This window comes from Shewanella sp. P1-14-1 (genome assembly GCF_001401775.1).
GTDB classification, from domain to species: domain Bacteria; phylum Pseudomonadota; class Gammaproteobacteria; order Enterobacterales; family Shewanellaceae; genus Shewanella; species Shewanella japonica.
This window is the reverse complement of the sequence record NZ_LKTL01000010.1, coordinates 57672-115342: the sequence shown is the minus strand read 5'-3', so window position 1 is coordinate 115342 and position 57671 is coordinate 57672. Positions and strand designations below refer to the sequence as shown.

At 40.3% G+C, this 57671-nt stretch carries 49 protein-coding genes (2 of these 49 cut by a window edge); 16 read left to right on the top strand and 33 right to left on the bottom strand.

Translation table 11 applies throughout. The features are described 5' to 3' along the window. From pdxA to lptD, 3 genes are all read right to left on the bottom strand, one after another. On the bottom strand, window positions 1-452 hold the 5' portion of the coding sequence (pdxA, locus tag AN944_RS09245) for a 4-hydroxythreonine-4-phosphate dehydrogenase PdxA (protein WP_055024318.1). It extends 535 nt beyond the left edge of the window; only the first 452 of its 987 coding nucleotides appear in the window; the start codon lies at window positions 450-452; its stop codon lies beyond the left edge, outside the window. 9 nt (window positions 453-461) lie between these two features. Further along, on the bottom strand, window positions 462-1766 hold the full coding sequence (surA, locus tag AN944_RS09240; RefSeq protein ID WP_055024317.1) for a peptidylprolyl isomerase SurA: 1305 nt from the start codon (window positions 1764-1766) through the stop codon (window positions 462-464). Between the two features lie 132 nt (window positions 1767-1898). Continuing rightward, a complete protein-coding gene (gene lptD, locus AN944_RS09235; RefSeq protein WP_055024316.1) occupies window positions 1899-4196 on the bottom strand; it encodes an LPS assembly protein LptD in 2298 nt (765 codons plus the stop codon). A gap of 135 nt (window positions 4197-4331) precedes the next feature. Between lptD and AN944_RS09230 the strand changes: the two genes are divergently transcribed. The 5 genes from AN944_RS09230 to AN944_RS09210 all read left to right on the top strand — a co-directional run bounded on the left by AN944_RS09230 (window position 4332) and on the right by AN944_RS09210 (window position 8577). Next, window positions 4332-5330, top strand: a complete 999-nt coding sequence (locus tag AN944_RS09230; protein ID WP_055024315.1) for an aminoglycoside phosphotransferase family protein — start codon at window positions 4332-4334, stop codon at window positions 5328-5330. A 47-nt stretch (window positions 5331-5377) separates the two neighbouring features. Further along, entirely contained in the window at window positions 5378-6058 is a 681-nt protein-coding gene (gene murU / locus AN944_RS09225; RefSeq protein ID WP_055024314.1) for an N-acetylmuramate alpha-1-phosphate uridylyltransferase MurU, read from the top strand. Window positions 6059-6110: 52 nt separating this feature from the next. Continuing rightward, window positions 6111-6887, top strand: coding sequence for a co-chaperone DjlA (djlA, locus tag AN944_RS09220; RefSeq protein ID WP_055024313.1), 777 nt, complete (start codon window positions 6111-6113; stop codon window positions 6885-6887). 66 nt (window positions 6888-6953) lie between these two features. Further along, on the top strand, window positions 6954-7568 hold the full coding sequence (locus tag AN944_RS09215; RefSeq protein WP_055024312.1) for an outer membrane beta-barrel protein: 615 nt from the start codon (window positions 6954-6956) through the stop codon (window positions 7566-7568). A gap of 58 nt (window positions 7569-7626) precedes the next feature. Beyond that, window positions 7627-8577 carry a D-2-hydroxyacid dehydrogenase gene (locus AN944_RS09210; protein ID WP_055024311.1) on the top strand — a complete coding sequence of 317 codons (951 nt, stop codon included), beginning with the start codon at window positions 7627-7629 and terminating at the stop codon, window positions 8575-8577. A 194-nt stretch (window positions 8578-8771) separates the two neighbouring features. Here the strand turns inward: AN944_RS09210 and purT are convergent, their stop codons facing one another. Continuing rightward, window positions 8772-9968 carry a formate-dependent phosphoribosylglycinamide formyltransferase gene (gene purT, locus AN944_RS09205; protein WP_055024310.1) on the bottom strand — a complete coding sequence of 399 codons (1197 nt, stop codon included), beginning with the start codon at window positions 9966-9968 and terminating at the stop codon, window positions 8772-8774. A 272-nt stretch (window positions 9969-10240) separates the two neighbouring features. Here purT and AN944_RS09200 point away from each other — a divergent pair, with 272 nt between their 5' ends. Beyond that, on the top strand, window positions 10241-10630 hold the full coding sequence (locus AN944_RS09200) for a DUF3302 domain-containing protein (RefSeq protein WP_055024309.1): 390 nt from the start codon (window positions 10241-10243) through the stop codon (window positions 10628-10630). 2 nt (window positions 10631-10632) lie between these two features. Further along, window positions 10633-11781 carry an HlyD family secretion protein gene (locus AN944_RS09195; RefSeq protein ID WP_055024308.1) on the top strand — a complete coding sequence of 383 codons (1149 nt, stop codon included), beginning with the start codon at window positions 10633-10635 and terminating at the stop codon, window positions 11779-11781. A gap of 217 nt (window positions 11782-11998) precedes the next feature. Here AN944_RS09195 and AN944_RS09190 read toward each other — a convergent pair whose 3' ends face one another. Next, a complete protein-coding gene (locus tag AN944_RS09190) occupies window positions 11999-12544 on the bottom strand; it encodes a DUF4136 domain-containing protein (protein ID WP_055024307.1) in 546 nt (181 codons plus the stop codon). A 250-nt stretch (window positions 12545-12794) separates the two neighbouring features. On the opposite strand from AN944_RS09190, the gene AN944_RS09185 reads away from it, so the two are divergent. Then, window positions 12795-13100 (top strand): DUF1289 domain-containing protein, encoded by a 306-nt coding sequence (locus AN944_RS09185; RefSeq protein ID WP_055024306.1) that lies wholly within the window; start codon window positions 12795-12797, stop codon window positions 13098-13100. Window positions 13101-13119: 19 nt separating this feature from the next. On the opposite strand, the gene AN944_RS09180 is transcribed toward AN944_RS09185, so the two are convergent. From AN944_RS09180 to glnD, 7 genes are all read right to left on the bottom strand, one after another. Further along, window positions 13120-14373 carry an ATP-binding protein gene (locus tag AN944_RS09180; RefSeq protein WP_055024305.1) on the bottom strand — a complete coding sequence of 418 codons (1254 nt, stop codon included), beginning with the start codon at window positions 14371-14373 and terminating at the stop codon, window positions 13120-13122. Between the two features lie 17 nt (window positions 14374-14390). Beyond that, window positions 14391-15104, bottom strand: a complete 714-nt coding sequence (locus AN944_RS09175; RefSeq protein WP_055024304.1) for a winged helix-turn-helix domain-containing protein — start codon at window positions 15102-15104, stop codon at window positions 14391-14393. Further along, the gene (locus AN944_RS09170) at window positions 15104-15520 is read right to left on the bottom strand and encodes a DUF3019 domain-containing protein (RefSeq protein ID WP_055024303.1); all 417 of its coding nucleotides are present in this window, start codon (window positions 15518-15520) and stop codon (window positions 15104-15106) included. Before AN944_RS09170 ends, AN944_RS09175 begins: the two co-directional genes overlap by 1 nt. A 2-nt stretch (window positions 15521-15522) precedes the next feature. Then, window positions 15523-16398: a MipA/OmpV family protein gene (locus tag AN944_RS09165; RefSeq protein ID WP_055024302.1), complete on the bottom strand. Its 876-nt coding sequence runs from the start codon at window positions 16396-16398 to the stop codon at window positions 15523-15525. A gap of 176 nt (window positions 16399-16574) precedes the next feature. Further along, window positions 16575-16835 carry a hypothetical protein gene (locus tag AN944_RS09160; protein WP_055024301.1) on the bottom strand — a complete coding sequence of 87 codons (261 nt, stop codon included), beginning with the start codon at window positions 16833-16835 and terminating at the stop codon, window positions 16575-16577. Between the two features lie 179 nt (window positions 16836-17014). Further along, complete coding sequence (locus tag AN944_RS09155) at window positions 17015-17554, bottom strand: YcxB family protein (protein ID WP_082419967.1); 540 nt, start codon at window positions 17552-17554, stop codon at window positions 17015-17017. A gap of 31 nt (window positions 17555-17585) precedes the next feature. Further along, window positions 17586-20204: a [protein-PII] uridylyltransferase gene (glnD, locus tag AN944_RS09150; RefSeq protein WP_055024300.1), complete on the bottom strand. Its 2619-nt coding sequence runs from the start codon at window positions 20202-20204 to the stop codon at window positions 17586-17588. A gap of 125 nt (window positions 20205-20329) precedes the next feature. Here glnD and AN944_RS09145 point away from each other — a divergent pair, with 125 nt between their 5' ends. The 3 genes from AN944_RS09145 (at window position 20330) to AN944_RS09135 (ending at window position 24811) form a co-directional block, all read left to right on the top strand. After that, window positions 20330-21034, top strand: coding sequence for a 16S rRNA pseudouridine(516) synthase (locus AN944_RS09145; RefSeq protein WP_055024299.1), 705 nt, complete (start codon window positions 20330-20332; stop codon window positions 21032-21034). Window positions 21035-21144: 110 nt separating this feature from the next. After that, the gene (locus AN944_RS09140; protein ID WP_055024298.1) at window positions 21145-22104 is read left to right on the top strand and encodes a LysR family transcriptional regulator; all 960 of its coding nucleotides are present in this window, start codon (window positions 21145-21147) and stop codon (window positions 22102-22104) included. A gap of 406 nt (window positions 22105-22510) precedes the next feature. Further along, window positions 22511-24811 carry an OmcA/MtrC family decaheme c-type cytochrome gene (locus AN944_RS09135; protein WP_055024297.1) on the top strand — a complete coding sequence of 767 codons (2301 nt, stop codon included), beginning with the start codon at window positions 22511-22513 and terminating at the stop codon, window positions 24809-24811. 273 nt (window positions 24812-25084) lie between these two features. Here the strand turns inward: AN944_RS09135 and AN944_RS09130 are convergent, their stop codons facing one another. From AN944_RS09130 to AN944_RS09090, 9 genes are all read right to left on the bottom strand, one after another. Continuing rightward, on the bottom strand, window positions 25085-26611 hold the full coding sequence (locus AN944_RS09130; protein ID WP_055024296.1) for an MFS transporter: 1527 nt from the start codon (window positions 26609-26611) through the stop codon (window positions 25085-25087). A 307-nt stretch (window positions 26612-26918) separates the two neighbouring features. Continuing rightward, window positions 26919-28163: a hypothetical protein gene (locus AN944_RS09125; RefSeq protein ID WP_055024295.1), complete on the bottom strand. Its 1245-nt coding sequence runs from the start codon at window positions 28161-28163 to the stop codon at window positions 26919-26921. Window positions 28164-28205: 42 nt separating this feature from the next. Further along, complete coding sequence (locus AN944_RS09120) at window positions 28206-30557, bottom strand: EAL domain-containing protein (protein ID WP_055024294.1); 2352 nt, start codon at window positions 30555-30557, stop codon at window positions 28206-28208. After that, complete coding sequence (locus AN944_RS09115; RefSeq protein ID WP_119968870.1) at window positions 30557-31162, bottom strand: hypothetical protein; 606 nt, start codon at window positions 31160-31162, stop codon at window positions 30557-30559. Before AN944_RS09115 ends, AN944_RS09120 begins: the two co-directional genes overlap by 1 nt. Window positions 31163-31488: 326 nt before the next feature. After that, window positions 31489-31824 (bottom strand): PBPRA1643 family SWIM/SEC-C metal-binding motif protein, encoded by a 336-nt coding sequence (locus AN944_RS09110; protein ID WP_055024293.1) that lies wholly within the window; start codon window positions 31822-31824, stop codon window positions 31489-31491. A gap of 252 nt (window positions 31825-32076) precedes the next feature. After that, on the bottom strand, window positions 32077-32493 hold the full coding sequence (locus AN944_RS09105) for a hypothetical protein (RefSeq protein WP_055024292.1): 417 nt from the start codon (window positions 32491-32493) through the stop codon (window positions 32077-32079). Between the two features lie 84 nt (window positions 32494-32577). After that, window positions 32578-35709 (bottom strand): carboxypeptidase-like regulatory domain-containing protein, encoded by a 3132-nt coding sequence (locus AN944_RS09100; RefSeq protein ID WP_055024291.1) that lies wholly within the window; start codon window positions 35707-35709, stop codon window positions 32578-32580. Window positions 35710-35751: 42 nt separating this feature from the next. Beyond that, entirely contained in the window at window positions 35752-36543 is a 792-nt protein-coding gene (locus AN944_RS09095) for a hypothetical protein (RefSeq protein WP_055024290.1), read from the bottom strand. A 195-nt stretch (window positions 36544-36738) separates the two neighbouring features. Further along, entirely contained in the window at window positions 36739-37206 is a 468-nt protein-coding gene (locus AN944_RS09090; RefSeq protein WP_055024289.1) for a hypothetical protein, read from the bottom strand. Window positions 37207-37888: 682 nt separating this feature from the next. Between AN944_RS09090 and AN944_RS09085 the strand changes: the two genes are divergently transcribed. Next, a complete protein-coding gene (locus AN944_RS09085) occupies window positions 37889-38389 on the top strand; it encodes a hypothetical protein (protein WP_144430167.1) in 501 nt (166 codons plus the stop codon). A 132-nt stretch (window positions 38390-38521) separates the two neighbouring features. Here the strand turns inward: AN944_RS09085 and AN944_RS09080 are convergent, their stop codons facing one another. From AN944_RS09080 to pepA, 3 genes are all read right to left on the bottom strand, one after another. Then, complete coding sequence (locus AN944_RS09080) at window positions 38522-41437, bottom strand: valine--tRNA ligase (RefSeq protein ID WP_055024287.1); 2916 nt, start codon at window positions 41435-41437, stop codon at window positions 38522-38524. Window positions 41438-41495: 58 nt separating this feature from the next. Continuing rightward, window positions 41496-41948 carry a DNA polymerase III subunit chi gene (locus tag AN944_RS09075; RefSeq protein WP_055024286.1) on the bottom strand — a complete coding sequence of 151 codons (453 nt, stop codon included), beginning with the start codon at window positions 41946-41948 and terminating at the stop codon, window positions 41496-41498. Between the two features lie 187 nt (window positions 41949-42135). After that, window positions 42136-43644, bottom strand: a complete 1509-nt coding sequence (gene pepA, locus AN944_RS09070) for a leucyl aminopeptidase (protein ID WP_055024285.1) — start codon at window positions 43642-43644, stop codon at window positions 42136-42138. Window positions 43645-43899: 255 nt separating this feature from the next. Here pepA and lptF point away from each other — a divergent pair, with 255 nt between their 5' ends. Continuing rightward, on the top strand, window positions 43900-45012 hold the full coding sequence (gene lptF, locus AN944_RS09065; protein WP_055024284.1) for an LPS export ABC transporter permease LptF: 1113 nt from the start codon (window positions 43900-43902) through the stop codon (window positions 45010-45012). After that, complete coding sequence (gene lptG, locus AN944_RS09060; protein ID WP_055024283.1) at window positions 45009-46067, top strand: LPS export ABC transporter permease LptG; 1059 nt, start codon at window positions 45009-45011, stop codon at window positions 46065-46067. The genes lptF and lptG overlap by 4 nt, the downstream gene beginning before the upstream one ends. A 127-nt stretch (window positions 46068-46194) precedes the next feature. Here the strand turns inward: lptG and AN944_RS09055 are convergent, their stop codons facing one another. The 3 genes from AN944_RS09055 to AN944_RS09045 all read right to left on the bottom strand — a co-directional run bounded on the left by AN944_RS09055 (window position 46195) and on the right by AN944_RS09045 (window position 48407). Then, window positions 46195-47310, bottom strand: a complete 1116-nt coding sequence (locus tag AN944_RS09055; protein WP_055024282.1) for a GGDEF domain-containing protein — start codon at window positions 47308-47310, stop codon at window positions 46195-46197. A gap of 305 nt (window positions 47311-47615) precedes the next feature. Beyond that, window positions 47616-48125: an RDD family protein gene (locus tag AN944_RS09050; RefSeq protein ID WP_055024281.1), complete on the bottom strand. Its 510-nt coding sequence runs from the start codon at window positions 48123-48125 to the stop codon at window positions 47616-47618. A gap of 15 nt (window positions 48126-48140) precedes the next feature. Continuing rightward, entirely contained in the window at window positions 48141-48407 is a 267-nt protein-coding gene (locus tag AN944_RS09045; protein ID WP_055024280.1) for a DUF2960 domain-containing protein, read from the bottom strand. A gap of 274 nt (window positions 48408-48681) precedes the next feature. On the opposite strand from AN944_RS09045, the gene AN944_RS09040 reads away from it, so the two are divergent. Beyond that, a complete protein-coding gene (locus AN944_RS09040) occupies window positions 48682-49260 on the top strand; it encodes a DsrE family protein (RefSeq protein ID WP_055024279.1) in 579 nt (192 codons plus the stop codon). A 133-nt stretch (window positions 49261-49393) separates the two neighbouring features. Here AN944_RS09040 and AN944_RS09035 read toward each other — a convergent pair whose 3' ends face one another. Both AN944_RS09035 and proB read right to left on the bottom strand, forming a co-directional pair. Continuing rightward, window positions 49394-50641 (bottom strand): glutamate-5-semialdehyde dehydrogenase, encoded by a 1248-nt coding sequence (locus tag AN944_RS09035; RefSeq protein WP_055024278.1) that lies wholly within the window; start codon window positions 50639-50641, stop codon window positions 49394-49396. Then, window positions 50638-51744, bottom strand: coding sequence for a glutamate 5-kinase (gene proB, locus AN944_RS09030; RefSeq protein WP_055024277.1), 1107 nt, complete (start codon window positions 51742-51744; stop codon window positions 50638-50640). Before proB ends, AN944_RS09035 begins: the two co-directional genes overlap by 4 nt. Window positions 51745-52691: 947 nt before the next feature. On the opposite strand from proB, the gene AN944_RS09025 reads away from it, so the two are divergent. Beyond that, window positions 52692-53174 (top strand): MarR family winged helix-turn-helix transcriptional regulator, encoded by a 483-nt coding sequence (locus AN944_RS09025; protein WP_055024276.1) that lies wholly within the window; start codon window positions 52692-52694, stop codon window positions 53172-53174. Window positions 53175-53289: 115 nt separating this feature from the next. Here the strand turns inward: AN944_RS09025 and AN944_RS09020 are convergent, their stop codons facing one another. The 4 genes from AN944_RS09020 to AN944_RS09005 all read right to left on the bottom strand — a co-directional run. Next, window positions 53290-54060 (bottom strand): DUF2913 family protein, encoded by a 771-nt coding sequence (locus tag AN944_RS09020; protein ID WP_235530880.1) that lies wholly within the window; start codon window positions 54058-54060, stop codon window positions 53290-53292. A gap of 160 nt (window positions 54061-54220) precedes the next feature. Then, window positions 54221-54856: a peroxiredoxin-like family protein gene (locus AN944_RS09015; RefSeq protein ID WP_080915173.1), complete on the bottom strand. Its 636-nt coding sequence runs from the start codon at window positions 54854-54856 to the stop codon at window positions 54221-54223. 286 nt (window positions 54857-55142) lie between these two features. Next, window positions 55143-56444 (bottom strand): DEAD/DEAH box helicase, encoded by a 1302-nt coding sequence (locus AN944_RS09010; protein WP_055024275.1) that lies wholly within the window; start codon window positions 56442-56444, stop codon window positions 55143-55145. A 218-nt stretch (window positions 56445-56662) separates the two neighbouring features. Further along, on the bottom strand, window positions 56663-57671 hold the 3' portion of the coding sequence (locus AN944_RS09005; RefSeq protein ID WP_055024274.1) for an aminopeptidase P family protein. It continues 779 nt past the right edge of the window; the window shows 1009 of its 1788 coding nt (coding positions 780-1788); its start codon lies off the right edge, out of view; its stop codon occupies window positions 56663-56665.

Here is a 57671-nt window from a genome sequence, read left to right as displayed (position 1 = left end):
AGCATCATGACCACATCTTGGCAATTTGCTTGTAATGCAAAGAACTCTGTGTGACCACTAAACGGAATACCCGCTTGGTTAATAATGCCTTTATGTACTGGGCCTGTTACAACAGCGGCAAATTCATTACTCATGTTTTTTTCACCAGCGTAACGCAAGGTGTCAACGACATAAGCACTATTTACTTCGTCCAACTGACCACATTTAACCTCAGCAGCCAGTGTGAAAGGTGCAATGGTTAATGTGCCCGCTTCTTGAGGTTTTGGCTCAAGCGTTGGCTGATAAGGACGAAGGTTAAGCGGCAAGCCTAACATCTTAGCTCGGCTGATTAATAAATCAGGATCTGCACAAACAACTAACTCAGCAGGCCAAGCCTGCTGAGCAAGTTTTATAACGAGATCGGGGCCGATACTTGCCGGTTCACCCGGTGTTATCGCAATTCGTTGTGTCATTAAGTTAGCTTAACCTCGAATAATCTCTGGTTCAAAAACTTCAATGTAAGCTTCAGAACGCATTTCGTCTAACCAGTTCTGCAGTTCTTCATTGAACTTACGACGATAAATCAATTGGTGAGCACGATTACTATTAAACTGATCCGTTGCATCCGTTGTACGTTTTTCTTCTAACTGAGCAATGTGCCAGCCATGAGTTGTACGGAATGGTTCACTAATTTCGTTAATTTCTAAGCTATTTAATGTCTGTGCAAACTCAGGTACGTAGACAGTTGGTTCAGCCCAACCTAATTCGCCGCCTTTTGCTCCTGAACCCGGATCTTCAGAGTATTGACGAGCAAGGTCTGCAAAGTCTGCTTCACCAGAACGAATTTGAGTTAGGAAGTTTTCTAACATCGCCTTAGCACGTTCTTCTGACAAAATTGGCGAAGGCTTTAGTAGGATATGGCGAGAGCGAACTTCATTAATTTCTTGAGTTTGTAAGCCTCGAGCATCCATGATTTTAATAATATGAAAGCCTGATGCACTTTTAATTGGCCCAATAACATCACCGGTTTTTGCATCAGTGACGACTTCTGCAAATAATGTCGGCATTTCATTAATGCTCATGTAGTCCCAGATACCGCCTTCAAGTGCTTTAGGACCAGACGATGATGCAATTGCTGTGCGGCGGAAGTCTTCACCATCATTTAGACGTTTTAACACGATGTTGGCACGTTTACTTGAGGCTTCAAGTTGCTCACTTGTTGGATTGCTTGGTACTTCAATAAGAATATGACCCATTTGGAACTCAACGTCTTTAAGACCTTGTTCTTGGATCATTTTTACTAGGTTATTAATTTCTTGCGGTGATACTTGAATACGGCGTTGAACCTGAATACGTTGAATTTCACCTAGGGTGATTTCTTCACGTAGTTGCTCGCGGTATTGAGCAAAGCTCATACCTTCGCTTTCAATCTGTTGTTTCATTTGGCTAACAGATAAACCTTGTTCTTTTGCGATGTTTTCAATGGTTTGGTCTAACTGTAAATCACCAATAGATAGACCGATTCGCTCAGCCATTTGTAGCTGTAAATGCGTTAGAATAAGTCGCTCGATAACCTGTGTACGCAGTGCGTTGTCAGAAGGAAGACCTTGTCCGGCTTTTTGCGCATTAGCTTTAACCGAGGTAACCATGTGACTGATTTCGCTTTCGAGTATAATGCCTTCATTAATCTGCACAGCAACTCTGTCCAACTGAACAGGCGCCGCAACTGATACTTGGCTAACCGCCAGAGTAAATAAAGCAAAAATCATTTTCTTACAGTGTTTCATCCACAGAATCCTTGGCACTTAAATTTCTAATTATTGTTGGCGTTTCGCCAAAATAGTGTTGTTAACTTTTATTAGGACTATTTGTTTTCCACTAGGTTCAGCAATCTATCACAATTGATGGATAAATGATGGCTAATTCCTTAAGTAAAGCGGTTTACGGTAGTTAAATAACCCTTCGTTAAGCATATCTTCAACCCCTAATGGACCTGAACCGCCTAAGCCTTTAATAATAAAGTTTAGATAAACACCACTTTCAAATTCTTCACGAGCATCAACACTCGGGTTTAAATCATCATCGTAGTTGGTTTTAATACGGTAATGATAACTTAGGCGCATTGCCCAGCAACAAGATTCGTATTGCACCCCAGTATAAGTTTCAATACTACGAGATTCGTTCAAGTCGTAGTAAAAATTACCAACAAAGTAAAAGTCATCATTGATAGGCCAGGTCGTACGCATACCAAGCTGAGAAATATTCACTCTATCGTTGGTATTGGTATTTAATAAATCTGGCACGTAACGATAACTGAACTGAAGTAATTTATCATTACTTGGGCGAAAATCGAGTGTCATTTCGCTCTTCTTGGTATCACCGTTTTCAGTATCAAATTGAACTGCGCCACTAATAAACCAATCGTTATAAAGGTTGGCATCAAGCTCGGCTGCTAATACTGAGGTTGAAGGCGCTGCCTCAATATTTTCATCGGTGTAATTAATCTTACTGTCTTGGAAGAAGATAATTTGGCCTAGGCTAAACTTTAACTTCTCGATGTTAGCGTCATCAAATAGGCGTGTTGTTAATCCTAAAGTCATTTGGTTAGCATCAGCAATTCTATCTAACCCTGAATAACGTCTATCACGGAATAATCCGAAGTAATCTTCCTGGAGTTGTGCAGAATCATAGATACCAATGCCATCTTGGTTTTCATATCCTACATATAAGTATTGGAACTGAGGTTCCAGTGTTTGTTTATAATCCATTTCAAACATTTGAGTTTGACGCTCAAAGTTAACTTGGCCATGTACTCGGACTTGAGGAATAGTACGGCTAACGGAGTCATCTAGGTCACTATCATCGGCAATATCTTGCCAATATTGTGTCTGCATTAGTTTAACTTCACTGGTTAAAGAGCCTGCTGGTCCTTGAATAGGTAAGCTAATGCTTGGCTCCATATGGAAGCGGGTTGCAGTTGAATATTCGTTTTCTTTATGCTGGAAATTGGTCAATTCTGAATTAAATTTAAAGTCCAAACTGTTCCAAAAGTCATTGGTTTGGTAATTAAAATTAAGTTGCGGCATAACTTGATAAGGCACTTCATCTTCGCCCAAAACTTTAATGTCTTGCACTTTCATGCCGAAATCCCAATCTCGCTCAAAATAGCTTATTTCACCCACTCGAGATAATTGGTTGTCAGTTGAGCGGTTGACGTCAGAATTCAAATCATTGAAATAGTTGTTATCTGATACATCAGTGAAGTTGGCTTGAACACGCCAGTTGTCATTGATAGCACCTTGATGACGCCAATGGTAAAGGTAACGGTCTGGGCTGTTATCTAATTTATCGTCGTTAGCTAAGTATTCGAAGTTTAATTGACCATCTTGATTCTCACCCGCTAAATAACGGAACTCGGTTTTTGAATAAAAGCCGCGAGCTGACATATAGGTTGGGGTGAAAGTGAGGTCAAACTCAGGTGAGATATTCCAGTAATAAGGGGTACTGACTTCAACACCGTTAGTTGTACTGGTACTAAAATCTGGAAATAAAAAACCAGATTTACGCTTGTCAGAAACGGGAACGGTCATGTAAGGAATATACATCACAGGCACACCGCCAATACGCATTTTAGCTTCCCAAATTTCTCCCCACTCTTCAGTGCTATCAATGCGAATTTCTTTGGCTTCTAATAGCCAAGATTCATCGCCAACAGGGCAGGTAGTGAAATTGGTATTGGTTAACTCTAAGTTATTTTGCTCGGTAATGTTGAGTTGCTCTGCATCACCGTGAATTTGTTGGCCGTGCAACCAATATTTAGCGCCTTTCAAGGTTGCGCTATTGGTAACCATTTGGGCATTTAATGAATCAGCGGTAACGGTAAACAGTTCGTCCGAAAAAATGAGATTGCCGTTGGCATCTAATTTTTCGTTTCGTTGATCAAGAATCGCTTCGTCTGCACTGATGTGTCTTGAACCTTGACTAAAACTCACATTACCGGAGAAGTGGGCTTTGTCACCCATAGCAGCTTCAGAGCGATCAGAAATGATGACAATATCTTCAGGAGATAAATTAGTCAGTTGTTGACGATCATCAACAGAACTAGAAACAGGCGGTTGAATCACACATTGAAGTTGAACCGTTTCTGTTTCAGAAGGTTCTTGCGCCGAGACTAGGTTTGGTAACAGGCTTAGTGCCAGAAAATAGCGGATCTGCATTTTAATTAATGATTATGAATTCTTAGTCTAGACAAAATGAATCGAAAAAAAGCCGCAGCTAAACAAGTTATCTTTAGCTGTTTCCAAGTGTTATGTTGGCTATAATAAAGCAATTTTCCCATAAGAGCCATTGAGATGACTTTATCTGATACAAGATTTATTTTACTTAGGAAGTGGTTAAGTCAATATTTTAAGACAGAAGTCGAGATAGAGCTAATCTGTGGAGACGCAAGTTTTCGCCGTTATTTTAGAGTTAAACATTTAGCAAAGTCTTATATAGTCTCAGATTCACCGATCGAGCTTGTGCCAATACAACCTTTTATTGATATGGCAATTTCGTATCAAAATGTCGGATTAGTTGTACCTGAAATTATTGCTCAAGATAATGTGTCAGGATTTGTTTTGCAGTCTGATTTAGGTGATGAGCAGCTAATTAATCAGTTAAATCTGCAAACAGTTAAGCCGCTTTATACTCAAGCACTCGAATTACTACCACAAATTGCACAAGTCAAAGCTACCGCCTCAGGTGAGCTGCCTTTATATGATCGTCAATTTGTTGAACGTGAATTAGCGATTTTTAGTGAATGGCTGTTAGGAACACATCTGAAATTAACTTTATCAGACCATGATAAGCAAATTATCTCACACGCATTTAGTGTGCTGATAGAAAATGCTATCGCTCAGCCACATGTCGGCATGCATCGAGATTATCATAGCCGCAATATTTTACTGGTGGATAAGCAACTCGGTGTGATTGATTTTCAAGATGCAGTGATAGGCCCTGTGACTTATGATGCCGTGTCTCTTTTACGGGATTGCTATATCAAATGGCCAAAAGACATCGTTGATGAGTTAAAGCAATCTCATTTTCGTCTTTGTCAGCAGCATCAGTTCATTGATGAGTCTGTGTCATTTGAGCAGTATGAGTCTTGGTTTGATTTAATGGGATTACAACGCCATATCAAAGCCGCAGGTATTTTTGCAAGGTTACATCACCGAGATGCAAAACCAGGTTATTTAAAAGATATTCCGTTAACACTCACTTATATCGTCGAGGTCTCGGCGCTTTATCCTCAGCTAGAAGAGTTTGGCTTATGGGTTAAAGAGCGAGTGATCCCTCTGATATCAAAGTAAAGAAATCAGTAGCGAATTAATAAGTTATCTATTTTGTTGGAGATAGAATGAAAGCAATGATTTTAGCTGCTGGCCGTGGTGAGAGATTACGACCTTTAACTGACACATTACCTAAACCAATGGTAAAGGCGGCTGGAAAAGCATTAATTGAGTACCATTTAGACAAATTAGCTCAAGCAGGATTTCAAGACGTTATTATTAATCATGCTTGGCTTGGGCATAAGCTTGTCGACAGTTTAGGCGACGGAAGTCGATGGGGCATAACGATTAAATACAGTGCCGAGCAAACAGCTCTGGAAACGGCAGGTGGTATTAAGCAGGCATTGCCTCTTATCGGTCATGAGCCGTTTTTTGTTATTAATGGTGATATTTATATCGATAAGTTACCTGATATAACGCAGGCAATAGATGTGATGGCGTCAAATTCAGCATTAGATGCTTTTTTGTGGTTAGTGGATAATCCTACGCATAATCCTAGCGGGGATTTTGCTATAATAGACAATATGCTAGCTGAAAGTGAACAGGACAAATTAACCTATTCAGGTATGGGAATTTATCACCCTAAGATGTTCACAGAACTAACAGCGGGTAAAAGTGGTTTAGGACCATTGTTAAGGCAAAAACTAGCGAGTGAAACATTGGCGGCGAGCCACTTTCAATCCTATTGGTGTGATGTCGGTACAATCGAGCGATTAACACAGTTAACACATTATATTGAGAATCAATAAATTCATTACATGGTGAGCTCATGTTTACCATGATTAATTAGCAGGAAATTCAATGCGCATTTGGGGTAAGTTTTTTGGGTTTGTCATTGGATTTATGGCGGGCAAATTTTTTGGCGCTTTAATCGGTTTATGGCTGGGGCATGCTTTTGATAAACGAGCAGGGTTGGCCGATTTAGTGCGCAAAGGACATGAGAGGCAAGCTCAATTTTTTAACACTACATTTATGGTGATGGGTCATGTTGCTAAAGCATCTGGACACGTAACCGATGTGGATATTCGCATTGCTACTATGCTGATGGACCAAATGAAGCTCACCGGTGATGCGAGGCGTGATGCACAAGCGGCCTTCAGAGCTGGTCGAGATGCACAATTTGATTTGGTTAAAACCTTGCAAGAATTTCGAGCTATGGCGCAAGGCCGTCGTGAAATTCTACAAATGTTTTTAGAAATACAAATTCAAACAGCGCTTTCAGATGGTGAATTACATAGTAAAGAAAAACAAATTTTATCCACAGTTGCCAAAGAGTTAGGTTTGGGGCAAGCTCACTTAGACGCACTACTTAGTCGTTGGCAAGCTGAGTTTCATCATCACCAATCTGGCAAAGGCAACAATATGCAGTTGGATGATGCGTATTCTTTACTGGGTAAGCAAGAGTCCTCCAGTGACCAAGAGATTAAACGTGCTTATCGTAAATTAATGAATGAACATCACCCTGATAAGTTACTTGCAAAAGGCTTACCTGAAGAAATGATGGAGCTTGCTAAATCTAAAGCCCAAGATATTCAATCTGCGTATGAAACGGTTAAAGCGTCAAGAGGGATGCGTTAGTATTCGATTAATGCGGTATTTACCGTGTTTTGCTTATGACATTGGTTGTTGTACATGGAGTTACACATGAAATTACGTTCTTTTATTTGCGCGCTATCTTTATCCGCTGCGGCTTTGCCTGCAAGTGCCGAGATATATGTATCACCTTTTGGCGGCTACAGTTTTGGTACATCTGAATTTGATATTTCAGAAGTGAGTACCGATGAAACTGGCAAACTGAAAATATCAGAATCAGAGCACTATGGTGTCATGATAGGTACAACCACAAAAGATCCTGGCAATATCTACTTCCTTTATAGTACACAAGCGACAGATGTTAGAAGTGGCGCATTTAGTGATGAAATTTTTAATGAACTGGATGTCGATTATTTCCATTTAGGTGGCAGTCTATATTTCCCTAATGGCAAATTTAAACCTTATGTCACTGCCACTGTCGGTGCAACTCATCTTAGACCAAGCGGTAACTACTCATCTGAAACGCGATTTTCAATGGGATTTGGTGGCGGCGCAGCATTTGAAATAACTCCACAAGTTGCTTTATTTGCTGATGTGAGAGGTTATGCCACCTTTATAAATTCCGATAACACCTTCCTTTGTGGTCCTAATGAATGTCTTTGGCATATTTCGGGAGATGTTATGTGGCAAGGGCAAGCGAATGTGGGTTTAGAGGTTAGATTCTAAAAACGCTTTTTAGCACGGTTAAATTCAAGCACTGTAAATTATAGGTGGGTGAGCGAGTATGAAAATTGTAGTGCTTGATGGTTATACGCTTAACCCAGGCGACCTAAGTTGGGATGCGCTTTCACAGTTCGGGGATATAGAGGTGTTTGAGCACACTGAACATGATCAAATCATTTCTCGAAGTCGTGATGCCGATATAATACTAACCAATAAAGCCGTTATAACGAACAAGGTTATTGAGCATTGCCCAAAGCTTAAATATATCGGTGTGACGGCAACAGGAACCAATGTCGTTGATATGACTGCGGCCAGTTCCCGTAATATCGTTGTGACGAATGTGCCAGCATACGGTCCTGATGCAGTTGCGCAAATGGTGTTTGCTCTTATTTTGCAGCATAGTCAGCAAGTGTCTTTGCATGATGAGGCGGTTAAGCAAGGTCAATGGTCGAATGCGAGAGATTTTTGTTTTACCTTATCACCATTAATGTCACTAAAAGGCAAAACCATTGGCATTGTGGGTTATGGGGATATTGGTCAACAGGTTGCTACATTGGCCTTAGCATTCAATATGAACGTCATTATTACTAGTGGCTCAAAGAAAACCAATTTACCTCTTAATGTAAGTTGGCAGCCCTTAGAGGTATTACTGACTCAAGCTGATATTGTTTCATTGCATTGCCCGCTAAATGAGACGACAGATAAACTCATTAACAGTCAGAGTTTAGGTTTGTTAAAACCTGGTGCGTTATTAGTCAACACAGCTAGAGGCGGATTGATTGATGAGGATGCACTGGCATTAGCGCTAAATCAGCATAAGTTATTTGCCGCTGTGGATGTGCTTTCGACTGAACCCCCAGCAAAAGATAACCCCTTGTTATCAGCTAACAATATTGTCATTACTCCGCATATTGCTTGGGCGACGATAGAAGCAAGACAAAACCTGTTAACAATAGCGGCTAATAACATAGAGCAATTTTTACAGGGCAAGCCTTGTCATCAAGTTAACTAGACTTTGCAGGATAAATTAACACAGTCTGCAAAATGTAGTGATAACCAACAATCATAAAAAAAGCCTAACAACAGATGTTAGGCTTTTTTAATTTTAAAGCTAACGCCACTTAGTTAATGCCACTAAGCTAACGTCACTTAGTTAATGCCAGTAAGCTCAATGTCGGCAAGAGAGAGGCCATAAATCGTCAAGCCCTAGGTAATCACGTTTACTTTTGCAGCTGCTCGTTTAGCTTTAGCTATTGCTAAATCAATCTCGGTATCTCTAGCTAATGCAACGCCTAATCTTCTGCGGCCGTCGATATCTGGCTTACCAAATAACTTAACTTGAGTATCTGGCTCAACTAATGCGTTGGCAACGCCTTGGTAGCGAATATTATCTGAGCTACCTTCAGCTAAAATGACTGCAGAAGCACTCGAACCATGTTGCTTAATTTGCGTAATAGGTAAGCCCAAAATCGCACGTACATGTAGCGCAAATTCTGATTCATCTTGGCTAATTAACGTCACCAGTCCGGTATCGTGTGGACGAGGAGATACTTCTGAAAAATACACATCATCGCCTTTAATGAATAATTCAACGCCAAATAAGCCGAAACCGCCTAATGCCTTGACTACCGCTTGGCCGATTTCTTGCGATTTTGCTAATGCAATGGCTGACATGGCTTGCGGTTGCCATGATTCACGGTAATCGCCGTCTTCTTGTCGATGACCAATTGGGGCACAATAATGAATACCGTTGACTGCACTGATGGTGAGTAAGGTAATTTCATAGTCAAAATCCACAAAGCCCTCGACAATGACGCGCCCACCGCCTGCACGGCCGCCTTCTTGAGCATATTGCCAAGCTTGTTCAATTTGCTGTGCTGATTTGATCACACTTTGGCCTTTGCCTGATGAACTCATGACGGGTTTTACCACGCAAGGCAAGCCAATATCTTCAATTGCTGTAGTAAATTCAGCTAAGGTATCGCAAAAATAATAAGGTGAAGTCGGGATACCTAAGGTTTCAGCTGCTAAACGTCTGATCCCTTCTCGATCCATCGTCAGCTGCGTTGCTTTGGCTGTAGGGATGATATTAATACCAGTGGCTTCAAGTTCCACTAAAGCTTGAGTAGCAATAGCTTCAATTTCTGGAATGACTAGATGAGGCTTTTCTAGCTCAATGACAGCTTTTAACGCCGCTTCATCCAACATATTTACCACATGACTTCGGTGTGCCACTTGCATGGCTGGTGCGTTAGGGTAACGGTCTACACCAATCACTTCTATTCCGTATCGTTGTAGCTCAATTGCTACCTCTTTGCCTAGTTCACCACATCCTAGCAGCATAGCTTTAATCGCACCTTCAGTACCGGCAGTACCAAAATCTAATGGGGTCTTCGCGTTCATTGTTTTACCTTCTAGGAAACCTGTAGGGAGTTTGCTGCAGAATGTTAACTTGTATTCAAACTTGATTGATTAGCAAAGCCTATAAATGTGTAAAAGATCACGTGAAAAGAGTTATTTTTTTAACGAATAAACAGTGTTTTATAGTTATTTTATTGATATTCATGTGTTATCTTGAGGTTGTATTTGTGTTGCGCTGATTGGTTGCGAATTGGTGAGGTTAACTTAAAACAATACTGGTTGGTTTTCTGGCTATGAGTCGATAGGAGAGTCATATGTTTTTGGATTATTTTGCATTAGGGCTGCTGTTTTTTGTAGCGCTAGTGATTTTTTACGGTGTGATTGCAATTCATGATATTCCCTATGAAATTGCCAAGAAACGTAATCACCCTCAGCAGGATGCATTGCATATAGCGGGTTGGGTGAGTCTTTTTACCATGCATGCTATTTGGCCATTTTTATGGATTTGGGCAACCTTGTATCGTGAAGATAGAGGCTGGGGATTTAGTAATGGTAAAAAGCGAGAGTTAATTCTTGAAGGTGAGGTACGCGAATTAATGGAAAAGGTTGAAGATTTAAATCAGCGCTTAGCCTCTATTGAGACGCCAAAAACTGACAAGGTTTCAGAAAACACGCCAGAACAACAACCTAAGCAAGAGGTGTAATCATGGATCTACTACTGATTTTAACTTACACCGCGTTTTGTGTAGCAATATTCAAGATATTTAAGATCCCATTAACCAAATGGACAGTACCGACAGCAGTATTAGGCGGTATTGTGTTAATTGGTACACTGCTTATCTTAATGAACTATAACCATCCTTATACTCGTTTTGCACGTGAGTACTTTGTATCTATTCCAATCAACCCTGCTGTGCGTGGATTAGTGGTTGAAGTGAATGTGAAGCCTAATATTCCAGTGAAGAAAGGCGATGTTTTATTTAAAATAGACCCGACACCATTTATTGCTGCGGTTAAACAAAAGCAAGCTGCACTAGAAGATGCTAAGCAAGCAGTACCGCAATTAAAAGCATCTTGGGATAGTGCTATTGCTCGTGTAACTCAAGCTGAAGCTAATCGCGATAGAGCGAAATCAGCTTTTGAACGTTATGATGAAGGTAAGCGAAAAGGTGGTAAAAACTCGCCATTCTCAGAAATTGAACTAGATAACAAACGTCAGTCATATTTATCTGCTGAAGCACAGTTTAAAGCCGCTGAAGCGGAAGAAATTCGCTATCGATTGGCTTATCAATCCAATATTGATGGGGTGAATACCGATGTTGCGGTTATTCAAGCGCAACTAGAAGAGGCGCAATTTAATTTAGACAGTACAGAGGTACGTGCACCCGTTGACGGCGTTGTGACGCAAATGGCCCTTCGTCCTGGTGTAATGGCAGTGCCTATTCCCCTTAGACCTGCGATGACGTTTATACCTGATGAAGATAGATACTTTGCTGGTGCGTTTTGGCAAAACTCATTATTACGTCTTAAAGAGGGTGATGAAGCTGAAATTATTTTAGATGCAATGCCAGGGGTTGTTCATAAAGGCCGAGTAGCTAAGGTGTTACCAGCCATGGCTGAAGGTGAGTTACAGTTTGGCGGGGCACTTAGGTCTTCTAATCAATTGTTCCAGCGTGGTCGTGCTCTGGTATTGATTGAGCTTGACGATGAAAATGAATTGCTTAGAACATTACCTGCGGGTGTCGCTGGGCAATCGGCCATTTATACTGAGCATTTCACTCATGTATCGATTATTCGTAAAGTATTACTGCGTATGCAAGGTTGGTTGAACTACTTGTTTGCTGAAGGTCATTAACCGCTATTTTTCTGATACTGACGATAGTAGTAGTCAATCATGGCAATAGTAAATGGCAATAGTAAATAGTGACGATAATGAAACCAGCGCCATAATGAATAAGCACAATAATGGATAGTCACGAGATAACCTTATAGCAGTAAAATAAAAGTCCGCACTATGCGGACTTTTTTGTTATTGATTAAGTACCTTGAAGTTGTTTTAACACTTTGGCTGCTTAGTTAACCTTAGGGCTAGGGGGGAATAAGGCCAGTATATTGGTGATGGTTTTACTGGTTTCTACGACTTTCTCGTCGCCGCCTGATTCAAAATCAAACTCATCTGTTCCACGCCAGATAAGGCGGTTCTCTTTTGCATCGATGATGTCTACTTGAATAACTTGGATTTTCGCACTGTCACTACCGATTGGGATCCCCATACTGGTGCCTACACCGACACCTCCGTGGCTCCCACTGGTGCCAGTACCTAAACCAATCGATAACCCAGAGCTTTTAGGTTTATCTTTGGTTAAAAAGCCATAACTAACAGTAAAATCGCTATTTTCTTGTTGTTCAACAAAGCCCTTAGCTGTGAGAGTAGAAAGAATATTTGCCCGAATGCGTTCAGCGCTTAGTGGATCGCCTTGATCTGGCGTATCAATGAAATGGAACGTTTTCAGATCAGAGAAATCATACTTGGTATCATAATCAGACTGAACAGTGGTGCTTTGGCAAGCCCCAAGACACAGTAGCATGGTAAATAACATCATATATCGATAAAACATAAACTCTCCATTAATTCGAATGTTTCAGACTGCAACTCATGCTTTAATGAAATGTTTTAAGCACAATGTAGTTATTAATTTAACGGCAGTTTGTTCATAAACTTACTGTTAGCTTAATGCAAATTCAGTGCTTTAACCAATGTTAGCGATGGCATGCTACTGATTAATTGATGAATAATTGTTTAGTTATATGGCAATCTGCTTATTTAATGCTAAGTTAGAATGATTATTGTGCAATACGAAAGAGGTTATGGAGCAACTCAGTTTTCTGTCGGTACCCAGTCCGTGTATAGGTGTGTGTCAAACAGATGCGCGCGGATATTGTGTGGGCTGCTTAAGAAACCGAGATGAACGTTTTAACTGGCTTCATTTTAGTGATGCGAAAAAGCACAATATTATTCGCTTATGTTTACAGCGTAAACGTCGTAGGCAATATGCAAAATATAAAGCCCATCAAATAGCGGTAAAACAGCAGCAAGCCGAAGTTAACCCTCAATTTGATTTTGATGAAAAGCCAGATGATGACCTTGATTTTGGGGATTTTTCGTTAGATTAAACTCGTTGAGGTGTTTGATTTACCTTGGCCATATTAACGTAAAAGTCGTGGCCTTGTGGTCACTTTCTAACTTCACTTGTCCTTTATGGCGCTGCATTATTCGTTTAATAATCGCTAAGCCTAATCCGTGTCCTTTATTGCCTTTATGTTGAGATTTACTGCGATAAAATGGCTCAAACAGTTTAGGCTGATCTTCTTCTGGTATAGCTTCACCATCATTGACTACCGCTAAATAGACTTGCCTTTCATCATAGCTTAGATAGATATGAATATCGGTGTTGGCGTATCGTTGTGCGTTTGTCACTAGGTTCTGAATCGCTCGCTCGACAAGCGATGTTTCCGCCATAATACCCATGTTATTCATAGAGTGATGAAAGTGAATAGGTTTCTCATTCAATGGCTGCAGGCGGCTGACGAGCTCCTCTGTAAGACTCACTAGCTCGCATTTTTCTAATGTCGGCTCTAGTTGAACCTCAAGGCTTGCATAGGTTAATAGCTCTTGCAGTAAGGTTTCCATTTCTTTTATGTCTAACTGCATTTCATCTAGAAAAGCTTGTCTGCGCTCTGCATCACTTTTAGGAAGGCAGTATTGAGGTAGAAGCGCTAAAGCAAACTTTAATCTCGCTAAAGGGGTTCTTATCTCGTGCGATACAGCATTGGATAGGTGTTTCTGGTTCTCAATTAAGTCACTGATATGTTTTGCCATATCATTGAATGTATTGGCCAGTGGTGCAACCTGTGAACCTGCATTAAGTTCGATGCGAGTGTTCCACTTGGCCTCACCAAAGTTTTGGGTCGCTTTTTTTAATGTTTTAAGGTCTTTTGATAAAGGCCAAACCCAAATTAGCGCAACAAATGCGAGTAATAAATAAAAGAAAATGGTGAACAAGTTTCTAAGCTGACCTCTTGGGTCAACATCCACTGGCCCTGCCATCAGGACTTGATCGCCTACAGCAATGAATTGCAGTTCATGATCTTTATCTGCTGTGGTGGTAATGATTTGATTGTCAGAGAACACCACTTCAGCACTGAGTGCTATTTCATGTTTTTCAAATAGTTGTAAGGGGTATGGGTATTTTTCGATGATCGCTTCTAGCTGCTGTTGTCGATCAGCTTTAGGTTGTTGCGCCAATAGAAGGGCAAAAGCAATTAAAGGCGAGTCTATGTTGTCGTGTTCGTCGACTTGTTGTTGCCAGAGGCTATCTAAAGTCCAGCCTATACCTAAAAAGCTTAAGCTTAATAATAGGTATAGGCTGATGAAGAGTCTTTTCAAAGTCTTCTATAACTCGATTAGTTATTCCACGCTTCCGGCGCGAATAAATAACCTTGTCCCCAAACAGTTTTAATTCTGAATGGTGTCTCAATACTGTCGCCTAGCTTTTTACGCAAACGCGAAATACGGACATCGATTTTTCTATCTTTACCATCAAAGTCAATATTAAGCAGGTATTGGTAAATATATTGACGACTCAACACTTGGCCCGCTTGTGAGGCTAATAACCATAATAACTCAAACTCATGGCTAGTTAGATCTACTTCCGTATTCCCCAAGCGAATAGCTTGAGTATGAGGATCAATACTTAATTTACCAAAACTTAAACAGTGTGACTCAGGTTTTGAAGGTTGTGCCTGACGGCGAAGTAAGTTATTGATTCTAGCTACTAATAAACTAGGGTCAACAGGCTTAACTACGTAGTCGTCAGCACCCAATTCTAATCCTTTGATTTGATCTTCAGGTGAGCCTAATGCGCTCATTAATAAAATTGGACCTGCAAAATAGTCAGGTAATTTTTCACAAAGGCTTAATCCATCAAGTCCAGGTAGCATGATATCCAGTAAAATAATATCAGGCTTGTAACTAATTAATCGTGTTAGAACGGTATCGCCACGTCGCTCAACTTCAACGTGCATATCGTGTGACTTTAAATAGTCCACAATCAAATTGGCAAGACGAATATCATCTTCAACCAATAAAACTCTATGAGTTGATGGGGGGGTTGCCATTAAAATAAACTCCAAGGGTTTCGGTAACGTCGTCGAATTTTGGGTTCAGACGTTTTTGTGACTTTTAGGATTACTTCCGCCAGTTCATTATTATTGCTTTTATTTATTAAGACAAAATGAATATCTTCATTTGTACTTACTGATATTTGCAACGAGTGTTCATCAGTTGAATCACTACACCAGCGAGCAATAGGTTGGTAATTTGACTGGATACAAACCAATTGTTCGTTTTCGACCTGCCAATTTAGCTCAATGTCAATTTCACAAATACTATCATTTGCATCAATAAGACATAAACGAGGCGTAGCCGAAAGCTGTGCTTGCCCGATAAGCGTATCAGCTTTGGCAAAGAAAGCACTAAAAATCAGTATTAATATACCGAAAAGGTGATAGACCTTATGTTCTTTGAGGAACAAGGTTAGAACCTATATGCAGCTCCTGCAAAATAGGAGTTGGAGTAATCTTCATTTATTATTGGGCTGTCTATAATTTCATCTGCAAGTAGAGCATGGCGCAAAGCTAATAATAAGTCCCAACGCTCTGATATACGGTATCGCGTTGTTAATTCTATTGCTTTATTCCAGCCAGAACTTGGTTGGTATTGTTCACTCCAGTATGCATTTTCACTGGGGCGAATACCATAGTAATAATCAATGACTTCAGCGCTTTTCCATTCAGTTTCTAGAGTGAGATCAAAACGCCAATCACTCACAGCTAAAGAATAGTTCCAGCTAATATTTACTTCTTGCCCGTTATGGACATTCAGTAAGTCATGAGCGGCTGCGATTTTCAGCACGCCAAACTGGCCATACCAAAATAATTCAGCACCACCATATACGGTGAAGTTTCGACTTTCAAGTTCATTTAAAACAACGGGTTGCTCAACACTCTGTACTCCAAACCCTCCAATATTAGGTAGAGAAGAAACTGGGTCAGTATTAGCAGATTGAGGAAGAAAGATATTAGAAGGATCCCAGCGATAAAAAAAAGCGCGTTCATCGCTATAGCTTGTTGCTAAGTTGATGGTAAAGGTTTCTTGCTCTGTTAGGGTATAGCCAAAATTAAAGTTGTCAAAAAACCAGCTTTCACCATAGTAAGCTATTGATGGTATTACATATAATGGAATATCGTCGTAATTGGCAATAGGATTAGTTTTATTGCCATAGCCAACTGCAACACTAATATCCCATTCACCTACAACAACGCAATCACCGTCAAGTTGACAAGGTTCATCCGCAATGGCAGGAAAAAGAATAAATTGTGATACAAATAAGGCAAAAAATAATCGATACATTAAAAACAAACAACCTATATTTATCAATTAAACCGATGAATAGGTGCCACTTTAACACCTATTTAATCAATGAAAAATTTGTTTAATTGATTTGATACAAACTGATACTTATGTTTGCTTGGTGTTGTTTAGGTTGTGCATTGGTTTGTTTTTGGCTATATCAATGTTTTTACAGGTTAAATGTTTTCTTTTGTCTTATCTGTTTTTGCTAGCTGACGTTGGCGTTGATAGCCCATTTCAATCAGTTGAGCATTGATGCAATCAGATACAAACTGTTGCCTTTCGTTTTTATCCACTTGTTCTTCTGTTGCTGTTGTTTCACAGGCGACAGTAAGTGAATTAACAATATCAATTGGCGCTTGCGTATTATTGGCTAAACTGGCTGAACTCACTATGAGTGATAATGAAATGAATGTATAAAAAGCTGGCTTTTTCATGTGTTGTCCTTTGAGAACTTATTATTGGTTTAAGGCCACTGTGACATCTTTTTTCATGGTTAACTCATTAAAATGTGGACAAATAATGTGAAGTATTTATCCACTTAAATTTACTAATGACTTAACCTCGTTACGCTCATAGGTAGCCTTGTACGTTATTTAGTCAGCTTAAAATGGTTTTAGTTCAGTTTTAGATTAATAAACGCTATGGCAGCATCATTTAAGCAACGCTTAGAAATGTAATGCTTTAATGATTGAGTGGTTAATAAGAAGCCTTCATCGGTCTCTTTAGCACGACAGATATCTGTCCAAGGAAGAAGGTGATCAATATAGTTAGATTTAGAATGTATTCCCTGCTCATTAATCGTAATAGTAACGGGGTTGTTGGCCGACTTACTGATCATTTGTCTCATTAGCCACCATGCGCGATTAAAGCGAACCTGTAATGCTTCAACACCACCTAAACCAATAAAAAAGTAGGCAAGATAAGGTGTCACATCGGTGAATGTCATTAAAAATCCTGCAACAGTAAAAGCGATCGCTTTGAGATACCGTTTGGGACTTAAGTTAACTTCGACAGATTGGTCGTAGGTTTCTTCAAAATGAGATTTATCAAGGATATATTCTTTAATGTAACTGAAACCGACGGTATTGGTGTCATCGGTTTCAGCAACATTATTAATAGTACTGGCTTCAGTTTGATTATGACTTTCAGACATATAAGGCTCTAATACAACAAAGATAGGGCAATTATAATGTTGAAGTGATCGATTTGACTAATTTTTCCTGCAGTTCAGCTTGCTCCAATTCAGTTAACTGTGCGCCATGTTGATTAGATAATGCAAATACATTATCCGCACGTTCGCCCACAGTACTAATTGCTGCTGAATGAATGTTGAGATCGAGTGCTCTAAAGGCACTGGCAATTTGTCCCATAAATTCATGGGTTTCTAATGCCAGTACATGCACTAGTGTGCGGTCGGCCTTCTTAGAATGAATAAACTCAATCGTGGGTTTATTATCAAAGTTTTTGGTATGGCGAGAAGGTCGAGTTTTAGGCGGTGACATATTGTCATCGAGTACCTGACGTAATTTTTTAATGACTTGTTTACGGCGTTGGGCACTAAAAATAGGTTTGCCATCAAAATCGAGCACTTTAAATGCTTCAACAACATATCCGTCTTTGGTTTTAGATATTTGAGCTTGGTTAACGGAAATTTTTAGTGTCGACAGTGTGTTAAATAATGAAATAAATAATCCAGGTCTGTCTTTGGTGTAAACAAACACATCACTACAGCCTTTAACGCTACTGTCATCAAGTATGATGAGTGAGTGATCATCAGGATGATTTTCTTGTTCGTGGCTTAGAATACCTAGACTGTATTTAGCGATTTCACTTGGAATTGCATTACTAAAGAATGATAACGGTAACCGTTTCCACAAGGTATTTATTTCAGTAAGTTGAGCTTCACTAGGACTAATAATGCCTAAAGCATCTTGTTTGTGCTCTCTGACTAGGGTTCTTAATTGCAACACATTTTCTAAGCCATTTCTGAGCGCTTTTCGCGTTGCAAAATACAGGTCGGTAAGTAAGCTTGCTTTCCAGTCATTCCATAAATCGTCATTGGTTGCTTGGATATCTGCAACTGTGAGGCAATATAGTGCATCAAGTTTTGTAATACTACCAACTGATTTTGCAAAGGTTTTAACCACTTCTGGGTCGTGTATATCCATTCGTTGAGACGTAATAGACATTAATAAATGTTGCTCAACTAACCAGCTGATTAATTGCTGTTGTGAGGTTTTTAACCCGTGAAACTTTGCGAATAGTTTGGCATCTACTGCGCCAAGCTCACTATGATCACCGCCACGACCTTTTGCTAAGTCATGGAATAACGCTGCAAATAATATGGATTCTTTCGCTTGAAAACGTTCAAAAATATCAGCAGCCAGTTTTTGATCTGCTGGCACTTCATCTTGAGTTAAGCCATATATTTTTTTCAGTAGCTTATGAGTATGCTCATCTACTGTATATGCATGGAATAAATCAAACTGCATTTGACCTACGACTTCACGCCATTGAGGTAAGTAGGAGGCTAAAATACCGTGCTGATGCATTAAGGTTATTGCCAGACCCATTCCATGAGGGTGCTTAAATAAGCTAACAAATAACTCTCGGCAAACCTGATAATCTTGCAAGTCACCCATTAATCTTCGTCGCACTTGGCGCAATAGTCGTAATGTTTCTGGGGTGATACCTGTTACTTGCTCGTGATAAATGGCAATAAAGGTAAACATCGACATGATTTGGGTACGATCAATAAAAACGTCTTGGTTTTGAGCGTGAATTTGCCCATTATAAATTTGGAAGTTTTCATTTATCTCAATTATCACAGGTGTTTTTTGTGGCACAATTTCACGTTCGAAATAAGCCATTAACATTAGATTTAGCTCACGAATACGTTTCATGGCTCTAAATAATTGGCGCATCATTTTTTCAATGGCGATATTACCGCTATCGCCAAAACCTTGCAGACGTGCAACTTCAGCTTGGTGCTGGAGTAATAATCGATTTTCAGAGCGGTTAGAGGCTTGATGCAAAGCAAAACGGACACGCCAGATGAAGTTTTGACACTCCATAAACTCAGCGTATTCATCGTCAGTTAAAAATTTAAGTCGGCGTAGATCTTTTAAACCATCAATAGAGAAATGCTTACGAGCAATCCAGGTAATGGTTTGAATATCCCTCATGCCACCGGGACTGTTTTTTAAATTGGGCTCAATATTAAATGCGGTACCTTGCGCCTTATTGTGTCGCACTTTTTGTTCATCATATTTAGCATCAAAAAATGCTTCACTTGACCAAATTGTTTCGCCATAAAGCTTACTCAGAACTTGGTGTTGGTGATTCTCGTGGCCACAGATATGTCTAATTTCTAGCAGTGTTGTCGCAATAGTGACATCTTCTGCGCAGGCTTTAAAAGTATCATCAAGTCGTCTTACTGCATGGCCCAAATCTAACCCTAAATCCCATAATTGAGTTAAAAAATGGCTTAAGGAGTTTGCGTCATGTGCTGATAAGTCACTGTCATGGATAATGCAAATATCAATATCAGAAAAAGGGTGAAGTGTTTTACGCCCATAACCACCCACTGCATTTAAGGAAATGGTGCTGGTTTCAAACGGGGTAGCTTGCCAAAGGTGATTTAGTAAAATGTCGAAAAACTGCGCTCGATGCTGCAGTATTTCTGCGATAGAACAACTATTTATTTGTTGTTCTAACCAGGTATCAAACTCAGTAATGGATTGTTTTAGGTCTACAATGCTCATTTCTGGCTGTAAAATCGGATAAGCTGGTTGCAAAGACATGTTACTCCTTTATTGTTTTGCCTTTAAACAGGGTATTCGATTTGGTTTGTTAACTCAAACGAAGTAACTAAATGAATCGGAATAAGTTAATTCTTTTAATTAGTTAATTGAGAATAAATTATAAAATGCGAAGTAAGCGAAGTCGGTTAGATCAATTTTTTGCTCAAAAGCTGCAAATTTCTAAGAAAGCTGTCAGGTTGTTATTACTTGATAATCGCATTGAAGTGGATGGTGAAATTTGTAAGTCAGTCGATTTACAAATTGATGAATTTACTCATATACGCTTTGATGGTGAGTGGTTACAACATCATACACGGCAATACTATATGTTAAATAAGCCTGATGGTGTCGTCAGCGCAACTAAAGACCGTATCCATCCCACTGCTTTGTCATTACTTGACAATATCGATCTGGATTTGATGCATATTGCAGGTCGCCTAGATTTACATTCGACTGGATTACTATTAATTACCAACGATAGCCGTTGGTCTGAAATGCTGATGGCACCTGATACTAAGGTTAATAAGCAATACTTGGTGACGTTAGCAAATCCACTCGATGAAAGTTATATTGCTGGTTTTTTACAGGGGATGCATTTTGGATATGAAGATATAGTCACCAAGCCAGCAAAATTAGAAATTCTATCGACTTTTCAAGCTAGGGTGACTTTACAAGAAGGTAAGTATCATCAAATAAAGCGTATGTTTGGGCGCTTTAGAAATCCTGTTTTGGCATTACATCGTGAGTCGATAGGTAGTATCAAATTAGATACTCAACTCGAATGTGGAAAATTTCGTCATTTAACTGAGGAAGAGATTTTAATGAAATAATTTAGATAGATATGAGCAGATTCAAGATTAATAAGTCTGCACTGGATCAATATACTTTGTAAATATTAGTGCTAATGTTTTGGCTGGATGAAATTTAAACAGGCAATAACATGGATATAAAAGCACTAAAAAAAATTAGCGAACTTGATGTATTCAGTTTATTGGTTTTCAAAATTATCTATGAAACGGGGTTTGCCAATCTTGCTGCAAAAGAGCTTGGCGTTTCAGCGCCTAAAATTAGTCGCTGCCTCACAGCACTTAGGCTGACCTTTGACGACGAGTTGTTTTATCGTCGCCAGCAAGGTTTAAAACCTACCGCGTTAGCTGAGCACCTTTATCAACCCATCTGTGAATTTTGTGAATCTGCCTCAAATATAGAAAGAATTGTTTGTGCAGGGAATAAAACCAATTCTTCTAAAGTCCTCAATATTGCTGTCACTCCTATCATTATTAATTCGCTGGCTTTGTCTTTAGGCCGTGAAGAGGTGATGGATAAATTGGGTAAAGTGAGGCTTCATTTATGGAACGAATACTCAGAAGAGAAAATTCATCAAGGTGATATCGACCTCGGGATTAATTTTGGCGGGGCATGTGTGACTGAATTAGAGTCTCAAGTTATTGGTATTTCTACTTCTACTTCTATTGCTGCTCGGCGAAATCACCCTATTTGGAACAGCGGTTATATTGATTTAGAAGAAATTAGCAACTATCCGTTTTTGATTCTTGAAGGAAAGGGGTTTAATGACAAATTAGATCCGTTTGAAATCTATTGTCGTCAATCGGGTATCGAACCCCCAAGCATCAGTCGGGTGACTTCAGTTTCAGAGTGGTTTTGTCATCTATTGACGATGAGAAGCTTCAGTTTTATGTCGACTGCTGAATCCAAAGTGTTGGGTAGCTTAGACGATTTACGTGTAGAAAAGCTCCCCGCTTTTGAAAGACAAAAATTGGTGGGTAAATGTTTATCCCCTGAGTACAACATTATTGAACGTTCATCGCCTTATAGACGTTACTGTGAAAATAGCAGAGAAATTATATTGGACTCAGTGAAGTATTTGATCAGTTTGTAACGCATAGCTTCTCGAAATAAACGCCTAAAATGAAGCCGAAAGGCTTCTTTTTTATCCTTCAAATTAAGTCTGGTTTTTGAGTTTGTTTACCGTGTTTAAATAAGTTTATTCCTACTCAGACGATAGTACCTATTACCCATCATTTTGTTACTTTGTTTTCTTCCCAGTTTTGCTGATTATAAAATTGTAAATATCATAAATTGAACTCAAACTATCAAATAAAAGCAATAAGTTATGTGAGTTTTACATAGCGAAATTGCTAAGCTCGAATTGTGCAATTTTTAGCTCAGAATCTTTAAATTTCAATCACAATTACCACACAAGTTTAATACATATTACAGGCTGTCTTTTATATTGGAATCACTGCCACGGCAGAATCAAATACCTAAAATAAAGGGATACGATAATGAGAACTTATAAGAGAACAATACTCGCAACAGCGTTGATGGCTGTTATCGGGTTAGTGGGATGCAGTGATGGTGAAGATGGCCAAGATGGGGCTCCGGGTGAGCCAGGGGCACCAGGTGAACCGGGTACACCTGCGGGTAATGTTGTTTCTACAGTAGAATCTGCAGCAGACTTTATATTAACGGTTGCACCAGAAGATATCGTTGTAGTGGGGAGCGAAGAATTTTCTGTTAAATTTACTGCCACAGGTAAAAATTCAGCAGGTGAATCTTTACCTTTTACTGGTTTAGATCAAGTGGCTATTTATGTGGCTAACCAAACGGAAAATATGACTGATACCGGTGCACCTCTTGTTTGGGAAAGTAATGGTTTAGCAAATGATTTTAGCTACAGCATGTATTGTACGCCTACGGGTAAAGCAGATTCATGGGGAACAGAGGTAGATGCCTGTACTCTGGTTGAAGATGAAGCCAACCCTGGTACATATACTGGGACTTGGGAGCATGATGGTAATGCGCCTATTGTCTTAGAAAATGGGGATGCTAATAGTCTTCATCGTGTCATGGTTCGAACTTATAATATTGTCGATAGTTCTGGCACATCGGTTTCAGATAAACTGCTTTCTACCCCAATTGACTTTATTCCTGCGACTAATGAAATCGCAATTTCAGAGAAAGACTCCGTTTCAAATGCGGCATGTATTAAGTGTCACGGCCAGTTAGATGGTTATGAAGATACTGATTCACGTATCGCTGATCTTAGCGCACACCATAATTATCAAAAAGTAGAAAACTGTGTGTCTTGTCATAACCCTTCTTATCCAGTGACGGATGAAGAAGCGGAAGCCTTAGGTTATAACCTTAACTTTAATGCCATGATCCACACCATTCACGCTGGTCATCATATTGATAATCTAGAAGGTGCAGCTAAAGAGATGTTCTCTGAAATTGCCTTCCCTGCAGAGTTGAATGAATGTACAACCTGTCACGACAACGGTACTCAGTGGAATGACAATGTTTATGCAGAAGCCTGTGTGTCTTGCCATACCAATGTTGATTTTGAAACTGGTGAAGGTCACTTAGGAATTGTGCCTGAAAGTGACGCTTCATGTTCAGGTTGTCATGGTGCGGGCAGTTTAAGCCCTATGCAAGCTCATGGTGTTGGCGGCAGAGATGAGTTAGCTGATAAGTTTATTATTGATATTCAATCAGTAGAAGTAGAAGCTTCAGCAACTGCTGGGATGTCTACATTAGTCGTTACGTCAGAAGTGAGCATGAACGGCTCCTTACTTGATGCTGCAACCTATGCGTCAATCACGGATTATATGACTAATGCTGGCCGTGGTTTATTAATCGGCACGTTAGATGCAGATACAGGCGCTGTGTCACATGGCTACGGTGCCGATGGTGGATTTAAAATGGACTTCGTTGGTGGCGTGATGAGTTCTGATGGCGTAGTCGTTAACGAAGCTGAATTTGCGACTGATTTATTAGTGGGTCCAATTTACGCAACGGCTGAAGTGCAATTATGCGGCTCAGGAAGTGAAATTGTCGAGTGTACCCAAGATGATGATGGCAATATTGTTGAAATGGGCGTGGCGAATCTGGCTGAGACTAAGTACTTTAACCTAACGCCTGATGCAGATATTGTTGAGATGCGTATCGCTGATGCAGATCGTACTTCAATTAGTGAAGCTAAGTGTAATGATTGTCATGGTAACTTAACGCATATAAAAAGCACTCACGGTGTCACTGAGTTCACACAATGTGCTTATTGTCATAGCGAAAACTTAGGTGGTTCTCCTACTTATCACCCTACAGTATCGTATAAAACTGACGAAGTAGATGCTGATGGCAATGCAATATGGGATGTCGTTGAAGGTTTATCTTTTGCTAACCGAGACCTCGTTACTGTTGCTCATAGATTCCATGCTGGCTACTGGGATGGCGAACCAGCTGTATACCGTGATGCTGAAGGCAATCTTAATGGGTACTCTGCAATGTTAAATAATTGTCAGGCTTGTCATAAAGAAGATAGCACCGTATTTGCTGCAGATGGTGGATTAACATCAGGTAAACGCTCTGTCGAAACTGATGCTGGTTTCATCTCGCCAATCTCTGAAGCTTGTCGTAGTTGTCACGTGAGTGCCTCTGCATTAGCTCACTTCAAGAGTAATGGCGCTTATGTACAGGATGAACCTGGTTCAGTGGTTGATTTACCGATTGAGTCTTGTTCAACGTGTCATGCCGAAGGTAAAACCTATGGTGTTGACGTGATGCATAGTGGAACAAGTCATTAAAGATTTTTCGGTTTATTAGTATGCTAAAAAGGTTACGATAACTTTTTGTGATTAGCATAATGATTAAAGGAGCCTTAGGGCTCCTTTTTATGTTTTATTGCTTAGAAAAGGGTTAACAATGCAATCGCGAATTCAAATAGTTCAGAGTGAAGAGTTTAACGTGTAGCATCATGAAGTATGACCTTGAATTTTTACACTACTTTAATAACACTTGCCCAATAAAAAAGCTGACATCATAGTCAGCTTTTTACTATTTACATGCAGAGTTTGGTATTAGCTTTGTTGTAATTTGTACAACCATTTACCGTAAAGGAAAATACCTACTGCTGAAATAGTGCCGATGGCAGCGATGATATACCACGCCATACCAATGTTATGGGTGTTATACAGCAAGGTTGTGAGTTCTTGAGCAGGTTCACCTGTGAAAGTCACTAATGTACTAAAGGCTTCACCTTGCGGAATAGCGCCAATTGTAGCAGCATCCATGCCTCGCTCAGCAAGGAGTTGTAGTGAGAATACTTCTTTTGATGCGTACATTTCATATAACTTAGGGCCAAAGTAGCCTTCAAGAGTCCAGCCAATCCCTTGCGGTAACATCACAAAACCTAAGTACATCGCTTTTTTGCCTTCAGGGGCAATATTACCCATGAACTCGTTTTTCTTCGGGCTAATCATCATTTCACCGAAAGAGAACATAGCAATGGCTAGTACAATCATCCATGCCGCATTAGTTGCACCTATAAATACAAATGCGAGGATACTCAGCAAACAACCACCTAGCATTGCTGTGGTTATACGGTATTTAGCAGTAAGCGCTGCCACCAAAAAACAACTGGTCATAATCATACCGGCATTGAGGTTAAGCATGCCTTCTGGCATGACCTTAGTGCCTGTGTTATCTAGGCCTAACCAGAATTGGAAAAAGCCATTAGATGTGCCGTCGGGGCCAAATAGCGAGGTCACAATCACACTGGTATCGACCCATTCTGCAATATGAATAGGCAATACATCAAATAAGGCATTGAACAAGAACCAGAAACCAGCAAACACTAGCATGTAGTAAATCACCACTGGTTTTTTAAGCTCGTTTAAGGCATCACGCCATAGCGCTTCTTGTTTAATTTCACCAGATTTAATTTTACGATTTCGCTCAAGGCGTTCTTCTTTTCCTGGCTCTTTATAAGCTAATAGAAATAAAAAGTTTAACGAGATAATGGCAGCACAGGCATAAAACACATTATCCCAAGATAATTGGCGCATATGCACAGCAACTAGCGGACCTAAGAATCCACCAATATTAACAACTTGGTAGAATATACCCCAAGCCATTGAGGTGTTTTGTCTGCCAGTGGATAGCACTAAGGTACCTTGAATACCCGGTTTAAAAATACCTGTACCCGCCGCCAGCAAAATGGCACCAAAGAGGAAACCATAAAAGCTTGGGAAGAAAGCCATGACAAGATAGCCAGCGATTTTAATTATCGTGGAGGCAAAAATGGTTTCTTTGTAACCAACGCGATCTGATATGCCGCCCGTAAAGACAGGTATGAAGGTTTGCATGAAGGCCCAAATTGCGATGATCACACCATAATCGCTAAGGCTAATACCTAAGCCACCTTCAGAGGTGGGGGCTTTTGCATAAAGACCAGCACTGGCCTTTACACCGTAGTATGCGATACGTTCAACCAGCTCCATGCCGCCGACGATCCAAAAAATATAACTCAGGCTGGCAATCGATGCCCACATCCCAAGTTGTTTTACTTCACTGAGGTCGTTACCTGAGTGTGAATTTTCACTCATATCTCACCTTTTATTATGATTATTATTAACATTAAGCTGGCAGACACTTTACCTAATTTGAAACAAAATACAAAAGAACTGTGATAAAAATTGCGCTTTATATTGAATGTTAAATCTTTGAGGGGCAGATTGGCGTCATGCGAGGGTTACACAATTGAAATATGGACTGATTATTGCGCAGGTTGCTGCTTTTTTAATTATGGATAACCGTTCTTCAAATTATTTTTTAACCACTTAGGCATGATTTGTTATGAAGTAAAAAAAGCGGTAACAGCCAATCCATGGCTAATGAAGCGGCAACTGGGTGTTAGAAATACCATCTAGTGGCTAATTGCCACTGCTGCTCTAGCATCTCTTTGGGTAAACCTTGTTCAACTCTGGCATCACGAGTCGCGTCTATACGGTTATATTCAGCTTGGATAAACCAGCTTTTTTGTAAACGATATTGATACGACAAGGTGAGGGCATTGCCTTGTTCATTATTGTTATCGTCGAACGTGGCATCATTGTCTGATACCTCAAAATCTTCTGCTCGAATAGTCAGGCGATGTTTATCCCAACGTTTAGTTAATAAAACAAAGGCGGCTTGATAGTCATTATTAACCACATCTACAGCTTCTGGTGACTGCATCAACGTGCTGCCATACATGATTTGGCTGATGAGTTCGATTTGGTAGGGTAAACGCCATTTGACACCAGCATGAGTAAACTTTGTCAGCCAAGCATATTGGCCATTCTTAAAGACGAGAGTATTGGCATTGTTATCATAATAACCTAATGACACTTCGCCATTTCCTTTAAATCGCCATTGACCATGTACGTGATAACCAAAACGATCATCTAGTTCGATAAAAGGATCTGATTCATCGGCCTGATCATCTAAACTGCCTCCTGCTAAGCTGGGAATATTACTTAATGGCAAGGATTCATGGAGTAAGGTTTGACGGGAGCTGAGTGTCCAACCATGCCAAGCGAGCATGGCGCCAGCGGTATCATTATATTGGAATAAAGCTGCAGATAAGGCTAAGTCATGTTTTGAGTTATGGAATTTTCCTAAGCGCTCAAGGGTGAGTTCTGCACCAAGATGGCGAAACTCCTCACCTAACCAGCTGTTTATCGCCGAATAGCTTAATGTATAAGGGGACGACCAAGCTGTGGCGATATTTTCCAGAGAAATATCAGGGTACATTAAGCCTAATCGACCTTTTAACCTAAGGCCATTTTGCCAGGGCAAACTGCGATAATTTAAAAATGCTTCGGTAATACCAATATCATTACGGGTATTATCAAGATAACCATTGGCTGTCACATGCGCTGAAAATGCGTTTTCCCAATCCACTTTATAGGTCAGGCCAACTTGGGAAAGTGATAATTGAGTGCCATCATCAAAGCGAAATTTTCCTAAGCCACCATCGACATAAGATTCAGTGCCATCTGTGTAACTGGCTCTTACATCAATCAGGCCTGAAAAGTGATGTTCTGCAGCAGTGGCAGAATGGCAAGCTAAACATAAAATACAAATCCATTTTCCTGTTCTTTTCCAATATTTCATCCGCGTACCTTATTGATTTATTTATAACGGATTAGTGACGTGTTAACGGTAATTTGATTGTGATAACCATTGGGTTAACTTTTCGGCATCAACGGGTTTTGACAAGTAAAAGCCTTGGCCCATTTCACAGCCTCGCTGGGTTAACCATTTGAGAGAACCTTCATCTTCAATGCCTTCAGCCACCACTTTTAAACCTAGGTTATGGGCAAGCTGCAAGGTTGAACTGACAATAATTTTATCGTCTTCGCTGCTCATCAAGTTTTGCACAAATGACTTATCAATTTTTAGCTCATCCACGGGAAGTTGTTTTAGCTGGGCTAAAGAGGAGTAGCCAGTACCGTAATCATCAATTGATAGCTTAAGCCCATGCTGTTTGAGCTCTGTAAGTTGCTTGATGGCATGTTCAGGATCGGCAACAACGGCATCCTCGGTGATCTCCAGTGTTAATGCTTCGATAGGCACTTTCTTATCTTTAATCATTTGCAAAATATGCTGGCAAAATTGATCATCCTTTAAATTCTCAGCTGAAATATTGATTGCTATGGAGAGCTCAACTCCTTGTTGTTGCCATAGTAGGTATTGGTCTAGCGCTTGATTGATTACCCAGTTCGTTAGAGCATTCATTTGTCCCATTTTTTCAGCGATAGGAATAAAGCTATCTGGCGGGATCATGCCTCTTATCGGATGTTGCCAACGAACCAATGCCTCTACATGGGTTACTTTATTGAGCTTGAGGTTCAGCTTAGGTTGGTAAAATAACACTAGCTCATCTTGCTCAATTGCCGGTTTTAGGTCGTTGACTAATTGCAGTCTGTCTACGGTATTAACATCAATTTGCTGGTGGTAAATCTGTAAATGCTGACGATGTTTCTTTGCATACTGTAAGGCGGTGTCGGCTTGGCGTAATAGTGTTTCGAGATCACTTGGGTAATAAACAAAACTGATGCCGATAGTGGTTTGTAAATGCAACGAAATGTCTTGATAGCAGTAATTGGCTTCAACAGTTTGTTGGACATGATTTATTAATGCGGTAAGTGATTTTTGCTCTGTGTGCTCAATAGCAAGGACAAATTCATCGCCGTTAATACGGCAGACGAGATCTATTTCATCAAAGCTTGCTAATCGACGGCCAACTTCTGTGATCACCATATCGCCAACAACATGACCTAAGGTACCGTTGATTTCAGTCATACGACGAATATTAATCAGGCATATTGCTAATGGAGATTTGCTTTCGAACCAACTCGAGGTGATGCGGATTAACTCGTTTTTATTACCTAGATTGGTCAGTGGGTCATGGTAGGCTTGAAAGGCTATTTTGTTTTCACGGCTTAATATGGCTTGTTGCATGGCAGTGATTTCTTCAGCGAGTTCTTTCATCTCTGCACTGTTGCCAACTTCTACCTTTGAATTGTAATTACCTTTTGCAATAAATCGAGCTTGTTTTATCAATAATGTAAGTGGCTTAGTGACACCTCGAGCAATAATGTAGGCCACAAATAGTGACATCGGCAACATTAATAAAATCAATAATAATTGTTGAAACCAATGATCTTGTGCTGATTCAAGCGCAGCATTGCGACTCAAATACATAAAGGCATGTAGTTGAACATTGTCTTGGCTATCACGCTTAACCTCACCTAAATCTGATTGCCATAAAATGTATTCATCATTGGTTTGATTGTGTTCAATAAAGTCACTGATGACTTGATGGTCTTCGTGGGTGAATCTGGTATTGGAGAGGCTAATTAATTGGTTACTTTTTTCAGATGTGAGCAAAAATCCAGTGTTCAAGCCGGTTTGCTCCGATAACGAATGCGTTAACTCGTCGCCAATGATAAAGCCAAAGCCCACCCAGCCAATAATGTTTGCTGCGCCACTGGTTAATGGTGAAAACCTTAACTGATAAACATGCTCGCCAAGAGGGTATATGGGGCTATTGGTTTCAAATTCTGTTGTAAGCGGGAATCTAAATGGTTGACCTTGTTCTGGTCCAACATTAACTTTGCCTTTGTTAGGTCCTTTTGCTGTCGTTAACAGTTCGCCAATCACATTCCCTTTATGATCAACTGCAATAGCTAAGTCTGCATTGATGCGTTTTCGATGATTATTTAATGCCACCAAAAAACTGCGGCTGTCGCCATCAATAAAAATATCTTTAAGGCCAAAGTCTTTTGCAGCCGTTTCGGCAAAAGCGGATAAATAGTAATTTCGGTTGTCATATTCTGACTTAAATACCAACTCAGCTACTGACAGTTGGTTTTCTAACTGCTGTTTTTCTAAACGTTTATTCGAATAGTAATTAATGGCAAAAGAAATAGCTTGAACAGCTATTAATAACACCATGAAAAAGGTGAATATTCGAGTTTGAATACTATTGAACGTATTTCGCATTAATATCCATCCAGAAAGTCAAAGTCATCCAAACTTTGTTGAGTTGGGATGTCGTCCATTGATGCAGTTATTTGTATGGTTAATGCCTCTGCTAAAGGCGTTGTTATCGTCTGGCTAAATTGATTGTTATCTGCCCGTAATTGCGGGTGCCAGACAACGAGTTGATATTCAGAATCAGGTAGCTCATCGAATGTGACGTTACCATTTGAATCAGTCACGCCGTAATAAGGAGTATCGACCACCAACACATGTCCGCTCATCCAGTCATGGATGTTACACCCCATTGAAATGTGGCCTGATTGATCAAATAACATATCTTGTTGAGTGCTGTCTTTGCGTAGTTTAAACGAAAAGCGTTTGGGGCCTGATGCCGAATAAATGTGGTGAGTAATATCATCATCATTAACAAATTTGAGTTGGTAACCTTGTTGAATAACCGTGATATATGGGCTGAACTGTTTATTTTCTTGATGTATTTCAATTGGAGGCTGAGTTGATTCAGGGGCTATCTTTTTTACTGAAGAAGGAGAGGTAGCAGTGAGATATACCACCATATTTGCCATAGGAGTATGGTTACTGTTAACGAGACTAAATTGTTGACTCATGACGGGCCAACTTAGGGTAGCGCAGCACAAGATGCCCGCCGTTATCAAGGACTTTACTGCTATGACTGTGTTCACTCTGACCTCTAGTATCACGTTGGTTGATTAATTAACCTGTTGATAAAAGTGTTGCCTTTTATTAAGCACACTATGACTGAGTATAATAAGAACGAAGTTAAGCTTATAATATTTCACAAAATAAAGATATTTTCATAACAAAAAAATGGAATCAAAAACATGTTTTGATTCCATTTTTATTGTTCAAGCTAAAGTGGTGCTTAGTGTGTCGCTTTAAGCTGTCCTAATGAATTGCTTAAGCCAAGGCATGATTAACCACAGCACTTTTTGTATTTTTTGCCACTGCCACAGCTGCAAGGATCGTTGCGGTTAATTTTTGCTTCGGCTGTTACTGCGGTAGGCTTATTGATAATGCCCTCTAGCTCAATAATATTTTCAGGGGTATTTTCATCAACAGTCATGTTCGCAAACAGGTTTTTGTCATCTAGTATTTGCTGTACTTGCGCAGCTCTTTCTGCGGTTTGAACTGACAAGGTTAGTGGCTTAACTTTAGTGCCAAGCTTAGCCTGACGTTTAGTATTGTAACCACTTTCGCCATAGGCAGGTTTAGGCGTTTGACGGCCTTTGAAGAAAAATTTGTCTGACATAATCGTACCTGCCCATCTTATAAATATGAAAAATTGAATCTTTATATTGATTGACTTTTATAACGTGCAAGCTTGTTGGCTTTGATGTTTGCAAACAAAGTGCTTGGTTAAGAAAGTTGAAAAATATTCTAGAGGCGATGCTTATACAGGAAATCAGAGCAATTGACTAGAAACACTTGCCAATATGCGAGTATTGTTTAGCACTTACAATAAAGACCTGTGAAAGAAAGAGCTATTGCGTTGTTTTGTCGGTTAGTGATAATTCACTTCAATGGTGTATGACAATTGCTGTTGCCCAACATTTTCATCGTTAAGCACATCCACTTTACCACCGACATTGATAATTGTTGCTGTTTCAGATAAAGCAAATGATTGCTGCTGATTGCCATTGGGCAGAATAGGGGTAAATAATACGTTGGACGTGGAAGTTGGGTAAACCCTCACGTTAATAGAAGACTCGCCATTACCTTGAATTTTAAATTGACCGAGTTGATTATCGGAAGTGAGGCAGCCGTTACCCTGACGGTTAAATTGATCTAACTGGCAATTAACGTTGGCTTGGTTGTATATCATTCCAAGATCCATTGGTCGAATTTGCTCAATAGACACAGGGGTCACTAAGTTAAAATGGGCTTGTGAAACGGCAACCACCAACATAAAGAGTGACATGCTTTATTTGTTTCCACATCAATAAATCCATAATTTATTCTAGTTGTTGCTGAATAAATGCGCACTTATTTATCTTGTTTTGGTTTAACGAGAAATGGTTTGTGTGGCGAGGGTCACATATTCACCTGGCTTCAGTTCGATTGGTGTGGCTTGGCGTTGTTTATTGATTTCAATTTGATAGCGACCGGGTACCAGTTGCTCAAAGATAAACACTCCATCGTACTCTACTCGGGCATGATATTGATTATCAGCGTCATCAATTAACGTCACCAGCACACCTTTTGCCGCAACCCCATCATCATAAAATATCTCGCCATCTAGCTCTGCAGTAAATAACACAGGAAATAGCACTTCGGCTACATTCCCTGGATGAGCGTTTACTAATAAAATGCTGTTTTGAGGCAGTAAAAATGGGTCAGGTAGTGATTGCTCATTTAGCACAAGGCGATGTGGCCTTGAAGTTTGTATGTGGGTAATTAATAACTGGCCGCGCTCATCCGTTGCGTTATCAGCTTGACTATGGCCTGAAAAACGTAGACCACTGAGTGGTAATTCATCTTCATCAAATAGGCCGTTGTTGTTGTCATCTTGAAAAGCGATAATTTTTACACTTCCAGTATTTAAATGGCTAACTCTGTCCAGTAACCAAGTGTTATCGGGTGCAATTAATAGCGCAGAACTACTCCACTTAAATTGTGCAAACCAATCACCTTCAGAGTCATTTTCTAATGTCAGCCTTAAGGTACTGGTATCTAAAAAATAAGATAAAGAGTTTCTCACCGTAACTTCTGCTAATGCCATTGGTTGGTAACGAACTTCAAACTGATAGTTACTTTGCTCGCTTAAAGACGTACTGGCATTAGACACTAACTGGGTGAGTTCTGTTGTGGGCAGCAGTGCAATATCAGCATAGCTACGTAAGTACCAGTCGGAGACTCGACCTGAAAGGGCTAATCGATTGGCCCAACGTTGTGTATCGGCGATGTTTTGCCAACTTAACTCGTTACTTAATGCTAGGTGCTGAAACTGGCCTGCTACAGTTGCTCCAAGGTAAATACTGTCTGTACCAAAGTTTTGTTCTTGCCATGAGCCATTGAGCCCCCAGCTCATATTCGTGTGGTCTAGGTTGCCATTCACATTAATATTGGCCAGTTGTTTTACTTGGTTATTTGGATTTTCCCATGATTCAAAGTCTTGGTAGTGTGCCCATTCTGCTTGCCAGTCAATTAGGCTATTACTCCCTTGGGCAATAATGTTAGCAGCTGTTCCAGTTTCATTTCCTGTGAGATTAAGTTGCCAGACGCTGTTGTCGGTTAACATACTGAAAGTCAAAGAAGGGTTGAACAGCCATTTGTTATCACTCACTTGTTGCTCAATTAAGGCAATACCAGCCGAGAAGTTATCAGATACCGCCCAGTTTGCACTCGCGTAAACTTGTTTTAAATCATCTTGCTCTCGTTGCATCACGCCAAAGTTCATTCCGAAGCTGTCGGCTTGCATTAAAGAAGGGTCGAGCAGTTTACTAAAGGACTCTGTTCGTGTTTCACCATTTGGCCCAAATAAACGTAATTGGTATTGGTTAGTTCCAATATAATAGGGCACTTGTTCAAAGCGATATTGTCCATTGTCACCAACACGTTGAACACTGATTAAACCGCCATTTCGGTATAATTCAACATCCCACCCTGGCTCTAACTCACCTTCAACGACAATGTATCTAATGTCATCTGAAAATGCGTCACCAGCATTAAGAATGAGACCTTCACCAGAGCTGGCGCCTGAAACCAACGCCAAGTTATGGGAGTCGATACTACCAAGTCGATAGTATTTAACCCAAGTGTCGGCCATTGCTTTTTCTATATAGGCGTTAAATGTTTCGCCGTATTCCGACCAAGAGTAACCAGCATAGGCACTATGTCCGAGTAAATCAGTCCTTACTTGGATAAAACCATCAACATTCGGTTGTTGGGTTTCTATTTGTTTACGTTGTGAGACGCCGACATCTGCATGTAACGCCAAATCGCCAATCGTGGCATACTCGCTAGTTACTTGACGCATTCTTTGTTGGTCATTGGCATTTTTTTGATGATTAAATTGCTGGTGGCGCTTTTGCCTCTCAAGCAGCTGACTAAGTGGAACTAAGGTATTTTCATTCACCGCAAGTAACTGACGAGCATGATCAAAGTGAATTTCTAATCCCAGTATTTGCTCTACCACCTCAATATCGACATAGATGTCCCAATCATCAAAATAGACGTCAGTTGGGTTTTGATTACAATCACTATTTTGCGCAGTAAATTGCATGAGTTGTTGGCTTATATCGACAGTGTTTTCCGTGGTCAAATACCAGCCGCTCACGCTTAATGGTTGCATGTTAACTTGTAACGGTAGCATCAAATTATCGGCTAAAAATTGTATTGGCAGGTAAAGAGTTGCTTTATCTTGATAGATAAAAATCTCATCGCTTAGCTGCTCAGAACCATAATTAAACTGCCCGACAAGAAATTGCTCTTCATTTGCAGCAGAACTTGTGTAACTTCGAGTCAGTCGTCGAGAACAATTCGCTAATGCTATTTCAGGATTATTTGCTGTTGAGGCTACAGTCACTGGCGAGGTAGCTTGAATGAGCTTTGACGCGTCAGATAGTGTCACTTGTTGGCTAGTTTTTTGACTAGACTGTTGACTAAATTCTTGATTAGTTGGCAGGTTGCTAAGGCCATTAATAGGGGCTGAGCCAATTGTTGGTGCTCTCTTGGAAGAGACTGTTTCAGGCTTAATGTTAACTTTTTTCTTGTTTTCAGAGTTCACTATAGCGGGTTTGACTAATGCTGAAGTAGAAGCTGAAGTTAATACTGTTGATGTAAGTGCTATTGGCTTTGATGTGATAGTTAACTCAGGTTCTGGCGTAGTTGTTATTGATTCTGACGCCATTGTCTTTGATTTGGTTTGAGGTTGAAATGAAGTGCTTTGCTGTAATGATGAGCCCGTTTTCGTTAACGAGTCATTGATGGTAGCTTCTTTGTCAGGGATTTCCCTTTCTTTATGTTGGGATTGGTTGTTTGAGGCGGCGAGATTGAGGTTGGCAATAAAATCAATTGAATCGGTTCTCCAGGGCGTTGATGATTCAAGCCCTGGATTGATTGTTTCTATGTATAGCAATAATAAACAAATACAAAAAGTATATTTTGCTATACGGTTGATATGCCGAAAAAGCATAATCTGCCGAGATAAAGTAGGTGTTTTTCAGTCACACTGTCCTTATAATTTGATCACGGATTCGATTGTTTTAGCCTCGAATAAAGTGTCATTTTCAACATATCTAATCAGTAGAGCCGTCCCAGGTTTTACTGCTTGGCTAAGTGTTATTGCAAATCGACGTTGATCGTTTTCAGTATAGATGGATGCATTTTTTAAACTGCCAACTAATTGATTAGATGCACTGTCATACACTTCAATATCACCGTAACTGCTACGTTGACCGCTGCGGGCGATATCAACAATTAGTTGTTGCTGATTATCTGGGCTTGCTAGCAATTCTCCGTTCACTGTTAATTCTGCGATTAAATCACCGACTCTCATGATCACCGGAATGGCAATACGTAAATAGGCTGTGACTGATAAGTTCATCGTGTCATTGGATTCAGTGGTGTCTGAAACTGTGGTCGGGGCTAAAGGGATTTGATGAAAAACGATGTAGCTTCGGTATTCACCAGCTTTGATGTCTTTTGGCGGGCGCACAGCAAGCCTTACTCTTGCGCCTTGCTCAGGGGATAGACTGACTCGTCGAGGAGAGTAACGGGTGAAACTGGTAAGTGAAGTAGGACTTGTTTTAGGCTCTAAAGTTAAAAATTCGTCATTGGAGAGTAACTGTTTGTCTTCAAGGTAAATTTCGTAGCGAGCGGTGTCGCTGCTTTTATTAACTAATGAAAAAACGGCGCTTTTGTTGCGCTGGTTGTCAAGTTCGACACGGGTTGGTGTCACGAGTAAGTTTGCACTCACACTAGGTATAAGACTTAACACCAAAGTGGTTATAAGTAGTAAGTTTTTCATATTGTTGCCCAGCTAAATTTTGATGCATTAAATGCAAATTTATTAATTATTATTGTTAGCTTACTTCGAGCTTATTTTAATTTTGTTTGTTAGTGGGGTGAATATAATCCCGCAACCACGTTGCGGGATTCATCAATGTTACTGGTGATGTAAGCAATATAGGTTAGGGTAAATTGCTTAAATCAGATAACAGGTTTAGTAAACCACTGAAAGAGTGTAAGACAGTGCGTGAGTCCCTTCAGTTGCTGAAGCTGCAACGATATCAAGTGTACCAGCAACATCAACGTCTAACGTATTACCAGAGACAGTACCCGTTGCACTAGCAAGAGTTGGGGTAAACGTAACGCCAGAAACAGACGTATCAGGACCAGATACTGAAAGGTTTACTGTTCCGTCAGCGGCAGCCACATTGAACACACCAGTACGTGCAGCATTACCACCAGCAACACATGCAGCTCCAGAAGTTGTATCTGAGTAATCAAGAGCACACTGGCCATCAGCAGCGATAGATACATCACCAAATTCCATTTGGGTCGTTTCAGATACAGTGATTGGGTAGATTAAGTTGAAGTTAGCAGTACCTGTTTCGTCTGCGGCACCCACTTGAGTAGAAAGAAATAGTGTAGAGGCGATAACAGATGATAATAGTATTTTTTTAGTCATTTTATTGTTCCCAGGTGTAATATTATAATTTTAATAGCCCATAATTTTTATGTGGATATTTGTCGCTTTTAAACAAGGACTTAATCAATGGGTAAAGTCAAAATAGCAGTATTGAAATAATTTGCAACACTTTGATTACAATTGTGTCTTGCATTTCTTTGTATAGCTAAGAGTTATAAGTTATTGCTAAAGTTTAATTTAAAATACTAGCTACAAAGTATTAGATTTCAAACTGGCGTTTAACTCTATGAAAATTAGAATAATATCGGCTATGAAAGATCTTATTTATTAGTTGAGTAGTTTAGTTGGTTTTTTGATGCTGTTGATATAACGGTATTTTTTGTTTGTTTTTTGGTCAGTCAACAAGGTTTCATCTAGACGATCTTTTGATTTAAAAATGTACAACATTGATCTTAGGCTGGGGATTTTACAGAATTCAACGAAAAATTGAGTAGACTGAACTCGTCAACATTGTCTGACTTTCTTAAATGAGTTTGTTGATTTTTTGTAACATTATTGAGATGATGCGAGAAAATATTGATAAGACTATTTGATACAAAATGTTTTTATAGACTTAATTTAGCTTTTATTTGCTTAAGGTTTATTAATTACATTTTTGTTTTTAAAGTACCTTAAAATCAATGATTAATAAAAATAATAATAAAATTGAGTGGTCAGCGGTATGCCAACTTGTATTGACTCTTCCAGATATCTCAAACTCATAAAGTTGACCTTGCTTGCTACGTTAAGTGTGCTGTGTTGTTCTTCAGCTTTCGCACAAATTGTTATTACAGAAATTCAGCCTATTAAATTTCCTACGGTGTTACAAAATAGCGGAACAAGTTCTACTGTGGTAGTGAACTGGAAAGGCGAGATTGGTAATTCAACCAATGCGACTTTGCTTGATGATGATTATTATCAAGGGCGCTATTTTATTACTTCTGATACTAGCGATCCCATAACGATTAATTTTATTAGTTTGAATAATGAGCCGCTAATCCAAATAAAAAACATTAAAATTCGCTATAAAAATACCACTTATAAAACGTTTCCTGCAATGGGGTTAGACAATCCTGGTGTCGATGGAGAGTACATCGAAATAGGCGCTAAGGTTGTGGCGAATAAAAAATCTAGCCAAGGGGCTAAATATCCGCAATATACCTTAAGCGTCAATGAGCAATAAGTTTCCCCATCTAGCATCTAAGATCGGCAGCCGTTCACAAACAGGGCTTTGACTGTGCAAGTCAATTTAGACATAGAAGAAATAGAAAAAGGCCATCAACTTTTGTTGATGGCCTTTTTCGTATTACTGAGGTTAACTTTCTAGTTTAGCCAGTTCAGCTTTTTGTTCGGTTAGCTTTTCAATATCTCGTTGGTATTCCGCTTGTTTAGCACGCTCTTTTTCAATCACGGCTGCAGGTGCTTTAGCGACAAACCCTTGATTCGATAACTTGCCTTCAATACGTTTGAACTCGCCAGCTGCTTTTTCAAGTAGCTTGTCGATACGAGCCACTTCTTTAGCAACATCAATTAATCCAGCCATTGGAATTAACAGCTCCATATCACCTACAAGCTGTGTTGTAGACATTGGCGCTGTTTCACCGTCGGCAAGAATAGTCATAGATTCAAGCTTAGCTAGGGTCTTGAAGAAGGTTTGGTTTGCTTCTAGACGTGCTTTGTCTTGTTCACTCACGCCGCGTAGTAGGGCGTTAAGTGGTTTAGAAGGAGCAATGTTAAGTTCTGCACGAATATTACGTACAGCTGTAATCACTTGCTTAACCCACTCAAGATCTTCCATCGCTTGAGAGTCTACTTTAGCGGCATCAAATTCAGGGAATTCAGCCAACATTAACGTCTCTCCCTCAACTCCTGCTAACGGTTTAATGCGCTGCCAGATAGTTTCGGTGAGATAAGGCATCATTGGGTGCATTAAACGCTGCATTTTTTCTAGTACAGTGACTAGAGTATGACGTGTACCACGAAGCTGTGCTTCGCTGCCGCTTTGCATTACAGGCTTCGTTAGCTCTAAGTACCAGTCACAGAACTGATTCCAAGTGAACTCATAAATAGTGTTAGCGGCTAAGTCAAAGCGGTAGTTTGCCATATGCTCATCATAAGCTTTTACCGTTTGATTGAACAAACCGATAATCCAGCGATCAGCAAGAGACAACTCCATCGCACCTGGCTTGCCATCAACGAGCAGTTGACCGCAATCTAACGCTTCACCGATAGCATCATCATCAGCGCCTTCAGCTTGTACTTCGGTGTTCATTAGTACGTAGCGTGAAGCATTCCAGATTTTGTTACAGAAACTTCGGTAACCGTCTAGGCGTTTCATGTCCCAGTTGATGTCACGTCCTGTTGAAGCCATTGACGCTAAAGTGAAACGTAGCGCATCAGTACCATGTGCTTCGATACCGTCAGCAAACTCTTTACGCGTGCTTTTTTCAATCTTAGCTGCAAGTTTAGGCTGCATCATGTTGCCAGTACGCTTAGTCACAAGTGACTCAAGGTCAATACCGTCAATCATGTCTAATGGGTCAAGTACGTTACCTTTAGACTTCGACATTTTGTTACCCGCTTCATCACGGATAAGACCTGTCACATACACAGTCTTGAACGGGACTTGTGGTTTGCCATTTTCATCTTTAATGAAATGCATGGTCATCATGATCATACGGGCAACCCAGAAGAAAATAATATCAAAGCCTGTAACCAACACATCTGTTGGGTGGAAAGCTTTTAATTCTTCGGTGTTTTTTGGCCAACCTAATGTTGAGAATGTCCATAACGCAGAGCTAAACCATGTGTCTAACACATCGTTATCTTGGCGTAAGACAATAGACTCATCTAAGTTATGCTTTGCACGAACTTCAGCTTCGTCACGACCTACATAGACTTTACCTGCTTCGTCGTACCAAGCTGGGATACGATGTCCCCACCAAAGTTGGCGAGAGATACACCAGTCTTGAATATCGCGCATCCAAGAGTTGTACATGTTCTCGTATTGTTGTGGTACGAACTTGATGTCGCCATTATCAACAGCTTCCATCGCAGTTTTAGCCATAGGTGCAACTGATACATACCATTGGTCGGTCAGTAATGGCTCGATTACCACACCTGAACGATCGCCATAAGGCACTTTCAATCCGTGAGGGTCGATTTTGCCCAGTAGACCTAAAGTCTCGAACTCTTCAACGATGGCTTTACGAGCGGCAAAACGCTCTAAACCTGCATAACGCTCTGGTAAGCTGTTATCTAATTCATTATTTGCTGTGCCGTCAGTATTAACCACTTCTGCTGCGCTACGAATGTCAGCATTGATGGTTAATATGTTGAACATTGGCAGGGCGTGACGCTTACCGACTTCATAATCGTTAAAGTCATGTGCAGGTGTGATTTTTACACAACCTGTACCAAATTCCATGTCGACATAATCGTCAGCTACGATAGGAATAAGACGGTTTACGATTGGCAATAAAATGAACTTACCAATCAGTGATTGATAACGTTCATCGTCAGGGTGAACTGCAACAGCACTATCACCTAACATGGTTTCAGGACGTGTAGTGGCGACTTCTAAATAGTCTTTACCATCAGCAGTTAATGCACCCTCAGCAAGCGGATAGCGGAAATGCCACATGCTGCCTTGCTTTTCTTTGTTTTCAACTTCAAGATCAGAAATTGCAGTGTGCAGTTTTGGATCCCAGTTTACTAAGCGTTTACCACGGTAAATCAACTCATCATCGTATAGACGTACAAACACTTCTTGTACGGCTTCAGACATGCCTTCATCCATGGTAAAACGTTCACGGTCCCAATCAACTGATGCGCCTAAACGACGTAGCTGTTTAGTAATAGTACCGCCAGATTCATTTTTCCAATCCCAAATGCGTTCAATAAAGTTATCGCGGCCTAAGTCGTGGCGGCCTAATCCTTCTTCTGCAAAGACTTTACGTTCAACCAGCATTTGAGTTGCAATACCCGCATGGTCAGTACCCACTTGCCAAAGGGTATTTTTACCCTTCATGCGTTGGTAACGAGTCAAGGTATCCATGATGGTATCTTGGAATGCATGACCCATGTGCAAACTACCCGTCACATTCGGTGGCGGGATCATGATGCAATAGTTACCTTTTGACTCATCGCCATGTGGTTTGAAGTAGCCTTGCTCTTCCCAGTTTTGGTAAAGAGATTGCTCAATTGACTGCGGATTATATGTTTTTTCCATGGGATTTTTGTTTTCTCAATCTAAATTAATAGTTGGTATTGTTAACGAATCAACTGACTTAAACGCCAGTGAACTCAGTTGTTGTGAGCTCAATGCCTAATTGCTTATATTCGCGATAGCGAGCACGTGCAATTTGTTTAAGCGCATCATCATTAGCAACAAAATCGATAATATGCGGAAAGTTAACCGCAAATGATGGCACTTGATCTGCGAGGTTAATGAGTAAATGGCGGCTTTTATTCGCGCCTAATTTATCAAAACCAATTTCCACAGGTGAACCGGTTACCGGTCCTTCCCCTTTTAAATTGTGGGGAACAAATGCCGTTGGCTCAAATTGCCAAAGTAATTCGTCAATGGCGTATGCCTGCTGCTTGTCTTGGCAATGAATATAAATTAATTGCTGCTGACGATAATGCTTTTCTGCTAATTGGCAGGCGCTTAAAAATACACTTTCGATTGCACTTGGCTGCGTATTGATGGCGGGCATTAAGTAAAACAGAGTCTTTGGCATGCTTTTACTGTATTTGACGAAGTAAAGACGGATTTTACACTAAAAGCAACTCATGGGGCTAGGGTGGACAGCGGTTAAATTAACATTTAGATGTGATTAGTTTTAAATCATTTATAAATAAAAAAGGTGAAGAATGATTTCTTCACCTTTTTTTATAAAACGCATTGTCTAACTTGGATAATAAGGCTTATTCGCCTTGATCAACACCAGCTCTGTTAATTAAGAACTGACTTAATAATGGCACAGGGCGACCTGTAGAACCTTTATTTGCGCCGCTGTTCCAAGCTGTACCTGCCACATCGATATGTGCCCAGTTATATTTCTTAGTGAAACGAGATAAGAAACATGCAGCTGTGATAGAACCTGCTGGACGACCGCCTAAGTTAGTCATGTCAGCAAATGGGCTCTCAAGCATTTCTTGATACTCATCCCAAATCGGCATACGCCATGCTCGGTCACCTGATTGCTCACCCGCATTTAATAGTTCGTGAGCTAGCGGGTTATGTGAAGAGAATAAACCAGAGGCATGTTTACCTAAGGCAATCACACAAGCGCCAGTTAATGTTGCGGTATCGATAACCAATTCAGGGTCGTAACGTTCAACATAAGTCAGTACATCACAAAGCACTAAGCGTCCTTCTGCATCAGTATTTAATACTTCGACAGTTTGGCCTGACATGGTGGTTAAAATGTCACCTGGACGGTAAGCATCACCTGATGGCATGTTTTCACAGCCTGCAAGAATACCAATAACGTTTATAGGTAAATTCATTTCACATAAGGCTTTCATTGCGCCAATAACACCTGCTGCGCCGCCCATGTCATACTTCATCTCATCCATGCCATCACCTGGTTTTAATGAGATGCCGCCTGAGTCAAACGTCAGGCCTTTACCAATGAGGACAATTGGCTTTTCTGTTTCATCAACAGCGCCTTTGTACTCCATGATTGTCATAATGGATTCATTGGCACTGGCACGGCCAACTGCTAGGTATGAGTTCATGCCTAGCTTAGCCATTTGCTCTTCACCGACAGTCGTTACTGTCAGGTTTTGGTGAACTTCACCAATCTGACGTGCTTGAGATGCAAGGTAAGCAGGATTACAGATATTAGGTGGCATATTGGCAACGTCACGACATAAATCCATACCTGATGCGACAGCCATTCCATGATCGATTGCACGTTCACCAATCGTTAGTTCACGACGTGTCGGTACATTAAACACCATTTTACGTAATGGACGACGAGTTTCGCCTTTACGTGTTTTTAAGGTGTCAAAGCTGTATAAGCTGTTATAAGTCGTCTCAACGGCTTGGCGAACTTTCCAGTACGTATCGCGACCTTTAACGTGCAATTCAGTCAAGAAGCAAACCGCTTCCATCGAACCTGTTTCGTTTAAAGTATTGATGGTTTTGGTGATGATTTGTTTGTATTGGCGTTCATCAAGTTCACGCTCTTTACCACAACCAACCAATAAAACGCGCTCACTTAGCACATTCGGAACATGATGTAATAACAACATCTGTCCTGGCTTGCCTTCTAAATCACCGCGTCGAAGTAGGTTACTGATGTAACCTTCACTGATTTTATCCAATTGCTCCGCGATACCAGATAAACGACGTGGTTCGTATACACCGACAACGATACAAGCTGAACGTTGCTTCTCGGGGCTGCCGCTCTTTACGCTAAACTCCATGAGCACTCCTAGATTATTAAAGACAAATTTTTATATTTATTAGATAATGTTTTAATTAGGCCTGTTAGGCCATATTTACAACCCTTTAAGGAAATAAATCCTTGGTAATTTTCTGCTATAGCTGCTAAATGAATTACACTAAAGGAAGCTCACGAGCTGGTCAGAAAACTATCAATAACTGCTAAAAGCAGACATTTTATAGTGAACTTACTCTGATACCAGCAAAAAGACAAGTTTAGACAGTGGATCCTACCTGTGATTGTATTTAGATACTTGATCGTTGAAGTTTTAAAAGCGCAATTTGCGATACTTTTGGTGCTATTAACTATTTTTATTAGCCAGCAATTTGTGCGTGTATTAGGGGATGCCTCAAATGGCGAATTTCCCGCCACATTAGTATTGACCTTATTAGGTCTAAATTTACCGCAATTGACGGTATTGGTGCTGCCATTAAGTTTTTTCTTGGGCATTTTACTTGCTCACGGGCGAATGTATGCCGAAAACGAAATGGTGGTGCTCCATGGCGTTGGGATCAGTGAGTGGTATGTTACTCGCGTTACTTTACTGATTGCCGTGGCCAATTTAATATTCACAGGTATTTTATCTGTGTATGTTGGACCGTGGGCGGAAGAGAGGCAAAATCAAGTATTAGAGCAGGCCCAGTCAGAAGCAGGCCTTGCTGCGATTGTTCAAGGCCGTTTTCAGGCAAGCCCTAATGGTAGGGCGGTTCTTTTTGTAGAAAAAATATCTAAGTCCAATGAACTTGAAAAAGTATTTGTTGCGCAACTTCCCGATCCAGAAGACGAAGAAGGCCTAACTAATATTGTTGTTTCTGAGCAAGGTCGTGTGGTTGAAGACAGCTTTGGCAGTCAACAGTTACAGTTAGATAATGGTATTCGTTATCAAGGTAGCGCTCAAAACCTCGACTATCAAATGATTGAGTTTGGTGGTTATCGGATGGAAATTAAAGAGCAAGAAGTGGATGAAAGGCGGCGTAAAATGTCTGCACTGCCAGTGGGTGAGCTACTTGATACTCCTGGGCCAGAGGCGGTTGCAGAGTTCCAGTGGCGATTAGCGTTACCACTAGCTATTCCACTGATGACGTTAATTGCAGTGCCATTAGCTCGTGTCAATGTAAGGCAAGGTAAGTTTGCTAAAATGTTCCCTGCTATTTTGCTCTATTTGGGCTATTTCGGATTAATGGTTGCAGGTCGAAAAGCCTTGGAAGATGAAGTTATACCACTTGCTTTAGGTATGTGGTGGATCCATGGGTCTGCATTAGTGATTGGATTATTTTTGTTAGGTAAGGAACGTCCAAGTGGCGCCAAATTATTGCAAAGCTTTAAGCGCAAGCAGGTGGCATCATGAAGATATTAGACCTCTACATTGCTCGCGTTATTATTAGTACATCTGCATTATGTCTACTTATCTTGACAGGTTTGTCAGGAATTATTAAATGGGTTGATCAACTGCGAGTTGTGGGGCGTGGTGCTTATACCATGTTAGATGCAGTGATTTATGTGCTGTATTTAATTCCACGTGACATTGAGTTGTTTTTCCCTATCGCGGTATTACTTGGTGCGTTAATTGGTATGGGGATGCTCGCCTCTAATTCAGAATTAGTCGTGATGCAGGCTTCAGGGATGTCTCGGTTACAAATCACTGTTTCTGCGATGAAAACAGCTATTCCCCTCATGATTATTGTTATGGCATTAGGCGAGTGGGGCGCTCCAGTTGCTGAACGAAGTGCTAAAGAGCTACAAGCAACTAAGGTATCTGGCGGTAGTTTGATTAAGTCTCATCGCGGTGTATGGGCGAGAGACGGTGATTTATTTGTCAATATTGGCGAGGTAGAGTCCATTAACACCCTCAACAATATCACTTTTTATGAATTTGATGATGACCTTAAATTAAAAACCATGACCCAAGCGATGCGAGCGAATTTCGCTAATGGCGTATGGCGATTAATGGATGTAAAAAATACGCACATCACAGAAGAAAAGATTACCCTAGAGTACCAAGAAGAAAGAGTGTGGAACTCAACACTCACCCCAGATAAGCTAAGTGTCGTATCGGTAAAACCTGAAGCCTTGAGTATTCAAGGACTCATTGGCTATTTGGACTACTTGAAAGTAAATCAACAAGATCCTAGTCGTTATGAATTAGCGCTTTGGCGTAAAATTATGCAACCAGTGACGGTTGCTGTGATGATTTTGGTGGCGTTATCTTTCGTATTTGGGCCTTTACGAACGGTAACAATGGGCGCACGAGTTTTATTAGGCGTGGTGGCTGGGTTTAGTTTTTATATCTGTAGCGAAATCTTTGGACCATTGAGTATTGTTTATGGTCTGCCAGCATACATCAGTGCTGGGATGCCGCCGTTATTATTTAGTTTAGGTGCGCTTTACTATATTCGTAAGTAACTCAATCGCGCCAAATACAAGCGACACCTTTTTTAAAAAATAGTCCTAAAAAGCCAGCAATTGCTGGCTTTTTTATTCATGGAATATCAACAAAGAACGTTAATGATGGGAATAGAAATGTAAATGGCTAGGCTATTTTATCCACTTTGGGGTAGACACTATCACGTCCTTCTTCTTTAGCTTGATATAAATGTTCATCAGCTTGTGATATTGCCGAGTCAACAGAATGATGGATATCAGCTTTACCTATACCGATACTGACCGTTATCTCAATTGTTTTATCATCGAATGTTATTGGGTTTTGTTGGATAGTTTTCCTGATTTTTTCTGCCACTTCAAATGCGTCATTAAACACAGTATGAGGCAATAAAATCAGAAATTCTTCACCACCCCAACGTGAAATCATATCTTGCTTACGTAAAGTGGCAGTAAAGGATTTTGCCAACTTAATAAGCACTTCATCACCACATTGATGACCGTATTTGTCGTTAATCTTTTTGAAAAAATCCACATCAATAAGCAGTATGCTCATATCATAATTATTTCTAACGACTCTGGCATACTCGTAATTAAGTTGCTCCATCATGGCTCGTCGATTAGGAATATCGGTTAAGTGATCCCGTAAAGCTTGTTGTTCAAATTTGGCGCTCAATTGCTTTACATGCTGAAATGATTGATGGCGAGAGTATTCGTAATAACCAGATAAGAAAGTCAGTGTAATTAATGAGTACAGCACACGGGTTTTAAACTCGTGTGTGTAACTCGCTTCAAGTAATTGATTTTCTGGGTAAAACATGATGATGCAGTAACACGTGATAAACACACTAGTATTGCGTAAACCACCTTTAAGCCCGCCAAAGAACATCATGACAGGAGGGACTAAAAAAACCCATAATGGCCCAGTGTTATTGGCCCCACCGCTATAAACTAAATACAGCATTAAGGCGAGCAAACTAAGCTGGATGAGTGTGGCAGAGGTTTCAAACCGATACTGTTTTAAAAACTTCCAGTGATTCAATAAAGACAAGAAAAAAAGAACGCAAGATAGCAGCAGAACAATGGCAAGTCGGTCGTTATTTTGAAAGTAAGCGTTGATACCTAAAATAAATGTAATCGAAAAGCCAACCATCCCGAACCAATTGATAATGAGTATTCTATGACGCTTTTCTGGGTCGTCATAAAGCTCAGTACCTCGGTTAAGATAATTGACAAGCAATGTTTTAATCGCTGTTAAAAATTTCAACTGTTAATCAGCTTCCTTTTGAGAACTTAATATTCCTTTATTAAGATGTCACTTCACAGAGTCTCTTAGATTACTCAACACCTTGTCCCCTAAGATAGCGTAGTATTTAACCAACGCCAAGTTAGATTGAACTTGCTGTGCAGGAATTGTTGGAGTAAATAGAGTATTTTCGACTTCTTTTGAGAGGACAATACCTGTTACAAAGGCTTTTTTATCGGATAAAGCAGTAACTCCATTAAAAAAGCCAACTGAAAATTCAGTTGGCTTATGAAGATTAAGCAGGTTTTCTCGTTAGCTAATATCGGTTAAGCACCATGCCAGTTGCGCATTTGATTAGCCTCAACCGATAGCACTACAACTTCGGAGCGTGTCATTTTATCTTGTAGGGCAAGCTTGTCAGGATTAATTAAAATAAACAGGTTACTAACCCCTGCAAATGACCATACAACCCGAGCTACGGCTGTGATGAAACTTAAATTTTGTCCGTTAGGGTGCTGAACTTTCAAGCGCCACGCTCGCATGCCGAGAGTTTGGCCACCACGACTCCAAAATAGCGCATAAAAAGCCACAACACACATCACCAACCAAAGCTGGTAAATTCCTTGATAAAGCGGTGTTTGATTTAGTAGATCTGATACATGCTCGTGACCATTCATGCCGATAACACCTGTGCTGGTTAGGCCTAAAAATAAACCAAAGCCGACAGCCCCTGCCACCATATAAACGGCAACGGCTAATAGGCCGTCATAAATCATTGCACCGCAACGTCTCGTGAAGCTGGCTCGAGGAAAGTTTGCGTGTTCTGTGTTGATCATGTGATTTCCTATCGATTAGCTATTTGATGTTTCTTCGTCGTCTTCGCGCACAAACTTAATGCTTGAAAAGCCAAAGCGAGCAAACTCAGTTTTACGGAAATCCTTTTCGGCGCGAGCCCCTTTTTTAGAAGTGAGCGCTATTTGCTGTTCCATCGCTAAAAAGCGGCTTAAGTCGATACCTTCAGCTTCTGCAGCAGCTTCGTAAAGATCATGATGTTTGTCGTAACTGAATGCGATAGTTTTGGTTTGACCTTTAAAGGTATAAATGACTTGGCGAGCCATGGGAACTCCTGAAACAAATGCTGTAGGTATAAGGTTTATGGCTTATACGAAAATAGTGTATGACAAAGTAAGTTCACAACAACTACTGTCAACAGGCGCCATTATAACCAAACTGATCTGTGCAAGATAGTTTTGTTATTGCTCAGCTATACGCATACGCTTGGCAAATACCGACAGCTTATCTATTGCTTGTTAAATCAACATTAACTGATTAGAGTTTGAAAGGTTTATTACGCATCTTCATAAATCGTATTATCACAAGGAAGCAGATTAAATGGTTAACTATTATCAGCAGGTTTTCAATGTCAGCACAGTGCTATTTATTGGAGCACTTATGCTGATGTCACCGTCAGCCATTGCAGGCAAAGAGGCTTTTAAATCCGGCGCGACCATAAAAGAATACGGTAAGATTGCGCCAGTGACGTCGAGCTTAGTGATCCCAAAAGGTATGGTATTTAAAGTGGCATTTGATATGAGCAAAGCTGCTAAGCCCAGCGAAGTTAATCGTAGCCTAAATACCTTAGCACGGTTTATTAATATGCATGTTGAGGCAGACGTTAAGCCACAAGATATTCAATTAGCTATGGTCGTTCATGGATCGTCGATAACTGATTTGGCTAATGATGCTTTTTACCAACAGGTTCATGGCAAAGATGTTAGTGAGGGAAATCCTAATAAAGAGTTAGTGCAGCAGCTGATAAATCATGGCGTTAAAATTTATATTTGCGGCCAAAGCGCTGCTTATTATGGTTTAGAACACACGGCATTATTACCAGGTGTCGATATGGCTTTGTCGGCAATGACAGCTCATGCCGTATTAGCCCAAGAAGGTTATAGTCTTAATCCATTTTAGCCAAGATGTCTGGCTACCTTAATTTAGAATATAAATAGTAAAGCCCTCGAAAGGGCTTTATTTTTATCTAAAATACCGTTGATTTAACGACAAGGACGTCAATGTGATCACTATTTATTGACTGGTGATATTACTAATCTCGAACTTGACCATCACCTGAAACTAAAAATTTTTCAGCCGTTAACGATTCCAGTCCCATTGGACCATAGGCGTGTAATTTTGTCGTAGCAATACCTATTTCAGCGCCTAAGCCTAATTGGCTACCGTCAGAAAATCGCGATGAGGCATTCACCATCACGACTGAAGCATCAACACTGCGCTGAAATAACTCACCACGCTGTTTGTCTTCAGTGCAAATAACCTCGGTATGATTACTGCCAAACTGATGGATATGATCCAGTGCTCCATTCAAACTATTGACAGTTTTAACCGCTATTTCAAGGTCGAGATATTCTGTACCAAATTGGTCATCTTGCAATAATTGAGCTTGGTTAAAAAATGGGAGGCTAGTTTGGCAGGCGTTAATCAAGACATTTTGCTCTGCCATATGTTTAGCAACTAACGGCATAAAGTCATTTAAAATGGCTTTATGAACGATTAATCCTTCTAGCGCATTACACACGCCTGTTCGTTGTGTCTTACCGTTTAACAGTAATTTAATGGCTTTGTCGAAGTCAGCATATTTGTCTATATACAAATGGCAGACTCCTTTAAAGTGCTGAATCACAGGCACTTTACTGTTATCTGTGACAAAGTTAATTAACCCTTCACCGCCTCGAGGAATAATGACATCAATATATTCACGTTGTTGCATTAAATCCATTAATAAGGCTCTGTCAGCGTTGGGCACGACGCTAATGAGTGCTTCAGGTAAATCAAATTTGACTAAGGTTTTTTGTAGTATTGAGGCAATGGCTTTGCTTGAATGCAATGCTTCTTTACCGCCACGTAAAATAATGGCATTGCCTGATTTAAAGCATAATGCGCCAGCATCAGCGGTGACATTGGGTCTTGCTTCATAGATCATGCAGACAACGCCAAGTGGGATGCGCATTTTACTGATCTTGATGCCATTAGGTTGCTCACCTAAGTCGCGGGTTTTACCAACAGGATCGGGGAGTAGTGCTACCTCTTCTAGTCCTTTTGCCATTAGTTCAATTCGTTGTTCGTTTAATAGCAATCTGTCTTGCATGGCACTGGCTAAGTTATTTTGTTTTGCATTGTCCATATCCAGTTGATTCGCTTCGAGGATCGTGGTCACCGCATTGCGCAATTCTGCTGCCATAACGTTTAGAATATGGTTTTTAGTTTCGGTGTCTAAGTTAACTAAAGAGCGTGAGGCCTGTGAGGCCAGCTTTGCAATATCTGTAATTAAATTCATTCGTTCTCCAATACGGTTAAGTGCTCTTTCGAAATAATAGAATCGTTTTGCGCAAAATAGCTTTGGCTTGTATTCTCGTCATCCTGTTCTTGAGCGATATAATTAAGTAAACAGCTACTGTAATTGGTTTTAGCTTTAGCCACTTTGGTGCCATCATCGGTCGATACTAAGATGGTATCTCCTGCCGAAAACTGCCCCTTCACCTCAAGGATATTGCCACTTGTGAGCATATCTTCATCACTTGCAAAGTGGGTGGTTGTGGTGTCATTAATGATGACTTCACCACGCTCTTTGACAGTGTGCGTCATCCAATGAATCGCGGGTGAGAGTGGCTCGATATTAGCTAGGAAGTGGGTGCCAGGGTTTTTACCTGCCAGTAGTTGCTCGAAAGAGGCATTCTCAAACCCATTAATAATTAAGGTATCAATACCCTGTGCAGTGGCTTTTTCTGCCGCTTGGATTTTAGTTAGCATCCCTCCTGTGCCAGTTGCGCTTACCGCGCCTCCCGCCATTGAATATATTTTGGAGGTTATCTCATTCACTTGCTGAATAAGTTGGGCGTTGTCGTATTGATGTGGGTTTTTATCATAAAGGCCGTTAACGTCTGTGCACATGATAAGGGTATCAGCATCAATTGCCGCCGCTGCCATCGCTGCTAGGTTGTCGTTATCACCCACTTTAAGTTCTTCAGACGTCATGGTGTCATTTTCATTAATTACAGGCAGTACATTGTGCTCTAACAATGACTCAATGGTGTCTTTGATACTGACGTAGCGTTCTCTATTACATAAATCTGCATGAGTTAACAGGATTTGGGCTAATGGCATATCGAGTAACTTAGCCCATATTGCCATCATGTCATTTTGACCTGCCGCTGCCATGGCTTTCTTTAACGCTTTAGTTGGCGAATCAACATCAAACCATTGTCGCCCAGCAGCAACAGAGCCAGATGAAACAAGTATTACTTGTTGTCCTTGCTGGCGACAGTTTTGAATAAACTGAGCAATATTTTTAAGGTATTTAGCGCTACAGCCATCGTTTCCTGGTGCAATAAGGGCACTGCCAACTTTGACTACGATGCGCGTGTTGTGACGTAAAGACATAGTTCCTCTTGTGATGTGCTTTTGACAAGCTTTCGATTAACTAATTTAAATTTAAGGGTTATTTGTTGAGGTAGTAGATGGCTAAAGAAGAAAGCGACTTTTGTGGCTAGTGCGTTAATGCTTAATTTAAGTCGTAAAAGAATGGCAAGCCGAATAACTGAAAAACTACCTTGTAGCACTGTTATGCAGAACCAGTTAATCAATACACTGATACTGATAAATGTGTTTTTGAATGAAGTGGAATATGAATAATATCGTTGGGATAAATTGAAAGTAGGGCCTGAAAGCTCGGCAACGAAAGCTGTAAAAACTAAGCTAAAGTAAAATTGTGGTGTGAACTTGAAACCAAACACAGCAAAAGAGCTGATAAATAACCCAACAGCAGTATTGGTTTTCTTAGAGCTAAAAAAATACTCATACAGTCTACTATACGCCTGTAAACAAGAGTGTATAGGCCTTTGGGCACAGCAAAGACGATTCAGCTTGTTGTGTTTACGCTGAATGAGGGATTTGCTTGTACTGGGATAATTGATCGTATTGCCAGTTAACATCAATATCAAAAAATAATTTAATGCGAATGTTAAATACGAATTTTTCATCACTTTATATTTTTATCGTTTGAGTACGATTTATATATTGTATACAAAGGGCTGAATATATAACTTGCGAGGATTAACCAAAAACAAACGAATTCCAGTGAATTTCTTGCTATTAGTCTAGATTTTGAGATTGAAAACAGTGACGACTTTAAAACGCGTGGTTGCAACATGTGTTTACTACTAATAATTAGAATACAAACTATTATGATACGGAGTTGTTAAATAAGATCAACCTATGTTGCATGAAAAGTTTACAGGTTCGTGCTTTATTAAGACTAAAGGCGGTATTTAGGATTGATTACGCATTTGATAGAATTGAAATCATTAGTATTGAACTGAGTTTGTCTTATGAAAAAGTATGAAGAGTTACTCGTCTCTTTGCGGCAAGTGATTCGAGCCATTGATTTATATTCAAAAAAGCTGAGTAAAGAAACTGGATTGACTAGCCCACAGTTATTAGTGCTCCAAGCAATTGCAGATCATGATAATGCGATGGTAAAAGAGGTCGCACTGACAATTAATCTTAGCTCTGCCACGATTACGAGTATTTTAGATAGATTAGAAAAACGTGAATTGGTGACGCGTACAAGGTCATTAACGGACAAGCGTAAAGTGGGGATTAGTTTAACGGAAAAAGGCAAAGACATCATAAAAGACTCGCCAACACCGCTACAAGAGCACTTTATTACCCGTTTTGAATCAATGGAAGAATGGGAACAGTCGCAAATGCTGGCCACTATGCAGCGTATTTCAAGTATGATGGATGCTGAAGATTTAGATGCATCACCTGTCTTAGAAGTGGGTCAGTTACATACCCACGAGCATCAATAAATCCAATCTCAATAGGGCGCTAAAAGTTTGTCTAAAGCGCCCATATCTTCATGGCTATTTCGTTGTCACTCATCGCTTTGTTTAGCGTTAAGGCGTTATCTTATTGAGGTGACGACTAAATAGAGACAAGTAAGCAAAGCTCACCTAATTGATTGTTTGGTGCAATTAAATAAGTTTTATGGTGTTTAATCATACTGGTTTTTTTATTTCCAGGGCTGACTAATAAGCCTTTATCTAACGCCTTTTGTGCAAAATGCTTTTCGTCACCTCGAACATAAATTGGCAATGCTTTAGTGAGTTTATCACCTTCAAAGTGCTGCGCTAGTTGATCTTCACATACCACCAAACTTGATTGACCATTTCCTGCAAGCTTTAGTTTAGTTTTAGGCTCATTTGAAAAAGCGCTATCTGCGATAACAAACCAGTCGTCCGTTTCCAGTTCTGCAAGTAACTCCTGTACTGCTTGATGTTGGGATATGGCAGGTTTTTCAACTTGGCGGTATTGAGTCGCAATAGCATCAAACAGTTGCGGAAGCATGGCGCCGGCGCCTTTACTACGAGCTAACGTAATCCAGCCAGAAATATCATTGGCAACGATTTTAGGGAAACGTTTAACTTTAAACATTTCGACTAACCAAGCACACAAGAAGTGGCTTTCTTGGGCGGATGTTCTTTTGGCTTTTTGTTTTGCTGCAGACTCTGCTAATGCGATTTGAGCGGCTTCTGCCACAGCTAAAATGGCTTGGTTATAGGTTTGGGTTTGCACTTTGTTTACACCGTTAGGTTGAATTGCCGTATCAGATAAATCGTTCAGTGATAGGGCGTTGTCATCAGACGAATAAAATAAGGTGTATTGTAGCAGAGGAGCTTGAATTGCTGCTACCAACTTGGCTTCAGCGATTAAATTATTGTTATGTCCAAGCCTTTTGATAAGGTGATACCGATTGTGTTTAAAAGAAGAAAAAGCGGGTAAACCGGACTGATTAAAGAAGAGGGGACTAGGCGACAACAATAAGTTATCGCCAAGGTTGACGCTAAGATTCAGGTTACTGATTTTGCAGTAATTCTGCAGCAGTCAAAATTAACTCTGGCGCCGGACGGACTTTGTAATTCGGATTAATATATTGAAAATGCACTAATCCACTTTTATCTGCAACATAAACCGCAGGAACAGGGAGAACTAGGCGTTTGTCACCTTCAGGTGTCGTCCATAAGGTATTGTCCACATTAAGTTTAGCTTGATACATGCTGGTGACTTTTTCGCTAGTATAGAATGCAATACCAAATGCTTGTGATGCTGCCATTTTTTCATCAGAAAGCAGCAAGTAATCTAATTCATTATCAGTCATTGATGCTTTTAATTTAGCGGGTGAGTCAGGTGAAATCCCTACTAATTGAAAGCCCATTTCAATTAGCTTAGGCTCAATCGCTTTTAGCTGACCCATTTGGATATTACAGAATGGACACCAGCCACCACGGTAGAAAAAGAAAATGGTTGGCTTTTGCGCTGTTAGCTCAGCTAAATCTACTTTGTTGCCTTTCACATCTTGTAAAACAACACTTGGGATCTGCTGACCATTCATTAATGGCATGACGTGGTATTCATCACTGGCTATTGGTTTAGCCAGCGAAGGCAAACTAAACAAGGTGATTGCTGCGGCTAACATAAGTTTTTTTAACATGCTGAAATCCATATTCAAATAAAAAGGGTTAGTCTTATTGAATGCCACACAAGGCATTACTTCATTGTTGTCTCAATTTAAAGTGTGCATAGCAGTGACTTTACATTCACAATCTACTAGACCCGAGCATAACAGTTTTTATTTCATGATATAGATTTAAAAGTGAATTTAAATTTACATCTTAGGTGTGTAGCGATAAAAATGACAGCTATTGAACTTTGAGGGGCAATAAAAAAGGCGCTTGTAGCACCTTAATTTAGATAAGCTTTGATATTAAGTTAATGAACTATTTTAGTTTTTTATACTTAACTGTGCTGGTTGATTTACCAACAGTGACACGGCGTCCTTGCATGTTTCGCTCTGCAACAACTTGTGCACCCGCATTGTCAACTCGTTGCTGTTTTTTGGCAAAGCTACGACGTTTTTGAATTTGTTTTAGCAATAACTCTCTGCTGCCGACTTCGTAACCTGGCATGGTAATTCTGCGAATAGGCTGATCGATTAACTTTTCAATATCCGCAAGAGTTCGCTCTTCTTCACGGCTAACAAATGAAATTGCAGTGCCAGATTTACCAGCTCGACCTGTGCGACCAATACGGTGAACATAATCTTCAGCAAGGAAAGGTAAATCATAGTTAACAACATAACCTAGGTTTTGAATATCTAAACCACGGGCTGCCACTTCTGTTGCTACTAGCACACGAACTTTACCTTCAACAAATTCACGTAATGCACGGCGACGGCTGCCTTGGCCTTTTTCACCATGAACAACTGCAGATGGAATCCCATCTAAATTCAGTTCTTTAACCAATACATCGGCGGCATCACGTGTTGCGGTAAACACTAATACTTGTTGCCAATTCTTGGTACCGATGAGCTCTGATAATAACTCACGCTTACGGCGCTGCTCTACGGGGTAAACTACTTGGCTTACTGTTGCTGCTGTGGTGTTTTGCTTATTAGCGGTAATCACTTTTGGCTTATTAAGCATTTCATTGGCTAACTTTTTCACTGATGTTGAAAAAGTAGCTGAGAAGAGTAAGTTTTGACGTTGCTTATTAACGGCTTGCAGGATTTTTTGAATATCAGTGCTAAAGCCCATATCTAACATACGATCGGCTTCATCTAGTACTAAAAATTCCACGTTTGATAAACTTAAATTACAGGCTAATAGGTGTTCTAAAAGGCGACCAGGGGTGGCAACAATAATATCTGCACCGCGCTTTAGTTTTTGCGCTTGTGTTGCCACTTTTACACCACCATAGATGGTCAGCACTTCAATGTTAATATTTTTACTGTAATCGGTGATGTTTTCAGCAACTTGTGCAGCAAGCTCACGTGTCGGCGTTAAAATAAGCGCGCGGGTGTTTGAGTGTTGCACTTCACGTGGGTTCTCAACCATTTTTTGTAGTAAAGGCAGTGCAAAAGCAGCTGTTTTACCTGTGCCCGTTTGCGCACTTGCAAGTACATCTTCACCACGGCGGATAGCTGGAATAGCTTGTTGCTGAACGGGTGTCATAGTTTTATAACCGCAATCAGCGATCGCACTTAATATTTCAGGGGCGAAGCTAAAAGATTCAAATTTCATCGGTATATGTTCCTATCATTATCACGTCGTTCAACGGGTTATTTACAAGCTCAGTATAACTGCTATAAGAAGCGGCGGCGGAGTATAACAAATATAATTGATTAATTCTTAACTTAATCTAATGACATTTTGAAGAAACAGGCAAAAACACAAAAAAATACCAAGTTTTTGTTCAAAACTTGGTATTCAGTGCTCGTTAGCGTTGACTTATGGCGTTGTTATAACTCACTAGTCACTTGAGTAAGCCATGTTAAATCTTCACCCTGCATGAGTGGCGATAACGTGCTAAATACTTTGGCATGGTATTGATTGAACCAATTGATTTCGGCTTTAGTTAACATTGATTTATCAATTAGGCGTTTATCCATCGGAATTAAGGTGAGTGCATCAAATTCCATCATCTCACGTTCAGCATTAACCAGTGTCGGTGAAGGGATAACTGCCACCAAGTTTTCAATTCGAATACCAAATTCATCAGCACGGTAATAACCTGGCTCATTAGAAAGCACCATTCCTGGTAATAATGCTACGCCATTAACATTTTTACCTATGCGTTGTGGGCCTTCATGAACACTTAAAAAATGTCCCACGCCATGACCCGTGCCATGATCATAATCAAACCCATGTTGCCATAAATACTGGCGAGCAAATCCATCAAGTTGTTGGCCTGATGTGCCTTTCGGGAACTTAGCTTGATCAAGAGCAATATGGCCTTTAAGCACTAAGGTGAACATTTTTTGTTGTTCAGCAGTGACATGACCAATTGCGATGGTGCGAGTGACATCAGTCGTACCGTCAATGTATTGAGCGCCAGAGTCAACAAGGTAAATGCTGTTCATGGTCATTTGGCTTGGCGTGCCATCAAGGTGATTGTAATGGCACATCGCGCCGTTACCACCCGTTGCAGAAATGGTGTCAAAGCTAGGCTCACGGTAAAGTGGATCCGTTAAACGAAATGATTCAAGCTTATCAGCGAGCTGTGCTTCATCGTGCATCACATTAGCGGCCACCTCACGGTCAAGCCATGCAAGGAAACGACTAACGGCTACGCCATCTCTAACATGGCTTGCGCGTATTCCGTTAAGTTCTGCTGCATTTTTTTGTGCTTTTGGTAAAGCGACAGGGTCGCTACCTGCAACTAATACTGCACCCGCTTGTTGGGCCGAGAGTTGGCTCCACGCATTGGCAGTATTTGGGTCAGCTAATAGATTTACACCGTTAAGTTGC

Coding starts and splice junctions, on each gene's coding strand:
- AN944_RS09090 (WP_055024289.1), bottom strand. CDS start 37,206: ATGACTAAAAAAATACTATTATCATCTGTTATCGCCTCTACACTATTT.
- AN944_RS09085 (WP_144430167.1), top strand. CDS start 37,889: ATGCCAACTTGTATTGACTCTTCCAGATATCTCAAACTCATAAAGTTG.
- AN944_RS09035 (WP_055024278.1), bottom strand. CDS start 50,641: ATGAATTTAATTACAGATATTGCAAAGCTGGCCTCACAGGCCTCACGC.
- AN944_RS09175 (WP_055024304.1), bottom strand. CDS start 15,104: ATGGCAACCCCCCCATCAACTCATAGAGTTTTATTGGTTGAAGATGAT.
- AN944_RS09135 (WP_055024297.1), top strand. CDS start 22,511: ATGAGAACTTATAAGAGAACAATACTCGCAACAGCGTTGATGGCTGTT.
- AN944_RS09050 (WP_055024281.1), bottom strand. CDS start 48,125: ATGATCAACACAGAACACGCAAACTTTCCTCGAGCCAGCTTCACGAGA.
- AN944_RS09115 (WP_119968870.1), bottom strand. CDS start 31,162: ATGAGTCAACAATTTAGTCTCGTTAACAGTAACCATACTCCTATGGCA.
- AN944_RS09185 (WP_055024306.1), top strand. CDS start 12,795: ATGGAGCAACTCAGTTTTCTGTCGGTACCCAGTCCGTGTATAGGTGTG.
- proB (WP_055024277.1), bottom strand. CDS start 51,744: ATGTCTTTACGTCACAACACGCGCATCGTAGTCAAAGTTGGCAGTGCC.
- AN944_RS09145 (WP_055024299.1), top strand. CDS start 20,330: ATGCGAAGTAAGCGAAGTCGGTTAGATCAATTTTTTGCTCAAAAGCTG.
- lptD (WP_055024316.1), bottom strand. CDS start 4,196: ATGCAGATCCGCTATTTTCTGGCACTAAGCCTGTTACCAAACCTAGTC.
- AN944_RS09215 (WP_055024312.1), top strand. CDS start 6,954: ATGAAATTACGTTCTTTTATTTGCGCGCTATCTTTATCCGCTGCGGCT.
- glnD (WP_055024300.1), bottom strand. CDS start 20,204: ATGTCTTTGCAACCAGCTTATCCGATTTTACAGCCAGAAATGAGCATT.
- AN944_RS09105 (WP_055024292.1), bottom strand. CDS start 32,493: ATGTCACTCTTTATGTTGGTGGTTGCCGTTTCACAAGCCCATTTTAAC.
- AN944_RS09165 (WP_055024302.1), bottom strand. CDS start 16,398: ATGTATCGATTATTTTTTGCCTTATTTGTATCACAATTTATTCTTTTT.
- AN944_RS09045 (WP_055024280.1), bottom strand. CDS start 48,407: ATGGCTCGCCAAGTCATTTATACCTTTAAAGGTCAAACCAAAACTATC.
- AN944_RS09075 (WP_055024286.1), bottom strand. CDS start 41,948: ATGCCAAAGACTCTGTTTTACTTAATGCCCGCCATCAATACGCAGCCA.
- AN944_RS09130 (WP_055024296.1), bottom strand. CDS start 26,611: ATGAGTGAAAATTCACACTCAGGTAACGACCTCAGTGAAGTAAAACAA.
- AN944_RS09095 (WP_055024290.1), bottom strand. CDS start 36,543: ATGAAAAACTTACTACTTATAACCACTTTGGTGTTAAGTCTTATACCT.
- AN944_RS09100 (WP_055024291.1), bottom strand. CDS start 35,709: ATGCTTTTTCGGCATATCAACCGTATAGCAAAATATACTTTTTGTATT.
- surA (WP_055024317.1), bottom strand. CDS start 1,766: ATGAAACACTGTAAGAAAATGATTTTTGCTTTATTTACTCTGGCGGTT.
- purT (WP_055024310.1), bottom strand. CDS start 9,968: ATGAACGCGAAGACCCCATTAGATTTTGGTACTGCCGGTACTGAAGGT.
- AN944_RS09195 (WP_055024308.1), top strand. CDS start 10,633: ATGGATCTACTACTGATTTTAACTTACACCGCGTTTTGTGTAGCAATA.
- AN944_RS09120 (WP_055024294.1), bottom strand. CDS start 30,557: ATGCGAAATACGTTCAATAGTATTCAAACTCGAATATTCACCTTTTTC.
- murU (WP_055024314.1), top strand. CDS start 5,378: ATGAAAGCAATGATTTTAGCTGCTGGCCGTGGTGAGAGATTACGACCT.
- AN944_RS09080 (WP_055024287.1), bottom strand. CDS start 41,437: ATGGAAAAAACATATAATCCGCAGTCAATTGAGCAATCTCTTTACCAA.
- lptG (WP_055024283.1), top strand. CDS start 45,009: ATGAAGATATTAGACCTCTACATTGCTCGCGTTATTATTAGTACATCT.
- AN944_RS09040 (WP_055024279.1), top strand. CDS start 48,682: ATGGTTAACTATTATCAGCAGGTTTTCAATGTCAGCACAGTGCTATTT.
- AN944_RS09190 (WP_055024307.1), bottom strand. CDS start 12,544: ATGTTTTATCGATATATGATGTTATTTACCATGCTACTGTGTCTTGGG.
- AN944_RS09210 (WP_055024311.1), top strand. CDS start 7,627: ATGAAAATTGTAGTGCTTGATGGTTATACGCTTAACCCAGGCGACCTA.
- AN944_RS09025 (WP_055024276.1), top strand. CDS start 52,692: ATGAAAAAGTATGAAGAGTTACTCGTCTCTTTGCGGCAAGTGATTCGA.
- AN944_RS09110 (WP_055024293.1), bottom strand. CDS start 31,824: ATGTCAGACAAATTTTTCTTCAAAGGCCGTCAAACGCCTAAACCTGCC.
- AN944_RS09160 (WP_055024301.1), bottom strand. CDS start 16,835: ATGAAAAAGCCAGCTTTTTATACATTCATTTCATTATCACTCATAGTG.
- AN944_RS09140 (WP_055024298.1), top strand. CDS start 21,145: ATGGATATAAAAGCACTAAAAAAAATTAGCGAACTTGATGTATTCAGT.
- AN944_RS09230 (WP_055024315.1), top strand. CDS start 4,332: ATGACTTTATCTGATACAAGATTTATTTTACTTAGGAAGTGGTTAAGT.
- djlA (WP_055024313.1), top strand. CDS start 6,111: ATGCGCATTTGGGGTAAGTTTTTTGGGTTTGTCATTGGATTTATGGCG.
- AN944_RS09125 (WP_055024295.1), bottom strand. CDS start 28,163: ATGAAATATTGGAAAAGAACAGGAAAATGGATTTGTATTTTATGTTTA.
- pepA (WP_055024285.1), bottom strand. CDS start 43,644: ATGGAGTTTAGCGTAAAGAGCGGCAGCCCCGAGAAGCAACGTTCAGCT.
- AN944_RS09155 (WP_082419967.1), bottom strand. CDS start 17,554: ATGTCTGAAAGTCATAATCAAACTGAAGCCAGTACTATTAATAATGTT.
- AN944_RS09200 (WP_055024309.1), top strand. CDS start 10,241: ATGTTTTTGGATTATTTTGCATTAGGGCTGCTGTTTTTTGTAGCGCTA.
- AN944_RS09015 (WP_080915173.1), bottom strand. CDS start 54,856: ATGTTAAAAAAACTTATGTTAGCCGCAGCAATCACCTTGTTTAGTTTG.
- AN944_RS09010 (WP_055024275.1), bottom strand. CDS start 56,444: ATGAAATTTGAATCTTTTAGCTTCGCCCCTGAAATATTAAGTGCGATC.